We start from the raw sequence: 57,671 nt of genomic DNA, 5'->3' as shown, positions 1-57,671 counted from the left end.
GTCGACGTCGTGGAACTGGCCATCGAGCAGGGCTGCCTTGACACCCACCATGGGGTAGCCGGCGAGAACGCCGACCTGCAGGGCATCCTGGATTCCAGCGTCGACCGAGGGGATGTACTCGCGCGGAACGCGACCACCGGTGACCTTGTTCTCGAACTCGTAGCTCTTCTCCGCGGTCACCTCCATGGGCTCGATCGAGATCTGCACCTTGGCGAACTGACCCGAACCACCGGTCTGCTTCTTGTGGGTGTAGTCATGCTTGGGCACCAGTCGACGGATCGTCTCGCGGTACGCGACCTGGGGCTTGCCCACGTTGGCCTCGACGTTGAACTCGCGCTTCATGCGGTCGACGAGGATGTCGAGGTGAAGCTCGCCCATTCCCTTGATGACCGTCTGGCCCGTGTCCTGGTTCTGCTCGGTGCGGAAGGTCGGGTCCTCTTCAGCGAGCTTCTGGATGGCGACACCCAGCTTCTCCTGGTCGGCCTTCGTCTTCGGCTCGATCGCGACCTCGATGACCGGGTCGGGGAACGTCATCGACTCGAGGACGACCTGGTGCTGCGAATCGCTCAGCGTGTCTCCCGTGGTCGTGTCCTTCAGACCGATGACCGCGTAGATGTGACCGGCGGTGACGGAGTCGACCGGGTTCTCCTTGTTCGCGTGCATCTGGAAGATCTTGCCGATGCGCTCTTTCTTGCCCTTGGTCGAGTTCATGATCTGTCCGCCCGACTCGAGCTGGCCCGAGTAGACGCGGATGTACGTGAGACGACCGAAGAACGGGTGCACCGCGACCTTGAACGCGAGCGCCGTGAAGGGCTCGTTGGCGTCGGGGTGACGCATCACGACGACCTCTTCGTCACGCGCGTCGTGGGCCTCGGTGGCCGGAACGTCGAGCGGGGTGGGGAGGTAGTCGATGACCGCGTCGAGCATGGGCTGCACGCCACGGTTCTTGAAGGCGGAGCCGCAGAGCACCGGGTAGATCTGGCTCGACACGGTGAGCTTGCGGATGGCGCCCTTGATCTCGGCGACGGTGAGCTCTTCGCCGGAGAAGAACTTCTCGAGCAGCGCATCGTCGGTCTCGGCGACGGTCTCGAGAAGCAGCTGGCGGTACTCGTCAGCCTTTTCCTTGAGGTCGGCCGGGATCTCCTCGATCTCGTACTTGGCGCCCATCTGGACGTCACCCTTCGAGTCTCCGCGCCAGGTGAGCGCGCGCATCTCGACCAGGTCGACGACACCCTCGAAGCTCGACTCGGCGCCGATGGGCAGCTGGATGACCAGCGGCTTGGCTCCGAGGCGGTTGATGATGGTGTCGACCGTGTAGTAGAAGTCGGCTCCGAGCTTGTCCATCTTGTTGACGAAGCAGATGCGCGGAACGTCGTACTTGTCGGCCTGGCGCCAGACGGTCTCCGACTGGGGCTCGACGCCCTCTTTACCGTCGAAGACGGCGACGGCACCGTCGAGCACGCGGAGCGAACGCTCCACCTCGACCGTGAAGTCGACGTGACCCGGGGTGTCGATGATGTTGATCTGGTTCTTGTTCCAGAAACAGGTCGTCGCAGCAGACGTGATGGTGATTCCACGCTCCTGCTCCTGCGCCATCCAGTCCATGGTGGCTGCGCCATCGTGGACTTCACCGATCTTGTGCGTGATACCCGTGTAGAACAGGATGCGCTCGGTGGTGGTGGTCTTGCCGGCATCGATGTGAGCCATGATGCCGATATTGCGGACCTTGTTCAGGTCGGTGAGCACGTCCTGTGCCACAGATTGCCTCCGGTTGTTTACTAAGGGGTTTGTCGAACGTCAGGCAGGGATCGAGTCGCGCGGCCCGCGGATGCGAACCGCACGACTCGACACGCTTCTACCAGCGGTAGTGAGCGAATGCCTTGTTCGACTCGGCCATCTTGTGCGTGTCTTCGCGGCGCTTGACCGCGGCGCCCAGGCCGTTCGATGCGTCGAGGATCTCGTTGGTGAGACGCTCGGTCATGGTCTTCTCGCGACGGCTCTTCGCGTAGCTCGTGAGCCAGCGGAGGGCCAGGGTGTTGGCGCGGTGGGGCTTGACCTCGACGGGGACCTGGTAGGTCGATCCGCCGACGCGGCGCGAACGCACCTCGAGGGTGGGACGCACGTTGTCGAGCGCCTTCTTCAGGGTCACGACGGCGTCGGCGCCGTTCTTGGCGGCGACTCCTTCGAGTGCGTCGTAGACGATGCGCTCGGCGAGGCCCTTCTTGCCGTCAAGAAGGATCTTGTTGACGAGCTGGCTGACGATGGGGGCTCCGTAGACCGGGTCCGCGATGACGGGACGCTTCGGTGCTGGTCCTTTACGAGGCATTACTTCTTGTCCTTCTTCGCGCCGTAGAGGCTACGGGCTTGCTTGCGGCCCTTGACGGCCTGGGTGTCCAGGGCGCCGCGGACGATCTTGTAACGGACACCGGGCAGGTCTTTGACACGACCGCCGCGCACGAGCACCATCGAGTGCTCCTGCAGGTTGTGGCCCTCGCCGGGAATGTAGGCGGTGACCTCGGTGCCGTTCGACAGCTTGACGCGGGCGACCTTGCGGAGAGCCGAGTTGGGCTTCTTGGGCGTGGTCGTGTAGACGCGGGTGCAGACGCCGCGCTGCTGCGGGTTGGCCTTCAGGGCCGGCGTCTTGGTCTTGGTGACCTTCGGAGTCCGGCCCTTGCGGACCAGCTGCTGAATGGTTGGCACTACTTCTCCTATTTTCTGCTGCACGGTGACAGCTTGCTTTCGCGTAGCAATCGGCGGCACCCGGCTCGCGGGATTCACTCCGATGTTCCTGTGGACCCACCGTCCGTACACGCGGACGCATGCGGATTCTTGATGGTGGGTATGCCGTGGGAGCTGGCCCCAGAGAGGACCGGCCCTTGCCTTGCCTCAGACTGGTCTGGCGCAAGAGTCTCGCCTCGAACGAATTCGGGGCGAAAAGTGGGCATGCAAGAATGCACACACCCGGGCAATATTAGCCCCAACCATGCCCTTCGGTCAAGCGAGCGCCACCGCTCAGAACGGCAGCACCGACGAGGTGAACTCGACGGCGCCGTCGACGACCGAGACGGTGCCGACCGGCCGGTAATTGGAGATGGTCGTGCCCGATGGCCCGGAGCGCCCGGCACCGTCGACCGAGTCGGCGACGACGTCGAGCGTGCCGCCCGTCTCCGTGGTGACCGACCAGCCGTTCCGGGTCCATCCGCCGATCGAATACGTGGGACGCACCGTCAGCGTCCAGCGGATGTCGGAGTACGTCACGCCGTCCTGCGCCCGTGCCTCGAACCCGCAGTTGTCGGGCTTCAGGCTCTGCTGGGACACGCATCCGTCGACATAGGCGTCGACCGCCGTCTGCGCCGCGGCGATACCTGCCTCGGTGAGCGTCGTCGTGACCGCCGCCGTCGCGAGGCTCCCCGCCGCGCTGTCGGACAGCCCGACGACGCTGGCCGTGGCGGGCACCGCATCGAACAGCTCGTCGCCGCCGACCGAGACCTCGTAGTCGCCGGGGAAGGCGCGCAGGGTCGTGCCGTCTGATTCGTCGAGCGCAGTGCCGTCAACCTGGACCGACAGCCCCGCCGGCCCCTGCACCTGCACGTCGACGGCCCCGAGGGACAGGGGCTCGAGCTGCCAGGTGTCGAAGACGATGAACGACTTTCCGCTCTTCGAGAGCGTGAACTCCTGCGTGTAGCTCGTTCCTCCCTGGGTGATCTTCGCGGTGACCGTCGACGTGTCTCCGGTCGTCTCGGGTTCACCGATGGTGAAGTCGGTGATGTGGTTGGCCGACGACGTGTAGGCGTCGTCGGTGAGGAGCCCCGACGGCTTCTCGCCCATCACGGCGAGAGCGGCCTCCGCCCTGCCGTCGACGAGGTCTTGCAGGAACTCGTCGACCTGCCGCTCCGGCGCCACCGACGAGGAGATCGATGCGCCGGCGACCGCGAGCCCGGCACCGCCGAGAACCACGACGGCGGCCGCTATGGAGATGCCCACGATGAGCCCGGTGCGCGACCTCCGCTTCGGCGGCTCCGGCGGCATGGCGTACGCGCCGTAGGGCACAGGGGGCAGGCTGGCGTCTGACATCGAAGACTCAGTCCTTCTCCCACGGCCAGGATGCGCCGCCGCCGCCCGCCGCCAAGAGGCCCAGTCCCATGGCCGAGACGAAGGCGGCTCCCATCACGACGAGCGTGTAGGGCGTGGGCGCCTGCGCGGCGATGGCCAGCAGCAGCGAGACGGGTCTGCCCGTGGCCACGAACTGCAGGATGCCGAGGACGGCCAGCTGCACGGCCACCGCCCCGAGGGCGAGGACCGCCGATGCCCCCAGCAGCGCGCCCGCTCCCCTGGTGGTCATGGTCGACCACCGCGGCGCCGCGAGCGCGACGAAGACGGCGAGTGCGGTCACTCCGATCGAGACGGGCACGACGATCGGGCCGATGTCGCGATCGGCCACCACATCGGTCTCGGTCAGCAGGCTGACGAATCCCCAGCCCGCCACGACGAGCGCCACGAACAGCGCCGTCGCGAAGACCGATCGGCCGTATCGCAGGCCAGGGCCCGGCATGACGGCTACCAGACCGGCGATCCCTGCGGCGCGGAGGCCGGGGCCTCGGCTACAGCCCTGTCGTACTCGGCTCTCGCCGTCTGGTTGCGCTCCTTGACCTTGCGGCCGCGTGAGGAGACCCAGGCACCGGTCCACACCGAGACCTCACGGGCGACGATGGCGGCGGCCAGGGGCAGGGGGTCCATCAGGAGCGACCGCAGGAACTCTGCCAGTTCGTCCGAGCTCATGGTCCAGCCCTGCACCGCGAGGTACGCGCCCACGATCGACCCCGCATAGACGATGGCCGCCACGACGAAACCGCCGATGATGTAGGCCCACCAGCCCGCGCGATTGAGAATCAGCACGAGGAGGATGAATGCGATCGCGAAGAACACGACCGGAACGATGAACGCGAAGTTGACCAGGAACCGGGTGAGCGTCGCGGCGGCGTTGTCGACCGACGGGTTGAAGACGAAGAACAGCGAGGCCACAGCGGCGTACACGACGGCGAAGGCGACCGTGCCGAGCAGGGCGATCACGGTGCCGAAGACGCGGTTGCCTCGTCGGGCGGGCTGCGCTGGCTGCGCCGTGTACGCGGGCGGTGGCGTCGCGGAGTAGATCTCGCCGCCCGGAAGACCGGCCGGCACGGTCGGCGCGGGAGGGCTGCCTGCACCCTCGGTCTGCGAAGCGAGCGGAGCGCCCGTCGTGTGCGGGTTCATGGGAGGAACGGTGGTGCGGACGACGTAGGGGTTCGAACCGTCGGGCTCGCGGTTCTCGGCAGGGCTGGTCCAGCCGGTCGACTCGCGGGGGCCGTTCTCGGTGTTCGCGGTGTGCACGACGACGGGCTCGAGCGTTCCCGGCTCGACGGACGACGGCTCGGCGACGACGAATGCCGTGTCGGGGTCGGCCTGCGGCTCTGCTCGGGACTCGCGCGGCTCGGATTCGTGGCCGTTCGAACGCTGCGGGTCTCGATCGGGATCGTTGTTCGTGCTCATAAGGCCATCCTGCCGGTCGGGGAGGTGCTTGGCCAGCAGGCGCGGCGCACGAGCTGTCACCGCACCGTGAACGACTGCCGACCGATGCGTACGACCGCGCCCGGCTGCACGACATACTTCTGCCCGGGCGCCAGAGCGACGGCGGGCCGGCCCCTCTGCTCGACGGTCGTGCCGTTGCCCGAACCCAGATCCTCTAGCCAGAGGCCATCGCCGTCGATCTCGAATCGGGCGTGCACCTTCGACACCGATCGACCCGGGTCGTCGACACGCACCAGCTGGAGCGAGGACTCCCCACGGACTCCCTGGGGCATCCGCCCGATGACGCCGGCGCCCGCGACGGTCACCGTCTGGCCCGTGCTGAAATCGAGGAGATACGACGCCGGGGCGCTCGGGCGCTCGGACTCCTCCTCCGAACGGGGCCACGGCTCGACGAACGGGATGCGCGCGGATCGCGCATGCCACAGCCCGCCGGGCGACGACGCGGGGAACGGGGGCAGCTCGGGCTCAGCCACGACGCACTCCCCCGCCGTCGGACTCGCGCCGGTTCGACGCGAGCGATCGCACGCGGGCCGCGGCACGGATGCGCTGCCACCTCGAGAAGTCCTTCGCCCACACGGCGCGGGCGGCCGCGACATCCGACCAGTAGCGGTCGGCCTCCGTGAAGTCTGTGCGGTCGTCGGCGAAGACGGCCGTGTCGGCTCGGCGCGCGAGCGTGTCGAGCCCAGCGACGCCGACGGCCCGCGCGGCCTCCAGCCTCGTTGCCGCGGGCGGCACGTCGTAGCCGTAGTCGAGGCCCGCGTCGACCAGCTCCTGCCACCCTCCGGCGATGCGGGAGACGGCATCCGATCGCCGCCGCCGACGACGCCGGCGTGCCAGCTTCGCGACCCCCACGACGATCACCGGCGCGCAGACGACGAGGAGCACCAGTCCGACGATCGCCACGATGCGCACGATGCCGAGAACGACCGGCCAGAACGCGTCGGGATCGTCTGCCTGCTTCTCGTCGGCCTCCGGCCGGTTCGGCTCCACGGGCGTGTCGTCGGCGGCGGGCGGCGGCGGGATGACGACCTGCGGCCTCGACACCTGCTGCGTCGCATCCGGCAGCTGTTCGGGAATCGGCCTGTCGTCGGGCGTCGGCTCGAGTGCGACCCATCCGTAGCCGGCGAGGTCGACCTCGACCCAGGCCGAGACGTCGGCCCCGGTCACGGTCGTCGACCCGGCAGGGGGCGCGAAGCCCATCACGACGCGGGCGGGGAAGCCCAACTCGCCGGCCATGAGCGCGACGGTCGCGGCGTACTGCTCTGCGTCGCCCAGCATGAGCGGGGCGGTGAGGAGTTCGGTGATGCGGTCGGCGGCGTGGCCCGATCGAGAGTAGGGCCGGTCGGCATCGGTGCCGTGGCTGATGTAGCCGGATGCGCGGATCGCCTGGACGACGGCGGCCAGCTTCTCGCCGGGTCGGTCGAGCCCGGCGGTGTCGTCGGCGACCGCGGCGGCGACCGCATCCGGCACGTTGCTCGGCTGCGGAACCGACGCGTCGCCCGGGGTGGCGGCCAGCAGCTCGTCGTCGTCGGGCGCGGGAGGCACGATCGAATCGACGGTGTAGGTGTCGCCCTCCTGCACTCCGCCGAGCACGGCGGCCGTCGACGTGGTGCGGTTGTAGAAGAACTCGTCTGCCAGCCGAGACGCTCGGGGCCCGCCGAACTCGACGCTCTCGGCGTCTCCCACGATGGGAAGCCAGACCCCTCGGTAGCCGGACACCGAGATCGTCGCCGTGACGGCCGAGCCTGCCTCGCCGGCTCTGTCGATCGTCGAGGGAACACGGGCGAAGAAGCCCGAATCGGCCGTCGACGAGCCGTCGCCCACGCTGTAGACCACGCCATCGTAGGTGTCGAGCGCCGCCAGCCGGATGCGCGCCCCGTCGGGCAGCCCGTCGACCTCGAAGAGCGGCGCTCCCGCGGCCTCGGCGCTGAAGTAGGAGCGGAAGCCGCTGAGGGGGCTCGCGTAGTCGCGCGGATCGAACGGCCTCTCGACGGCGGCTCGCACCACGTCGCGCGGACCCTGGGGAGCCAGGGCCGCGGCACCGGCGACGCCCGCGGCGACGGCGACCGCGAGAACGAGCACGGCCGCGATCACGGGGCGCACGGCCCCCCGTCGTTCCGGCTCGACCTCACGCGTTCGGGCATCCGACCCGGTCTGGCCCGACAGCAGCGCGATGGCCCGGCGCCTCGCGAGCCTGGCCCGCCACGTCATCCAGGCGATCGCCGCGAGGAGGAACGCGATCGACGTGACGACGGGGAACCACGCCGTCTCGGGGCCGAGGGCGATGCCCGTGACGGCCACGACGATGGGGATCACCACGGCGATCTCGCCCCGTCGTGTGCGCAGCAGGATCGACAGGCCGAGCACACTCCCCCCGAGCATCAGCACAAGGGCCGGAGCCAACAGGGACTGGTAGCTCGCAACGGGCAGGTCGACCGTGACGAGCTGTTTCCACCCCAGGGCGCTGCCCGTCACGAGGTCGCGGATGCCGTCGAAGCTCGGCAGCACCCCGGAGATCGCTCGACCGGGAACCGCGAGCGCCACACCGAAGACCAGGAACACCCCGATGGATGCGCCGAGGACCGCATACCCGGGCCAGCGCAGCAGCGCGCCGGCCCATGCGACGGCGACCCCGAGCACGAGCGCCGCCCCCGCGAGAACGAGGAGTCGCGGAGTCTCGTAGATGGGCCAGAGCGTCGCCGCCGCGATGCACATCAGCAGCACGAAGAAGGCCGTGTCGATCGCTGCGGAGAGTCGATCGATGCGGGGAGCCGCCCTCACGATGCCGCCCTCGCCAGCGCCTTCTGCACATCGGTGAGGTATCCCACCGTGAGAACGCTCAACTCTCCGACGCGGCGCAGGCTCGGCACGATCCCCGGGTTGCAGACCACGGCCAGAACCTCGACCCCCGCGGGGAACGCGACCGACGCGGTGCGCAGCTGTGCGCTCGTCACCTCGGATCCGCAGACGACGATGGCCACCGATGCTCCGGAGACCGACTCCGCGCCGCCCCGGGCGAGCGCGACGAGTCCCATGGCTCTCGCGCTGTGCTCGACGCGCGCGAGGTCGTCGAGCAGGCGTGTCCTGCTGAGCGAGCTGAGGCGCAGGGGTGTCGTCGTGGCCCGCCGGGCGAACTCGGGCGTCTCGGCGCTGGTGAGCACGGACACGTCCCTGGCGTCTCTGATCGCTCGGATCCCGATCGATCCCGCCACGCTGACGGCGAGCTCGAACTCCTCCTCGGAGTGGTAGTCGGCGCTCGAGCGCGACAGGGCGATCACCAGATGACTGCGCCGCGTCTCTTCGAACTGCCGCACCATGAGGCTGCCCGTCCGCGCCGTGCTCTTCCAGTGGATGTGCCGCCGGTCGTCGCCGGGAGCGTACTCGCGCAGGGCGTGGAACGAGACGTCGGAATCGGTGAGGTCGCGCGTCGGGTTTCCCTCGAGGTCGCGGATGAGGCCCGTACTCGTCGACGGGATGGCCACGGTCGCCGGATGCACGAACAGCTCGAGGTACGAGGTCCAGACGTACTCGCGGCGGAGCAGTCCGATCGGATCAGCCCTCACGGTTCGCACCGGCCCGACCCGCACGACGCCCCGCCGCGCCGTGGGAACGGCGAAGACCCGGCTGACCTGTCCCTGCCGCCGGATGCCGCCGAGATAGAACTCCGCCAGACCGCTGCCGACCGGAACCTCGCTCTTGACGGGGGGAAGGCGGAACCGGCTGGGGTTGCACACCGAGAGCGTCGCGCGCGCCGACTCGCCGACCACGACACGATCGCGGTCGAGCGAGAGACCCACGTCGTAGGAGTTGCGGCCGAGGAGGAAGAGCGTTCCGAGCAGCAGCAGGGCGAGACCGGTGAACGCCGCCACGACGAGCTCCATCCAGCCGAGCAGATAGCCGAACACGGCGCCGACGACCACGACACCGACGACGGCCAGCCCGAGTCCGGTGACGGTCGCCGCGGTCCAGCTCCAGGCGCGTCGGACGCCCGCCCGCGCCGCCCGCGCAATCCGGACCGCGCGCATCCGGGCACCCGTGCGTGCCCCGCCGTCGTCGATGGCGGATGCGGCGCGCGTGCGCGTGTAGGCGTGGGTTCCGGTCAGGCCGGTCAGCTCGGCCCGGGCGTCCGTCGTTCCGGATGCCGCCTGGTCCCGGGCTCGGCGGGCGGTGCGGCGGCCGAACGCCGTGCGCCTGGCCCGCACCTCTCGCGGGCGCTGCGGCGAACCGGGGCCGCCGGCCCCGGTCGCACTCGCACGCCGCGCGTCGTCGCTCAAGCCGACTTCGCCCTGTCGGTGGGCGGCGGGGTCTCGAGCAGGATCTGACCGATGATGCTCGACGCGGTCACGCCGTCGAACTCCGCCTCGGGATCGAGCACCAGCCGATGAGCGAGCACGTTCTCGGCGAGGGTCTTCACGTCGTCGGGCGTCACGAAGTGTCGGCCGTGGGCCGCGGCCCACGTCTTCGAGGTGCGCACGAGGGCCACGGCACCGCGCACGCTCGCGCCGAGACGCACCTCGACCGCGTTCCTCGTCGCATCCACGATGTCGGCCACGTAGTCGAGAACCGCGTGTCCGACGTGAACCGTGCGCGCCAGATCGGCCATCTCGACGATGCTGGCGCTCGTGACCACGGCGGGGATCGTGCTGTCGTGCGTGCGCGTGGCCGCGCCCTCGAGGATCGCGATCGTCGACGAGCGGTCGGGGTAGCCGAGCGAGGCCTTCATCATGAAGCGGTCGAGCTGCGCCTCGGGCAGCCTGTAGGTTCCCGCCTGCTCGACGGGGTTCTGCGTCGCCACGACGAGGAAGGGCCTGCCCACCCCGTGCGTCGCGCCATCGACCGTCACCCTGCCCTCCTCCATGACCTCGAGCAGCGCCGACTGAGTCTTGGGGCTCGCCCGGTTGATCTCGTCGGCCAACACGATCGACGCGAAGATCGGGCCGCGGTGGAACTCGAACACGCCCTGCTTCTGGTCGTAAATGCTCATGCCGGTGACGTCGCCGGGAAGGAGGTCGGGGGTGAATTGGATGCGGCTCGACGTGCCCTGCACGGTCTGCGCCATGGCGCGGGCCAACGAGGTCTTGCCCGTGCCCGGGGAGTCCTCGAGCAGCAGGTGGCCCTCGCTCAGAAGCGTCGTGAAGGCCAGTCTCACCACGTGGCTCTTGCCGAAGACGACGCGCTCGACGTTCGTGACGAGTCGGCCGAACACGTCGGAGAACCAGACGGCCTGTTCGCGGGTCATGGTCATGGTCGTACTCCTGTTGTCTCTGTGGCGGCGACTCTCACCCGCACTGCCTGCCGCTGCCGCGCTGGCGCAGCTCGTTCTGGTCCGTGCCGCTCGTAAAGTCTCCCCCATTGCCGATCGTGCGCACGACGACCTCCTGCGAATCGGCGAGCGCGCCGAGAGCCGGCGCGGTGGGGTCGTCGGACCAGCTCGACCATCCACCGGGGATTCCGGCGATCGTCGAGCGGAACGAGTACTCGAACGTCCACGAGACGCTTCCCGCGCTCTCGAGCGCCACCGACACCTGCTGCTCCGCGACGCACGAGGTGACCGAGGCGTTCGCGTTCACGGGCACGAGAGGATTCGTGGCAGCGACGGCCTCGCTGCACCGCGTCGTGCCGTCGCTCGTGATGCACGAGGTGAAGGTCCACGGGCCGGATCCGGACAGGGGGGATCCGTTCGTCACGGCCTGGCCGCCCGACACCTGGATCGTGTACTCGGATGCGTCGGTGTTCGGCAGCACCGCCGGTGCCGCGCTCGAGACGGCGACGCCGTAACGTCCGTCGGAAGGCTCCTGGTACGCGAGAGACACCGTCGGCGGCGCCGGGGGAACAAGCACGCGCACACTGCCGGTCTGGGCAGAGGAGCATCCCCAGCCGTTGTCGGCGTAGACGACGTAGACGAATCGCGATCCGACGTCGCCGGATGCCGTCGGCACGACGACGCCGGGTGAGACGACGGGCCCGCCGGATGCCTGGCCGCAGCTCGGCACGGTGGCGGATGCCGGGTAGCGCACCACCGTGTACTTCACGCCGGACGCGCCATTGGCGCCGAAGGCCGACCAGTCGACGCGCACGGAGCCGGCGTCGTCGACGACGGTGGCCTCCACTGTGCTCGCGGTCGGAGCGCCGACGGCGGTCGCCGCCCCCGAGCTGGATCTGTTCCACGGGATCTGCCCCGGATACAGGGAGTCGGCACCGTTCTCGGCCCACACCTCTGCGGTGTACTCCGTTCCGGGAACGCCCCGGTAGCGCAGGGAGGTCGCGGATCGGTCGAGCGTGACGGTGGACCCGCCGATCTGCACCCGCACCCGCTGCACCGCGCTGCCCGGCGTCGGGTCGGCGATGGGATTCCAGGAGACGACGAGATAGCCCTCGTTCGACTGGGTCGAATCCGCCGCTTCCCGGGTGAGCGAGACCCGCTGTGGCGGCGCGGGGATGTAGTCGCTGCGCATGGGAGCGCTGCGCGCGCTCGGCACCGACTGGCCGTACTGGTTGACCGCGATCGAGTAGAACGTGTAGTTCTTGCCCGCCTGCAGGTCGGTGAGGAGGCAGGTCGCGGAGGCGCCGCAGTCCTTCGAGTATCCCCCGTTGTCGTCGCTGCGGATGATGAACGACGTGATGGGGGCGCCGTTCGGATACGGAAGCGGAACCGCCGACACGGCGAGCTGGCCGTTCACGAATCCGGCGCCGCCGAGAACCGGAGCCGCCGGCTGGTCGGGCACGTCGACGATGGTGATCGTGACCGTGCCCCACGCGGCGCGGGTCGGATCGTTCGTGGCGTCGGCCACCTGGTACTGCATCGACACCTGGCCGGCGGTCTTCAGATCGAGCTGCGGCGAGACCGATACCTGGAGCGTGCTCTTGTCGGCACTCGGTGTGACCTGCACGCCGGCAGGCACCGCGCCCTGCACGGCGACGACCGTCAGCGGCTTGTCGGGGAACGGGTTGGTCGCCGTGTCGTTGGCGAGCACGGGGATCGACGCCGACTCGCCGCGACGGATCGTGAGGGTGTCGGCCCCCGGGCTCACGAGCGGGCGATTCGACGTGACCACCGACACCTTGACGATGCCTGCCTTGCCGTCGCTCTTCGCGTCGCGCACCCCCACCGAGAACTCCGAGCCGCTGCCGACCCGGGCATCCGCTGCGGCCGCGATCGTGAGGCGCGTGCCCGCGAGCGTCGCCGAGAACCCGGCGCCGGGCTGGGAGTTCAGTGCGTACACGAGCTGGTCGACATCGGCCGGATAGGGGTATTTCGTGAGGTCGCGGAGTTCGATCACCCGCTCGTCGCCCGGCTGCAGGGCCAGCTGCGCCCCGGAGAAGACGGGCGGCTGATTGTCACGGGGCTCGACGGTGATCGCGAGCACGATCACGGCCTTGCGCCCATCGGGGTCGTCGGAACTCGAGCCGTCGGTGACCTCGAACGACAGCGACGCCGGGCCCCAGTATCCGTCGCGGCTCGTGAAGCTCAGCGTTCGGGGATCGACGACCAGATTCGACCCGTCGGCGTTGCTCGCCTTGACCGTGGCCTCGTCTGTGAGCCGCACCTGCCGGCCTCCGGCCGCGACCACGTAGTCGTTGATGTCGATCGAGAGCGTGTCTCCGCTCAGCACCTGCAGCGGCTTGGCCGTCGTGCGCAGCTCGGGCAGCGCATCCTCGAGGCCGGGAACCCAGATGAAGGCCGTGGCGCTCACATCGGGATCGTCGGCCCTCGCCACGACGAAGGGGATGATCTGGCTCTTCTGCTGCACGGCGACCCGCACCCGGTTGTTTGCGAGCACCTCGGCGGTGCTGTCGTAGCCCGCGACGAGCGACAGATCGAGTGCATCGGCGTCGCCCTCGGCGTAGAAGACGTTGCGCATCACGTCGACCGTGACCTCGTCACGACCCTGGATGTCGGTGAGACTCAGCACGGTGTCGTCGGCCTCCGGGCGCACGGGAGGGGCATCGACATCGACACGCACACGAAGCCACGCGGATGCCTGCTGGCCGGCCTCGTTCTGGATCGTGTAGAGCACGGCGTAGTCACCCTCGGCCTCCGGAGCCTGGAAGGTGATGCGGTCCGCGGACTTCGGCACGTCGACGGCGGCCTCGGCGTCTGCGGATTCCGTGCCCACGATGTCGAGGGCGCCGGCGTTCGGATCCGAGTCGTTCTCGAGCACCCTTACGGTGATCGAGTTGCCCGGCGTGGTCACGACCACGTCGTCGACCGCGACCGGAAGGCTGGCCGTGTCGAAGGCGGGGCTGATACCCACCCGCACGACCCCGGTCGCTCGGGCACCGAGGCTGTCGACGACCTCGTAGGAGAACGAGTCCGTGCCCTGCGACGCCGCGCCGGCCGTGTAGGTGATCACGTCGCCCGCGACGGTCACGTTGCCCTGCGACGGATTCGATGCGGCCCCGACGAGCCTCACCGAGTCGCCGTCGGCATCCATGTCACCGAGAGGAACCGAGACCTTCACGGCCTCGCCTGCGAGCACGCGGGCCGACAGCGTCGGCGGCACGGGGGCGGAGTTGGTCGCGGCGTCGGCCTCTCTCACCGAGATCGTCACCTGGGCCGTGTCGAACTGCACGTCGGCGGTGGTGCCCAGGCGGTAGATCGCCGTGAAGTCGCCGGGCTCGTCGGGGGCGAGGTAGCGCAGTCGGTTGCCGGAGACGAAGAGCAGGCCGCCTCCGGAGGGCACGTTCTGCACGAGCGCGGGATCGAGCACGAGCGGCTTGCGGTTCGGGTGCTCGTCGTTCGCCACGACGGGGATGTCGACGACCTCTCCGACGCGCACCGAGATGCTGTCGGCCGTGGCCACGGGCGCCTGGAGCCTCGCGGGCTCGGGAACCTGGTAGACCGTCACGACGCCCTCTGCGCTCGAGAATCCGTTCGTTGCGGTGTAGCCGAATGTCACCGGGCCGTCGAGCGGATTGTTGAGCCTGACGCGCAGGATGCGGTGCTCGATGACCTCGACGACCACGCCCGAGGAGGCAGGCACTCCCGAGACCCCCGAGATGCTCAGCACGCCGCCCGCCGGGTCGATGTCGGTGGAGAGCACGTCGACCAGGTCTGTCTGCTGCTGGTAGAGGAAGGCTACGGTCGGCACGGTGATGGGCTTCGTCGCGGCATCGGGCGCGGCCGCGATGTCGACGCGCACGACGCCCGTCGCCGTCTGCTGCGCCGCGTCGGTGACCGAGTACGACAGGTAGTGGATTCCGGCCTTCTGCGACTCGAACCGGAAGGTGCCCTTGGCGTAGTTGGGCGTGATTGTGGTCTCGGGGTAGTCGGCCACGGTGCTGAGGCGGATGCTGCCCGTTCCTCCTCGAACGTGCTCGAGGGGCGAGATCTGCAGCTCCTGGCCCGTGTAGCCCTGCACGAGGAAACCGTCCGCGGTCATCGGCACGGTTCCGGGCTCTGACACCGTGACCCGCACCTGGCCGGTTCCGGCCTCGGTGAAGTCGGAGACCTGCAGGCCGATCTCCGTGCTGCCGGGTGCCGTCGACCCGCTGCGGAAGTCGAGCTCGCCCGCGGGCGCGAACGACACGCGGTCGGGTTCCGCCGTCTGCGCCTCGACGAGGTACATCGGATCGCCGTCGGGGTCGTACCAGTCTCCCAGCACATTCGTCGTGAAGACCCCGCCGACGGCCACGGCCGCCTGGGTGACCCGCGCCTGCACGGGCGGCGAATTCTCACCGGCGGAGCGCACGGTGACGGTGACGACGGAGGAGGCCGTGCCGCCCCGGCCGTCGGAGATGGTGTAGTCGAACGAGAAGGTGCCGGATGCCTGCGGCGTCAGAGTGACCTGCAGCCGCTGCGCCGTGCTCACGAGGTCGATCTGCGCCAGTGCGGGGTCGACCTCGCCGACCGCCGTGATCGACAGCACGTCGCCGTTCGGGTCGTAGTCGTTCAGCAGCACGGGCAGGATGCTGGCCACGCCCGGGCGGGCGCCGAAGTCGTCGGCGTTGGCCACGGGCGGCTGCTGGTCGGCGACGAGCTCGGGAGGCGTCTGGTCGTCGATCTCGTCCTGCTGCTGCTGGTCGTCGTCGTCATCGATCAGCTGGTCCCAGTTGTCAATGAGGCGGTTCTCGTGCTGCACGGCCCAGACCCGGCCGCCGACGCGGTCGTTCAGCACGACGTATCGGCCGTTGCTGCGGAAGGCCAGGTCGTCGTCGGCGGAGACGCCGGCGAGCCGGCCGCTCACCGCGTCCGACGAGCCGCAGCGCTGCCAGGTCGAGCCGTCCGCCCAGGCCGCGTACGCGCATCCATCGTCATCGACGAACGGCCGGGCCGGCAGACCCTGCGCGCCCTCGACCAGCCGTTCGAGCGCTCCGGTGGCCGTGTCGACGCCCAGCAGACCGCCAGAGTGGGCGATCAGCACGGTGTCTCCGGTCGTGGTCGCCGCCGACAGCTGAAGCTCCTCCGATGCCCCGACGCTGTCGGTCAGGTCGATCTGCCGACCGCCGACGACGAGTTCGCGCCGTGTCACATCGAGAACGGATGCGACGCCGCCGGTGAGCGTGACCTGCACCTCGTCGTCGTCCTCGGCGTCGATGCCGGTCACCGGCTCGGAGCTCGGCTCGGCACCCGAACGGATGTCGGCGGTCACGAGACGCTGGCTGCGCCGATCGAAGCCCACCAGCATGCCCGTGTCGTCGACGGCGACCGCGCTGCCCGCATCCAGGCTGAGCAGAGGCTGCTCCGTGTCGTCGAAGGTGTCGAGGTTCGCCTGTCGCACGACCCAGACCTCGCCCGTGTCGGCCGAGTGGATCACGATCTGGCCGTCGTCGAGCATCACGTCGGGGTCGCCCGCCGGAAGCGGGATCGTAGAGGTGACGAGCGAGGACGCGGGGTCGATGACCTGCAGGGTGTTGCTCGTGCGGTCGTGGGCGATAACGGTGGATCCCCGCTGCAGCACGTCGATGTCGCCGCCCTCGCTCTTGACCACCGAGTTGAGCTCGAACACATCGGTGTTGGCGCGCCCGACCACCTGGCGCGAGCCGTTGGTGACCCAGACGGACGCGTCGTCGAGTTGCAGCTTCTGCTCCGTGTACCCCGTCGATACGAGGGCCACGGTGAGCACGACGGCAGCGACGAGCAGAACGCTCACGGTGGTGATCGCCTGCGACGCGTGCGCGCGGAGCCAGCGGAAGATCATCCGGCGCCCCCGGCCGGCGCGCATTTCTCGGCCGACGGGTCGCCGAGTCGGCCGTCACGCGAGACGCGCACGGTGATGCACTCGGGCACGGAGCCGTCGGCCTGCACGGTGAATTCGGTCGAGGTCTGCGTCGACGAGGAGCCGTCTGTCGAGCGGATGACGTAGAGGTCGCCGCCTGCGAGGCCCGGGTCGCGCCAGGAAAAGACGACGGTTCCGGCCTGCTCCTGGGCCCGGATGTCGCTGACGACCGGCATCGACGTGTTCAACGCGCCCAGCACCAGAACGACGGCGGCGACGATCGCGGCCACGAGCACGACAGCACTGCCGACGACGGCGGCGATCACGCCGGGCCTGCGCACGGAGCGCGAGCGAGCGGCCGTGGCCTGCCTGATCACCGTGACGCTCGAGTCGGTGGACTCGCGGACGGCCTCGGACTGGCGCCCCCGGTGCCTCACCCGCGGGCCCTCGGCGCCGCGCACCGAGACCCCGCCCTGGGCGGCCTTCGTGAGCGAGGCCGAAGACGGTCTCGGGGCCGGGCGGTGCACCGCCTCGTTCGAGATGTCGGCCGAGGTCTGAGGGAGGGACAGGCTCGACTCGATCAGCTGGAGGCCGCGGACGACCTCGAGCACGCTCGCGGGTCGCGCGGCCGGGTTCTTGCTCAGGCACGACGCGAGGAGCGCCTCGAGCTCCGGCGGAACATCCGGCCGCCCGGTCGGCGGCACGCGGTCACGACCCACGATGCGGCGCTGCAGGTCGTCACGGGTGTTGCTCTTGCCCGGATACTCGAACGGTGTGCGGCCGGCGAGCATCGAATAGAGGGTGGCGGCCAGCGACCAGACCTCGCTGCGCACCGTGCCCCTCGTCTCGGACTGCAGAACCTCCGGCGCCGACCAGGGCACGCTCATGCCCTCGGCCTCCTCGCGTTCGGCCTCGGCCACCGTGGCCGCGATGCCGAAGTCGGCGAGCACGGGGTGGTGGTACTGCGTGAGGAGGATGTTCGACGGCTTGATGTCGCGGTGCAGGAAGCCGAGGCGGTGCGCGCTCTCGAGTGCGCTGCCGATCTTGACGCCGGCCGTCAGCACCTCGGCCACGGCGATGCGCTCGGTCTTGTAGCGCGACCCGTAGGAGGAGGGGCAGTACTCCATCACCAGGTAGGGGCGGCCGTCGGGCGCGATGCTCGCGGCGTGAACCGTGACGACAGAGGGGTGCGTCGCGAGCTGCGACATCAGGTTCGCCTCCGACAGGAACATGGCGCGCACGCTGTTGGTCGCCACGCCCGGAAGCAGGACCTTCACGGCGACATCGGCCCGGGGAAGCGCCTGCTCATAGAGGAAGACGTCGGCGAAGCCGCCCTTTCCCAGGGCGCGGAGGTGCGTGTAGCCCGCGAGCACGGGAGGCTGTGAAGGCAGCCTGCGGGCCATGGGTGTTCCTCTTTCGGGACGGGTGCGTAGTGCGGGGCGAGACACCCCTGGGCGATCCCCCCGAAAAGCCGTCTCCCCACTGTACATATGCCATCACCGGCATCGTCCAGTTCCGCCCCCTCACAAGGCTCCCCCAATCAGGGGCACAGAGGTCAGTCGAATCGCGGAAGTGTGGCGTCGGTTTCGGCCTCGATGTCGCTGTCGACGACCTCGACGACCACCGTGGTCACGTTGTCGCGCCCGCCGGCGGCGAGTGCGGCCTCCAGCAGCAGCCCGGCCGCGTCGTCGGCATCGATCGCCTCGGACAGGAGGAGACGGATGAGATCGACGTCGACCTCCTTCGTGAGGCCGTCGGAGCAGATGAGCAGCCGTGCCCCCTGCGCCACCGGAATGAACCACAGATCGGGCACGGGGTTCTTGCCGAACCCCACCGCCCTGGTGATGATGTTGCGATTCGGATGCGACTCCGCCTCGATCGCGGTGATGCGGCCGGAATCGACCATGGCCTGAACCGCCGAGTGGTCGACGGTGAGCTGCGTGAGTACCCCGCCGTCGAGGACGTAGACACGCGAGTCGCCGATGTTGAACACGGCCCAGTAGGGTCGCCCTGCCTGCAGCGTCAGAGCGATGCCCGTCACCGTCGTGCCGGCACCCGACCCCTCGCGACCTCCCGCGATCTCCCCGATGTCGGCGCTCGCCCGCCGGAGCGCGTCGGTGATCTCGTCGCTCGAGGCGAATCCGCCCGAGAGCCGCTCCGCCAGCCGCTCGACGACGGCCGCGCTCGCCTCGTCGCCGGCCGCGTGGCCTCCCATGCCGTCGGCCACGGCGAACACCGGCGCCTCGGCCAGATAGCTGTCCTGGTTCTGCGCGCGCTTCAGGCCCCTGTTCGTCTGGGCGGCCCAGGAGAGCCCGAGGTGGCCGCCGTCGCCGGGCAGCGCCACGGTCGCGGCGCCCACGGTCGAGGGCGCGGCCGTCACCACGCGGCACCGCCCGTGCCCGCGACGATCTCGAGCACGATGCCGTCTCCGAGGTCGAGCGTGGTTCCGGCGGCGACCACGCGGCTGGACCCCGGGCTGAGCACCGACGGCGCGGCTCCGGGTGTGCTCACCCTCGTTCCGTTGGTCGAGCCGAGATCGCGCACGACGACGGCGCGACCCTCCTCGAGGATCTCGAGGTGCGTGGCGCTGACCTCGCGGCGCGGAGACGGAACGGCGACGAGCTCGGGCACGAGCCCCGAGGTGATGCGCGGGCTGCGGGGCGAGCGGCCGACGTAGACGGCGCGGTCGAGCGCGATCACGCGCCCGTCGGGAAAGGACACGGCGTGGGGCACGGTGGTCTGGCCGGATGCGTCGGGCTGCTCGATGCGGGTGCGTCGCCCGCCCGTCGGGGTCACGCCCGCGCTCAGGTGGGCGCTGGCCGGGATGCCGGGAATGGACGGCAGCGGGGGCGGCGGCAGAACGGAGTCGGGCGCGGCAACCGGAGCGCGGCGCCGCTCGCCGATCACGGTGTCTGCGGATGCGTTGGGATCGTCGGCCGCGGCGGTCACGGCCGGCTGGCCCAGGATCGTGTCGTCGACATCGTTGCCCTCGCGGGTCAGCGGGGGAAGGGATGGGGCGCTGCCCGAGGTCAGGCGGTCGACGCTGATCACGGTGTCGTCGTCGAGTGCGGCGTCGAGTTCGATCGAGGTGACCCCCTCGACGATCTGTCCCGGGCCGACGGAAACCGGGCCCGCGGCATCCAGAACCCGCACGCGCACGGTCATGTCCTGGCCGACCAGCAACTGCACCGCATCGCCCGCGGAGCGGCGGACCTGGACCGCCTGCGCGTCGGTGACATCGGGGTGGATATGGAGTGTCACGGGCTCCTGCCATTCGACGCGCATCGTGCCGGTCCCCACCTGAACTCCCATTCCGCCGTCGACGGTCGTCATCGCCTGCCGTGCGACAGCTTATTACCCCCGGGGCCACCCCGGTCGCGGCGCCGGGAGCCTAGGCTCGTTGCTGTGGCAGATGCAGCGCAGATGACCCTCCCGTCGTCGACGGTGGCCTGGCTGACTCCCGACCCGTTCGTCGCGGGGGCGCTGACGCTGAGCCTCGACGGCGTGCCTCAGTCTCATGTCTCGCTGCGCGACCCGCGGCACCTCTTCTACGACTACGTGCGGCGCATGGGCACGGCGATCGATCTCGCGGCCCGGCCCGCGGAGCCGCTCGACGTTCTGCACCTGGGTGCGGGCGCGCTCACACTCGCCCGCTACGTCGCTCTGACGAGGCCGGGATCGAGGCAGCTCGTCGTCGAGAAGGAGGAGGGGCTGGTGGCGTTCGTGCTGGAGCACGCGCCGCTGCCGCGCTCGGCCGAGATCGACCTCGTCGAGGGCGACGCGCTCGACGCGCTGCGGTCGCTCGCCCTGCCGGGATCCGACTGGCGCGAGGGCGCCGACATCGTCGTGTGCGATGTCTACGCCGGCGTCTCGACACCGGCCCATCTCATCTCGCAGGACTTCTTCGAGGCGGTGCGGGCGGTGCTCGCGCCCCGGGGCACCGTTCTGGTGAACGTGGCCGACGAGCCGGATCTCGGCACGGTCGGGCGGCAGCTCGACGCCCTCAGGGCGGTGTTCCCCGCCGTCGCCATGATCGGCCCCGCAGCAACGCTCGACGGCCGCGAGGCCGGCAACGTGGTGCTTGTCGCCGGCGCCGACCCGGCCATTCTCGAACGGATGCCGGCGCTGGCGGCGGCGGGACCGCATCCGGTCGCCTGGCGCGTGATCGCGCCCCCGCGGTAGCGCCCGAGTGACAAACGGGAAGAGCCCCCCACCGCGAACGGTGAGGGGCTCTTCTCGTGAGGCTGCCTACTAGTTGTAGGTGCCCGGGGTGTAGTCGTCGCTCGAGAAGCTGTCGAAGTCGACGAACGACAGGTCGGCCTCTGAGAACGACGCGTCATCGGTGAAGATGCGGTTCGGGTAACGCTCCGCCTTCGCCTCATCGGTCGCCTCGACGGCGACGTCGCGGTAACGCGGCAGTCCCGTTCCGGCGGGGATGAGCTTACCGATGATGACGTTCTCCTTCAGACCCATCAGCGGGTCGGACTTGCCCTCCATGGCGGCCTGCGTGAGAACACGCGTGGTCTCCTGGAACGACGCGGCCGACAGCCACGACTCGGTCGCGAGGGACGCCTTGGTGATACCCATGACCTCCTGACGAGCGGATGCCGTCTTCTTGCCCTGGGTGAGCGCCTCGCGGTTGAGCGTGTTGTAACGCGCCCGGTCGACGAGCTCGCCCGGCAGCAGGTCGGTGTCACCGTGCTCGACGACAGTCACCTTGCGGAGCATCTGTCGAACGATGACCTCGATGTGCTTGTCGTGGATGGGGACACCCTGCGAACGGTAGACGCCCTGGACACCGCCCACGAGGTGCTTCTGCACCTCGCGAACACCCTTGACGCGCAGGACCTCTTTCGGGTCCACCGCGCCGATGATGATCTGGTGTCCGAGCTCGACGTGCTGGCCGTCTTCGATGAGAAGCGTCGAACGCTTCAGCACCGGGTAGGCGATCGGCTCGTCGCCGTTGTCGGGGGTCAGGATGACCTTCCGGCTGCGGTCGGTGTCCTCGATGTGCACGCGGCCTGCGGCTTCGGCGATCGGGGACGCACCCTTGGGGGTACGAGCCTCGAACAGCTCCTGCACACGGGGCAGACCCTGCGTGATGTCATCAGCGGATGCCGAACCACCGGTGTGGAAGGTACGCATCGTGAGCTGGGTTCCGGGCTCACCGATCGACTGGGCCGCGATGATGCCGACGGCCTCGCCGATGTCGACGAGCAGGCCCGTGGCGAGCGAGCGGCCGTAGCAGGCAGCACACACACCGACGGCCGACTCGCACGTGAGGACGGAGCGCACCTTGATGATGTTGACTCCGGCCGCAACCAGCTTGTCGATCAGAACGTCTCCGACGTCGTCGCCGGCCTCGGCCACGACAGTGCCCTTGGCGTCGACTGCATCAGCGGCGAGCGAACGGGCGAACACCGAGTTCTCGACGTTCGGATCCTTGGTCCACTTGCCGTCTGCACCCTCGATCGCGATCGGAAGATCGAGACCCTTGCTGGTGCCGCAGTCGTCTTCACGGATGATGACGTCTTGTGAGACGTCGACGAGACGACGCGTGAGGTAACCCGAGTCGGCCGTACGGAGGGCCGTGTCGGCCAGACCCTTGCGGGCACCGTGCGTCGCGATGAAGTACTCGGCGACCGAGAGTCCTTCGCGGTAGCTCGAGATGATCGGGCGAGGGATGATCTCACCCTTCGGGTTGTTCACGAGGCCTCGCATACCGGCGATGTTGCGCACCTGCAGCCAGTTACCACGAGCACCGGACGTGACCATGCGGTTGATGGTGTTGTCCTTCGGGAAGTTGTCGCGCATGGCCTGCGCGACCTCTTCGGTCGCCTTCGTCCAGATCTGGATGAGCTCCTGGCGACGCTCGAGGTCGGTCGTGAGACCCTTCTCGAACTGGCCCTGCACCTTGGCGGCCTGCTTCTCGTAGCCCTGAACGATCTCGCGCTTGTTCGGCGGAGTCAGGATGTCGGAGAGTGCCACGGTGACACCCGAACGGCTGGCCCAGTAGAAGCCGGCGTCCTTGATGCGGTCGAGCGATGCGGCGACCTCGACCTTCGGGTAGCGCTCGGCGAGGTCGTTGACGATCTCCGAGAGCTGGCCCTTGTCGGCCACGGCCTGGATGTACGGGTAGTCGGCCGGAAGCGCCTCGTTGAAGAGAGCGCGACCCAGCGTGGTCTCGACGATGACGGGACCGTCGACGTAGTCGGCCGGGCCCTCGTTCTCGCCGAAGTGCACGTCGTGCAGACGGATCTTCACGGGTGCGTTGAGGTCGAGCGACTTCTGGTCGTGCGCCAGGATCGCCTCGGCGACGGAGGAGAACGCGCGGCCTTCGCCGATCGCTCCTTCTTTCACCGTGGTGAGGTGGTGCAGACCGATGATCATGTCCTGTGTGGGCAGGGTCACCGGGCGACCGTCGGACGGCTTCAGGATGTTGTTCGACGCGAGCATCAGGATGCGCGCCTCGGCCTGGGCCTCGACCGACAGCGGCAGGTGCACAGCCATCTGGTCGCCGTCGAAGTCGGCGTTGAACGCCGCGCAGACGAGGGGGTGCAGCTGGATGGCCTTGCCCTCGACGAGCTGAGGCTCGAAGGCCTGGATGCCCAGACGGTGAAGCGTCGGTGCGCGGTTCAGCAGAACGGGGCGCTCGCGGATGATCTCCTCGAGCACGTCCCACACCTGCGGACGGCTGCGCTCGACCATGCGCTTCGCGGCCTTGATGTTCTGAGCGTGGCTCAGGTCGATCAGGCGCTTGATCACGAACGGCTTGAACAGCTCGAGTGCCATCTGCTTGGGCAGACCGCACTGGTGCAGCTTGAGCTGGGGACCGACGATGATGACCGAACGACCGGAGTAGTCGACGCGCTTTCCGAGCAGGTTCTGGCGGAAACGACCCTGCTTTCCCTTGAGCATGTCGCTCAGGGACTTCAGGGCGCGGTTGCCGGTACCCGTGACGGGGCGACCACGACGACCGTTGTCGAACAGGGCGTCGACGGCCTCTTGCAGCATGCGCTTCTCGTTGTTCACGATGATCTCGGGGGCTCCGAGGTCGAGCAGGCGGCGCAGACGGTTGTTGCGGTTGATGACACGACGGTAGAGGTCGTTCAGGTCGCTCGTTGCGAAGCGGCCACCGTCGAGCTGCACCATCGGGCGCAGCTCCGGCGGGATCACCGGAACGACATCGAGGACCATGGCGGCCGGCGAGTTGCCGGTGGCCAGGAACGACGACACCACGCGCAGGCGCTTGATGGCACGGATCTTCTTCTGGCCCTTGCCCTCGGCGATCTGCAGGTGAAGGTTCTCACCCTCGGTCACCAGGTCGAAGGCCTCGAGGCGCTTCTTGATGGCCTCGGCACCCATGTAGGCGCTGAAGTACTGGCCGTAGCGGTCCTGGAGCTCGTGGAAGACGGCGTCCTCCGGCTTGAGCTCGCCGACCTTGAGGCTGCGGAAGTCCTCCCAGACGCGCTCGAGCTGACCGATCTGCTCGTCGTACGCCTTGCGGGTCTGTCCCATCTCCTTCTCGGCGGAGTCCTTCGTGCGACGCTTCTGGTCGCTCTTGGCTCCCTCGGCCTCGAGGGCCGCGAGGTCGGTCTCGAGCCGCTGGAGGCGGTTCGCGATCGTGGAGTCACGCTGGTCGGACAGGGTCTTGATCTCGAGACGGAGCTCGTTCTCCAGACCGGGCATGTCCTCGTGGCGAGCATCCTCGTCGACCGAGATGATCATGTACGCAGCGAAGTAGATGACCTTCTCGAGGTCCTTCGGTGCCATGTCGAGCAGGTAGCCCAAGCGCGACGGAACGCCCTTGAAGTACCAGATGTGGGTGACGGGAGCGGCGAGCTCGATGTGGCCCATGCGCTCGCGGCGAACCGAGGACTTGGTGACCTCGACGCCGCAGCGCTCGCAGACGATTCCCTTGAATCGCACCCGCTTGTACTTGCCGCAGGAACACTCCCAGTCACGGCTCGGCCCGAAGATCTGCTCTCCGAAGAGACCGTCCTTCTCGGGCTTCAGCGTGCGGTAGTTGATCGTCTCCGGCTTCTTTACCTCACCGTGTGACCACTTGCGAATGTCGTCTGCCGTGGCAAGACCGATTCGCAGTTCGTCAAATGTTGTAACGTCCAGCAATGTTTTCTCTTCTCCTGAAGGTTGCGTCAGCTAAGTAAATGCCGGATCAGATGTCGTCGATCGACGACGACTCGAACCGGGTGGAGATGTTGATGCCGAGCTCCTCTGCGGCACGGAAGACCTCGTCGTCCGTGTCGCGCAGGCTCACTGCCGTTCCATCGGCCGAGAGGACCTCGACGTTCAGGCACAGCGACTGCATCTCCTTGATGAGCACCTTGAAGCTCTCGGGAATACCGGGCTCCTGGATGTTCTCGCCCTTGACGATCGCCTCGTAGACCTTCACGCGGCCGAGGATGTCGTCGGACTTGATGGTCAGGAGCTCCTGGAGCGCGTACGCGGCTCCATAGGCCTCGAGGGCCCAGACCTCCATCTCACCGAAACGCTGTCCACCGAACTGTGCCTTACCACCCAGCGGCTGCTGCGTGATCATGGAGTACGGACCCGTCGAACGCGCGTGGATCTTGTCGTCGACGAGGTGGTGCAGCTTCAGGATGTACATGTAACCGACCGAGATGGGCTCGGGGTACGGCTCACCGGAGCGGCCGTCGAAGAGACGGGCCTTTCCGGAGGAGCCGATGAGGCGGTCGCCGTCGCGGGTCGGGGTCGTCGAGTCGAGCAGACCGGCGATCTCTTCCTCAAAAGCACCGTCGAACACGGGGGTCGCGACCTTGGTGTTCGGAGCAGCCTTGCGGGCCTGCTCGGGCAGCTCTGCAGCCCACTTGGGCTTGCCTTCGACCTCCCAGCCCTGCTTGGCGATCCAGCCGAGGTGCGTCTCGAGAACCTGGCCGAAGTTCATTCGACCGGGGATTCCCAGCGGGTTCAGCACGATGTCGACGGGGGTACCGTCTGCCAGGAACGGCATGTCCTCGACCGGAAGGATCTTGGAGATGACGCCCTTGTTGCCGTGACGGCCGGCGAGCTTGTCGCCCTCGGTGATCTTGCGCTTCTGGGCGATGTAGACGACAACACGCTGGTTGACGCCCGACCCGAGCTCGTCGTCGTTCTCGGCGGAGAACTCCTTGACGGCGATGATCGTGCCCTGCTCACCGTGGGGAACCTTCAGCGACGTGTCGCGAACCTCGCGGCTCTTCTCGTTGAAGATGGCGCGCAGCAGGCGCTCCTCGGCGCTGAGCTCGGTCTCGCCCTTGGGCGTGACCTTGCCGACGAGGATGTCGCCGGGGCGGACCTCGGCACCGATGCGGATGATGCCGCGCTCGTCGAGGTCTGCGAGCAGCTCAGGCGAGACGTTGGGGAGGTCACGGGTGATCTCCTCTTTACCCAGCTTGGTGTCGCGCGCGTCGACCTCGTACTCCTCGATGTGGATCGAGGAGAGCACGTCGTCTTTCACCAGGTTCTGGCTCAGGATCATCGCGTCTTCGAAGTTGTAGCCCTCCCACGGCATGAACGCCACGAGGAGGTTCTTGCCGAGCGCGAGCTCGCCGTTCTCGGTGGCGGGACCATCGGCCAGAACCTGGCCGACCTCGACCCGCTCGCCCTCGGCGACGATCACACGGTGGTTGTAGCTGGTGCCCTGGTTGGAGCGGTCGAACTTGCGCAGGTAGTAGTCCTGCGTTCCACCCTCGTCGAGCTGCACGGTGACGACGTCTGCCGAGACCTCGGAGACGACACCCGCCTTGAGCGTGGTGACCACGTCTCCGGCGTCGATGGCGGCGTAGCCCTCCATACCGGTACCCACGAGCGGGCTCTCGCTGCGGAGCAGCGGAACGGCCTGGCGCTGCATGTTCGCACCCATGAGGGCGCGGTTCGCATCGTCGTGCTCGAGGAAGGGGATGAGCGAGGTCGCGACCGACACCATCTGGCGCGGCGAGACGTCCATGTAGCCGATGTCCTCGGCCGGGAACAGGTCGACCTCTCCGCCCTTGCGGCGGGCGAGGACGCGCGACTCGGCGAAGCGGGCCTCACCGGTGAGCGGCGCGTTGGCCTGGGCGACGATGTACTCGTCTTCTTCGCTTGCGGTCAGGTAGTCGATGGTCGCCGTGACCACGCCGTCGACGACGCGACGATACGGGGTCTCGATGAAACCGAACGAGTTGATGCGCGCGAACGAGGCGAGCGAACCGATCAGACCGATGTTCGGGCCTTCAGGGGTCTCGATGGGGCACATACGGCCGTAGTGCGACGGGTGAACGTCTCGCACCTCGACACCGGCGCGCTCACGGCTCAGACCACCCGGGCCCAGCGCGGAGAGGCGACGCTTGTGCGTCAGGCCCGCGAGGGGGTTGTTCTGGTCCATGAACTGCGACAGCTGGCTGGTTCCGAAGAACTCCTTGATCGCGGCGACGACAGGGCGCACGTTGATCAGGGTCTGCGGCGTGATGGCCTCGATGTCCTGAGTCGTCATACGCTCGCGAACGACGCGCTCCATGCGGGACAGACCCGTGCGGACCTGGTTCTGGATGAGCTCGCCGACGGCGCGGATGCGACGGTTTCCGAAGTGGTCGATGTCATCGACGTCGAGACGGATGTCGACCTTCTTGCCCTCGCGGGTGCCGGGGATCGTCGTCTGGTTGTCGTGAAGGGCGACCAGGTACTTGATCGTGGCGATGATGTCCTCGACCGTGAGCACCGAGTTGCTCAGCGCGCTCTCGATGCCGAGCTTGCGGTTGATCTTGTACCGACCGACCTTGGCCAGGTCGTAGCGCTTCGAGTTGAAGTAGAAGTTGTCGAGCAGCGCACGCGCGGCCTCGGCAGCGACCTGCTCGCCCGGACGGAGCTTGCGGTAGATGTCCTTCAGCGCCTCTTCCTTCGTCAGGATCGTGTCCTTCTCGAGGGTGGCCTCGATGGATGCGTATCCCTTGAACTCGGAGAGGATCTCTTCGCTCGTGAGGCCGAGGGCCTTGAGGAAGACGGTGACGCTCTGCTTGCGCTTGCGGTCGATGCGAACGCCGACCTGGTCGCGCTTGTCGATCTCGAACTCGAGCCATGCACCACGGCTCGGGATGATGCGCGAGGAGTAGATGTCTTTATCAGACGTCTTCTCCTGGGCGCGCTCGAAGTACACGCCGGGGCTGCGCACGAGCTGCGAGACAACGACACGCTCGGTGCCGTTGATGATGAACGTGCCGCGCTCGGTCATGAGCGGGAAGTCGCCCATGAAGACGGTCTGCGTCTTGATCTCACCGGTCTGGTGGTTCATGAACTCGGCCTCGACGTAGAGGGGAGCCGCATAGGTCTTGCCGCGCTCCTTGCACTCGTCGATCGTGTACTTCTCAGGCTCGAGGAACGGAGCGGTGAAGCTCAGCTGCATCGTCTCGCCGAGGTCCTCGATCGGGGAGATCTCCTCGAAGATCTCCTCGAGTCCCGAGTTGTTGGCGAGGTCCTGACGACCGGCCTTCTTCGCCTCGGCGACGCGCTCTTTCCAGATGTCGTTGCCGACGAGCCAGTCGAAGCTCTCGGTCTGCAGAGCGAGCAGATCCGGGACCGTCAGAGTGTCTGTGATCTTCGCGAACGAGAGACGCGATGCGTTTCTCCCGGTCTTGGGTGAGTTGGTGGATGCGTTGCGCGCAGCAGCCAAGGAAATAACCTCCGTGGACCCCGTCGGGTCTCAGTACTGTCGGTTGACTAATAAGGATGTTTCGTTTGCGATCGCACCCGGCTTCGACCTACATTTGTCAAGAAGTTCGGGGATGTAAAACCACGGCTGCCGACCGCGATATGAGGGCATGGTTTTACTGGGAGCGCAAAGGTCAACTATAGGTGAATCCGACGCGCCTGTCCACCGCTTTTCTTGATTAGTTTCTGAATCTCCGGTATAACCGCCCGCTCCGTCGTTCCCTGAGCTCGTCGAAGGGATACTGGAACCATGAGCAGATCCACGCGAGGCGCCGATCGGGCCGAGCCCGGGCATCCATCGGCAACCCTGTCGAAGAGCGGCTTCCACGCCCGGATCGAGTCCGACCGCTACTCCCCCGGCAGCTTTCTGCTCGTCGTCGACGGCACTCCGCAATCGCACGTCGACCTCGACGACCCCACCCACCTCAACTTCGAGTACGTGCGCCGCATCGGCCACGGCATCGATCTCGTGCGCCCCGAGGGCGACCCGATCACCGCCGTGCACCTCGGCGGCGGCGGCCTCACCCTCCCGCGCTACGTCGCGGCGACCAGGCCCGGATCGCGGCAGCAGGTCGTGGAGTACGAAAGCGACCTCGTCGATCTCGTGCGCCGGGAGCTGCCCCTGCCCCGCGACGCCCAGATCCGCATCCGGCACGGCGACGCGCGCGAGGTGCTCGCCGCGTTCCCGCCGGGGCTGGTCGGCAACGTCGATCTGCTGGTGGTGGATGTCTTCTCCGGCGCGCGCACGCCGGCCCACGTCACGAGCGCCGAGTTCTACACCCTCGGCCGCACGCTTCTCTCCGACGACGGCATGATCGCGGTGAACGTCGCCGACGGCGCCGGACTCGCCTTCGCCCGCGGACAGGCCGCCACCCTGTCGAGCGTGTTCGATCACGTGTCGATCGTCCTCGACTCGCAGATGCTGAAGGCCAAGCGTTTCGGCAACGTGGTCATGTTCGGCTCCCGCTCCCCGCTGCCCTTCGAGCGCCTGCCGCGGCTCGTGGCCGGCGATCCCGTCGCATCCAAGGTCGTCACAGGCGCCGAGCTGCGCAACTTTATCGCGGGCGCAGCCATCGTCACCGACCAGACCGCCGTGAAGTCGCCCCCGCCGGGGCGCAGCATCTTCCAGATCAAGCCCTGACCGGGGCCCCAGGCAGGAGACACCATGAGCATCCGACGAACCACCTCGGCCCTCGCCGCGAGCGCCGTCGCCCTGCTCGTGCTGGCCGGATGCGAGGCGCCGCGCCCCGAGCGCACGGTCGCGACGGCGACTCCGTCGGCCACCGCATCGGCTACCCCGACGCCGACCCCGACGGCCAGCGCCACCCCGACCGCTCCCCCGCTCACGGGCGCGTACACGCCCACCGGCGAGCTGATCCCGCTGGCGAACGACCTCGCGGCACCCTGGTCGATCGCGCCCGTCGGCACCGACGGCATCCTGATCTCTGAGCGAGACTCGGCGCAGATCGTGCTCGTCGACCCGGCCGGCCAGAAGCGGGCGATCGGCGGCGTGGGCGGCGTCGCCGCGTCGGGCGAGGGCGGCCTGCTCGGCATCGCGGTGCACGGCGACGGCGCCGAGCGACGCCTCTTCGCGTATTTCACGACCGACGGCGACAACCGGGTCGTGTCGTTCCCGCTCACCGGGGCGGCAGCATCCCTCGCACTCGGGCCGGCCACCGAGGTCATCACCGGCCTGCCCAAGGCGTCGAACCACAACGGCGGCCGCATCGCGTTCGGCCCGGACGACAAGCTCTACATCACCACAGGCGACGCGAACCAGCGCGAGGGCGCCCAGGACCCGGGCTACCTGGGCGGCAAGATCCTGCGACTGGATGCCACGGGCTCGGTCCCCGCGGACAACCCGATCGCGGGCTCGCCGGTCTACAGCCTCGGCCACCGCAACCCGCAGGGAATCGCGTGGGGCCCGGACGGCACGATGTACGCCGCGGAGTTCGGCCAGGACACGTGGGACGAGCTGAACATCATCGTTCCCGGCGCGAACTACGGCTGGCCGACGGTCGAGGGCATCGATTCGTCGGACACCCGGTTCGTTGCGCCCATCGCGCAGTGGGGCACCGACGACGCCAGCCCGAGCGGGATCGCGGTGGTCGGCGACACCGTGTTCATGGCCGGGCTCGGCGGCGAGAGACTGTGGACGATCGACGCGACCGGGGGCGTTCAGACCCGGGAGTTCTTCTCAGGCCAGCTCGGGCGCGTCCGCGACGTGCATGCGACGGGTGACGGCGGCCTGCTGCTCATCACGAACAACACCGACGGCCGAGGCGAGCCCCGATCGGGGGACGACACGCTGTATCGAGTCACTCTCGCGGCGACCTCCGGATAGGGTTGTTCGCAGCCCGCCGACCGACCCGTTCGGCCGCGGGAGCACCACGCGCCGAGCAACGGAGTACCTGACACACGTGAGCATCATCACCGGCTACGACCCCCGCAACCTGAGGGAGAAGATCGACGTCGCGGCGGCATCCGCGCGACTCGGCGAGCTGGGCCAGCTGCGCAGCCTCTCGGCCCTCAACGAGAAGGTCGGGCTGTACCGGCTGCTCGGGCGCCTCGACGAGGCATGGACCGTGGCGAACGAGGCCGTGCGCCACACCCGCTTCTCGGGCGACCGCGAGCAGCTGCTCGGCGCCCGCATCCGCCGCGCGCAGGTGCAGCAGTACCAGGGCAAGCTGCAGGCGGCCCTGTCTGAACTGTCGCTGTGCGTCGACGAGGCGCGGGTGCACGAGTGGGGTCCGCTCGAGGCCGCGTCGCAGCTCACCCGAGGCAAGGTGCTGTTCGACCTGGGCGACTACGAGGCCGCCCTGGTCGACTTCAAGGCCACCGTCTTCCTCTACGAGAAGATGGGCGCCTCGCTCGACCAGCTCGAGAGCTCGCTCGTGGCCGTCGCGGTGACCGAGTCGTTCCTCTCCGAGTCCTGACCCGTGCCTCCACGGCCACTCGGGGGCCGATGTCGCACGCTCGGGTTAAGGTTTCCCCGTGGCTGATCTAGGGAAAGTACGCGTCTGGGCAGACGCCCTCATAGCCCTCCATCTCGATCCGCGGGTGTGGTCGTTCGGGTTCGACAACGCCAAGACGCGCGCGGGGCTCTGCAGCTTCACGACCAAGCGCATCACGGTCTCGCGCTACCTGGCCGCCACCTTCGACGACGACGAGATCCACCAGGTGCTGCTGCACGAGGTCGCGCACGCGATGGCCGGCCACCGGGCGGGGCACGGTCCGTCGTGGAGGCGCATAGCGGCATCCATCGGATACGTGGGGTCGCGCACGCACACCGGCTCGGTCGCCGACGAACTGGCGCCGTGGGCGGGCACCTGCCCCGCGGGCCACGAGCACTTCCGCTATCGCAAGCCGGCGCGCACGCTCGCCTGCGGCATGTGCTCCAAGCGGTTCGACCCGGCCAACGTCATCACCTGGCAGCGCCGCGAGATCGACCCGGCGCGCAGGCGCCAGGCGGCCTCGCGTCTCTAGCGCGCATGCGTGGGGCTCAGACGGGCGGCTGCGGGTCGTACTGGATGCCGCGGCGCACCTCGCGGGCGCGTTCGACTCCCGCGAGACGTGCGACGAGATGCAGAGCCATGTCTATGCCCGCCGAGACACCCGCCGACGTGATCACGTCGCCGTCGTCGACGAAGCGATCGTCGGGGCGCACCTCGATGCTCGGGTCGAGTTCGCCGAGCCGCTCGAGCGAACCCCAGTGCGTCGTCGCCGGCCGGTGGCCGAGGATGCCGGCGGCCGCGTAGACGAGCGAGCCGGTGCAGACACTGGTCATCAGGGGAACCGCGGCTCGCTGCGCGCGCACCCACTCGATCCGCGCCTCGTCGACGAGGTGCCTGCGAGTGCCGCGTCCGCCCGGATAGATGAGCACCTCGAGAGGCGGTGCGGCATCCACCCGCACATCGGGCAGAATGCGCATGCCCTTGGCGCAGGTGACGGGGTCGAGCGAATCGGCCATCATCAGCACGTCGTACCCGTCCTCGGGGTTCGTGCGCGTCCACCACGAGAGCACCTCCCACGGACCGACGGCGTCGAGTTCCTCGACGTCGTCGAACAACAGAATGCCGATGTGCTTGGTCATGGTGACACCCTATCCGCACACTCAGAACGCTTCGCTGACTCCCGTGTTGTGCGGATCGTCGTGGTGCGCGCGCACGAGACTCGCCGGCCACGAGTTGCGCGGGGCCTTCTCCGGCCTGCGCAGGGCCTGTTCGAGCACCGCGTCGCCGAGGTGCTTCTCGACGTCGAGGCGAGGATAGGCCTCCTCGATCGCACTCCGCTCTGCCGCCGCGACCGTGTCGAGGCCGAAGTCGCCGCGCACGCCGAGGCGAGTCAGCCGCGTGATCGGTCCTCGGTGTTCGGCGATCTGGGGCGAGGTGTGCAGGGCGATGGCCTCCCAGACCAGGTCGGTGTCGGCGGCGGACATCCCTTCGGCGGCCAGGAAGCGTGCGGCCGCATCGGCGCCGTCGACCTCGAACCGCAGCTCGCCGTCGGCCTCGTCCGTCGTTCCGATGTCGTGCAGCACGCAGGCGAGGAACAGAAGATCGGCGTCGAAGTCCTGGCCCGCAGCGAGGCCGTCGGATGCCGCCACCACGCGGGCATGCAGGAAGGTGCGAACGCTGTGGTTGGCGATGGAGCGCTCCTCGGTGCGCTGCACCCAGTCGAGCGCGCGAAGCGCGGTGTCACCGGTGGGCAGCTGAAGGAGTTCCGTCATGCCTCGACGCTAGCCCGAGGCCCCTGAGCCCGATGCTCTGCAACCGGCCAATGTGGCACGAGATTCCGCCGAGTTGCACGAAAACGCCGCCTCACCCGACGGGGAGGCGGCGTTTTCGTGCAACTCGACGAGACGACTACTCGACGACCTGGACTTCCTTCCAGAACGCGACGTAGTTGCTGAAGTCCTTGCCCACGCGGTCGAACGAGGCGGGGTAGGGCTTCGGGTAGCTCCAGGCGCGATCCTTGAGGCTCGCGCCGCTGTCGCTCACGCTGAAGTACTGGCACTCGCCCTTCCATGGACAGGTGTACGGCGTGTCGCTGGGAGTGAGCAGGTCGACGTTCACGCTCGACGGGGGAAAGTACCAGTTCCCTTCGATGGCGATCAGATCTTCCTTGGGTGCCTCGGCGATGACGGTGCCGTTGACGACTGCTTTCATGATGAAACCTCCTGCCGCAACGCTACGCCCTCGGCGTCACCGTGAGTCCTGAATCGGGCGGATCACCCGCTGGAAGATCAGGATTCCCGCAGCGACCACGGGCACGGCGACGAGCGCACCGAGGATGCCTCCGAGAGCCGCTCCGCCGATCGCCGCCACGATGACGAGCACGCCGGGCACGGCGACCGCCTTGGCCATGACCCGCGGGGTGAGTATGTAGGCCTCGACCTGCAGGTAGATCAGCATGATGATCGCGAAGATGAGGGCGCCCAGGGGGTTGAGCGTGAGGATCGACACGGCTCCGATCGTCGTTCCGAGAATGGGACCGACCACGGGGATGAGGGCGCAGACGAAGGCGACCAGGGCGAGCAGAAGGGGTGCCGGGCCGCCCACGATGAGAACGAGGATCAGGGTGATGGTGGCGTTCGCGAGAGCCAGCACGAACTGGCCGGCCACGTACTTGCCGACCGACTCCAGGATCTCCTCCGTGATCTCCCTGAATCCCGCGCGACGCGATTGGGGAACCGCCTGGTAGACGGTCGCCATGACGCCGCGGAGCGTCAGCGTGAGGTAGATGGTGAGCACGGTCACCACGATCACGGCCGTGATTCCCTCGAAGACGCCCGACCCCACCGAGAGCAGCCCGCCGCCGATCGACAGGAGCTTGTCGGGATCGGAGAGGAACGAGGTGATGTCCTTGATGATCGAGTCGAGGTCGAGCGAGGTGCCCAGCTGGTCGCTGATCCAGATAACCCACGGCTGCGCCAGCAGTCGGTCGGTCAGCTCGCTCGCGTGGGAGATCAGGTAATTCGCCTGCCGAACGAGGTTGGGCACGATGGCCAGGGCGACGCCGCCGATCACCGCGAGTGCGAGCACGGCCACTCCGAGCGATGCGGCCCAGCGCGGAATGTTGTGCCGCTCGGCGAGCTTCATCAGCGGCTCGAGCGCCAGCGCGATGAAGTACGCGATGCCGATGTACACGAACACGGTCGACAGCGAGCCGAGGGCACCCCACACCCCGAGCCCGACGCAGGCGCCGAGCGCCCCCAGCAGACCGATGAGAAAGGGGTTGAACCGGATGCGCCGCTGCGGCACGCGAGCCTCTTCGGCTCGGCGGGTGGGCACCCTGCCGAGCGTCGAACGGACTCTCGGCGAGGTGTTCGGTCGACGGCGGGGCGAATGCGAGTCGGCTCGTGTCATTGCTCGAGGCTAGTGGACACGGGCTCTTCGGCTCACGTCAGAGCAGGTCGGCGTGGTGGATCGCCGCGACGTCCGGGTGAGCGCGCAGGCGGTAGCGCAGCACGTTCTCGCCGTAGACCTGCAGGATCGGGCTGTCGTCGGGATCGGGCGTCACGCCCGTGGCCTCTGACTGCAGGGCCGCAGGCAGCGGGATCACCGGGATCGACGCATCCAATGCGGGGTTGAAGAAGAACGGGATGGAGATGCGGTCGCTGCCGATCGACGGCGAGATCACGCGGTGCACCGTGGCCTTGAGGTAGCCGTTCGTGGCGTACTCGAGCAGCTCGCCGATGTTCACGACGAAGGCGCCGGGCACGGGCGGGGCGTCGATCCACTCGTCGCCGTGCGCGACCTGGAGGCCGCCCTTGCCGGGCTCGACGAGGAGCAGGGTGAGCGCGCCGCCGTCGCGGTGGGCACCGACACCCTGCTTCGGGGTCGGGTCGCTCTTGCCGGGGTAGCGAACGATCTTGATCAGGGTCGACGGACGCTCGGCGAACGCCGCGTCGAAGACGTGCGGGTCGGCACCGAGCGAGGCGGCCCAGGCCTGCAGAAGCCGGATGCTGATGGCCGACAGCTCGTCGTGCCACCGGGTGACGACATCCTGCAGTTCGGGCAGCGCGTCGGGCCACAGGTTCGGGCCTTCGAGCCGCCAGTAGTCGGAAACACCCTCGCCGCGCTCGACCGTCTCGCGCTCGCTGCCGATGTCGATCTGCTCGCGCCAGTCGACCTTGCCCTGCGTGAGCTCTCCGCCGACCCGGGTGTAGCCGCGGAATTGCGGGCTGAGCACGTTCTCGATCGACAGCTTGTCTGCCTCGGGAAGGTCGAAGAACCGCCGCGACGTCTCGAGCACGCGGCTCACGAGCGACTCGGGAACGCCGTGACCCGTGAGATAGAAGAATCCGTAGTCATGGGTGGCACGGCGCAGGTCGTTGCGGAAAGCCTCCGCCTCGTCGGGCGAGGCATCGAGGCGGGAGAAGTCGAGAACGGGCAGGCTCTGGGTCATGGATTCAGGCTGGCACCTCGATCGGCCATCGCCAAATTGCATTACGACGTATTGAGCGGGCGTGCAATGGCAGGCGTCCGACTTGTCGCAGACGGGCCTGCCGCGCAGACTGGGCGGTGGAGGCCACCCATGAGAGTTCTGCTGAAATTCGTGCTCGACACCGATCCGGATGCCGCGTGGCGGGCCATCCGGAGCCCCGCCGTTTTTCGCGAGGTGTCGAGTCCGTTCCTGAAGATTCGGTCGCTCAGCGCCGACGGCTTTCCGACCATCTGGCAGCCGGGACAGCATCCCGTCGAGATCGAGGGCGGCGGCCTGATCCCGCTGGGCAAGCAGATCATCCGGCTCTCCTTCCTGGAGCGGCCCGACGGGGTGCGCATCGTGCGCGACTCGGGCCGCGGCGTCTCGGGTGCCGTCGCCATCCCCACGACCTGGGATCACCAGATGGCCATCTCGCCCGACCCGGCCGGAACGGGCAAGACTCTCTACCGAGACCGGCTGATCATCGGAGCGGGCGTGCTGACGCCCGCCGCCTGGTACGGCATGTGGGCGTTCTGGCAGTGGCGCGGGGCGCGACTCCGGCAGCTCGCGCCGACGTGGGCGTTCGATCCGCCGCTCCCGTCGTCCCCTTCGTCCCCTGAGCCTGTCGAAGGGGACCCTGTCGACGGCCCTTCGACAAGCTCAGGGACCGGCTCAGGGAACGGGGCTGTCGGAGCCGATCCCGACATCTCGGCGTAGCCTGATCCGATGACCTCCGCTGTTTCCGCCATCCAGGTCGCCGACTGGCGCCAACGCGTCTTCGCTCTTTACACCGAGGTGCGCCTGCTCGCGCTGGTGAACGCCGAAGCCGCCCATACCGTGTGGCGCGACGGGCGCGACGAACTGTTCCGCACGCATCCGCAGACCCCCCTGCTGCCCGACGACCGACCCGGCTTCACCGGCCTGCCCGTGGCACCCTACGACCCGGCCTGGCGATTCGAGGTCGAGATCACGGCCCCGGATGCGCCGGGCGGCTTCGATTTCGAGACCGGCACCGACGGGGTCGTGCCGTTCGAACTCGTCGGGCACGCGAGCATCCCCGAGGTGGGCAGGCTCGACGTCTGGCGCCTGCGCTCCTACGGAGGCGGACTGTTCATTCCCGTCCGCGACGGGCTCGCGGGAACTCCCGACGGAACCTACGGCGGCGGGCGCTACCTCATCGATTCGATCAAGGGCGCCCACCTGGGCGAGGGCGACACACCCGGGTCGCTGGTGCTCGACTTCAACTTCGCCTACAACCCCTCGTGCGCCTACGACCCGGCCTGGGCCTGCCCGCTCGCTCCTCTCGGAAACCGCGTCTCCGCCGGGATTCCGGTGGGCGAGCTGTATGTGCGCTAGGCTGTAATCACTTGGGAGCGCGATCGTGCGCTCCCTGCGTCGTAGAACGCACCTTGCGGTTCGGGCCTCGTGCCTGAAATCCGCGAAAACTTTCTCACGGCGAACGGAAGTGCCTACTGGCACCTTCGCCATCATTTCCGCACAGTCGCGGCATGGCCGAGAGAGTCTGTGCGAAACAGCATCTCTGTGCGATGCCGTCGTGTCACGCTGCGGACCCGATGCCTGAAAGGCACCGAAACAGCTATGTCAACACCCACCTTCTCCTCGCTCGGCGTTCCCGCGCCCGTCGTGGCCGCGCTCACCAACGCCGGCATCACCGAGCCCTTCCCCATCCAGCTCGACACCCTTCCCGACACCCTCGCCGGACGCGACGTTCTCGGCCGCGGAAAGACGGGCTCGGGCAAGACGCTCGCGTTCTCCATTCCGATGGTCGCCCGCCTCGGCGGCGCACTCTCCGGCGGCCAGCGCCGCTCGGGTCGCCCGCTCGGCCTGGTACTCGCGCCGACCCGTGAGCTCGCCACCCAGATCTCCGCGGTGCTCCAGCCGCTCGCCGACGCCTACGGCCTGAAGTCGACCACCATCTTCGGTGGCGTGTCGCAGCAGCGCCAGGTTGCAGCCCTCAAGGCCGGCGTCGACATCATCGTCGCCTGCCCGGGCCGTCTCGAAGACCTCATGAAGCAGGGCTTCGTGTCACTCGACGCCATCGAGATCACCGTGCTCGACGAGGCCGACCACATGGCCGACCTGGGCTTCCTGCCCGTCGTCACGCGCATCCTCGACAAGACCCCGCGCGGCGGACAGCGCCTGCTGTTCTCCGCCACGCTCGACAACGGCGTAGACAAGCTCGTGCGCAAGTTCCTGCAGAACGAGGTGCTGCACTCGGTCGACGAGGCCACCAGCCACGTCGAGCTCATGACCCACCACGTGTTCGAGGTCGACGGCGCCACCGCCAAGACCGAGCTCGTTCAGAAGCTCGCCTCGGGCACCGGCCGTCGCATCCTGTTCATGCGCACCAAGCACCACGCCAAGAAGCTGGCCCGCCAGCTGATCGACGCCGGCATCCCCGCCGTCGACCTGCACGGCAACCTCTCGCAGGTCGCCCGCGACCGCAACCTCGCAGCTTTCAGCGCCGGTGACGTGAAGGTTCTCGTCGCCACCGACGTCGCCGCCCGCGGCGTGCACGTCGACGACATCGAGCTCGTCATCCACGTCGACCCGCCGGCAGAGCACAAGGCGTACCTGCACCGCTCGGGCCGCACCGCCCGCGCGGGAAGCGCCGGAGACGTCGTCACCGTGATGCTGCCGACGCAGAAGAAGGACACGGCCGATCTGCTCCGCAAGGCGGCCATCCAGGTCACCCCGCAGCGCGTCACGGCGAACTCGCCCGCCGTCACCGAGCTCGTCGGCGAGCTGGCCGAGTGGGTCAAGCCCGCTCCCCGCGCCGCCGTTCAGGTTCAGGGCACCCCGCGCCGCCAGGGCGGATCGCAGGGCGCCAACGCCCAGCGCAAGCGCACACAGCGCGACGGTTCGCCGTCCGCCGGCGGCGGCGAGGGTCGTCCCCGTCGTGACCGCTCGGGCCGTCCCGCGACCGCAGGCGCCCCGGCTTCGGCCGGTGGAGCCCGCCGCGGCGGCAACGGCGGAGGCCGCGCAGCGGCCCCGGCCGGTGGCTCGTCACGCACCTACTCCACGTCGACCGGTGGCCAGGGCGGCTACGCGGCCGGCGCATCGGCATCCGGCAACGGCGGCGCCAGCGGCGCTCGTCGCCAGGGACGCCGCGCCCAGGGCTAGCAGCCCGCGCTTCGCCTGAACGGGCGGAGATCAGTGCATCCGACGCGAATACCGCGTCGGGTCCTCTGGTCTCCGCCCGTTCGTGCGTTCCGTTCCCTGAGCCTGTCGTTCCCTGAGCCTGTCGAAGGGCTGCTCTTCGACAAGCTCAGGGAACGGCGCGCCTAGATCAGGCGGCCTACCGAGGCCAGCGCCGCCCGCAGCAGCGAGCCGCGGCCGCCCTCGAACTCGGCAGACAGCTCGTCGGATGCCGCCTCCTGGGGAGTCATCCAGGTCACCTCGAGCGCGTCCTGGCGTGGCTCGCAGGTTCCGGTGACGGGCACCACGTAGGCGAGCGAGACGGCGTGCTGACGCTCATCGTAGAACTGGGTGACGCCCGGAAGCGGGAAGTACTCCGCCACCGAGAACGGGATCGGGCTCGCGGGCAGCTGCGGGAACGCCATGGGCCCCAGGTCTTTCTCGAGGTGGCGGAAGAGGGCATCCCTCAGCGTCTCGCCGTACATGACCCGACCCGAGACGAGGGTGCGCGTGATGGAGCCTGTGGGCGTGGCCCGCAGGAGCATGCCCACCTCGGTGACCTGGCCCAGGCCGTCGACCCTCACGGGAACGGCCTCGACGTAGAGCAACGGCAGGCGCCGACGGATCTCGGCGAGCTCGATGTCGCTGAGCCAGCCCGGATTGGTGTTCTGCGACGGTGTGGGCGGGATGTTGCTGCCCTCGGGGGTCCACTCGGGATCGGGGTCTGGAGTTCTCACGCTCATAGTCCATTCTTACCCACGAGACCAGCCGTCGGCGCCGCAGGACACACTGTCGGCGGCATGCGTGAGGATGGAGCATATGGGCGACGTGCTCGACAGGTTCTCCCCCGCGACCCGGCAGTGGTTCCGCGGGGCGTTCAGCGCGCCCACGCCCGCGCAGCTCGGAGCGTGGCAGGCGGTCTCCTCCGGAGCGAACGCGCTCGTCGTCGCTCCCACCGGATCGGGCAAGACGCTGTCGGCGTTCCTGTGGTCGATCGACAGGCTCACGTCGCAGCCCCCGCCCGCGAAGGCCGGCGTGCGGGTTCTCTACATCTCGCCGCTCAAGGCCCTCGCCGTCGACGTCGAGCGCAACCTGCGTTCCCCGCTCGTGGGCATCACGCAAACGGCCAGGCTCCTGGGCACCGAGCCCCCGAACATCCAGGTGGGCGTGCGCAGCGGCGACACGACGCAGGCCGACCGCCGCACCCAGTCAAAGAACCCGCCCGACATCCTCATCACCACGCCCGAGTCGCTGTTCCTGATGCTCACCTCGGCCGCGCGCGAGTCGCTCTCGACCGTCGAGACGGTCATCATCGACGAGGTGCACGCGGTCGCGGCCACCAAGCGCGGCGCGCACCTCGCGGTCTCGCTCGAACGCCTCGACCTGCTCCTCGACAAGCCGGCCCAGCGCATCGGACTGTCGGCCACGGTGCGTCCGCGCGAAGAGGTGGCTCGCTTCCTGGCCGGCGGCCGTCCGGTCACCATCGTGGCTCCGACCTCGACCAAGAAGTTCGACCTGCAGGTCGTCGTTCCGGTCGACGACATGACCGCCCTTCCATCGGCGGGCGAGCGCGAGGGCTCTGCGGCGGGGGCCTTGCGGGAGGACGACGGGTCGGGTGGCGGCCAGGGCTCTATCTGGCCGCACGTCGAAGAGAGCATCGTCGACCGCATCCTGGCCCACCGCTCGTCGATCGTCTTCGCCAACTCTCGTCGGCTGGCCGAGCGGCTCACGGCTCGGCTGAATGAGATCTACCTCGAGCGGCGCGAGGCGTCTCTTGCCGACTCGCTCCCTGAGCTTGTCGAAGGGCACGAGCTTGTCGAAGGGCACGATTCCCTTCGACAGGCTCAGGGAACGGGAACGCAGGCTCAGCGAGCGAAGGCTGCGCCCGCCCAGGTCATGGGCCAGGCCGGGCAGACCAAGGGGCTCCCGGCCAGCGTCAGCGCGCGGGCGGGCGACGGCGCCGACGAGCCGATCCTCGCGCGCGCCCACCACGGCTCCGTCTCGAAAGAGCAACGGGCGGTCATCGAAGACGACCTCAAGACGGGGCGGCTGCGCTGCGTCGTCGCCACCTCGAGCCTCGAACTCGGCATCGACATGGGCGCCGTCGACCTCGTCGTGCAGGTGGAGTCGCCGCCGAGCGTCGCCAGCGGCCTGCAGCGCGTCGGCCGCGCCGGTCACCAGGTGGGCGAGGTGTCCCGCGGCATCCTGTACCCCAAGCACCGCGCCGATCTGCTGCACTCCGCGGTCGCCTCGCTGCGCATGACAGAGGGCCTCATCGAGTCGCTGTCGGTGCCCACGAATCCGCTCGATATCCTCGCCCAGCAGACCGTCGCCGCCTGCGCTCTCGAGCCGATCGACGTCGAGGAGTGGTTCGACACGGTGCGACGCAGCGCCCCCTTCGCGGGCCTCCCGCGCTCGGCCTACGAGGCCACGCTCGACCTGCTCGCGGGCCGCTATCCGTCCGACGAGTTCGCCGAGCTCCGACCCCGTCTGGTGTGGGATCGCGACGCCGGAACGCTCACGGGCCGCCCCGGCGCGCAGCGGCTCGCGGTCACGAGCGGCGGAACCATCCCCGACCGCGGCCTCTTCGGCGTCTTCATGGTCGGCGGCGCCGCATCCGAGCAGGCGACGGGTACCGCATCCACGGCCAAGGGCGGCAACCGGGTGGGCGAGCTCGACGAGGAGATGGTCTACGAGTCGCGCGTCGGCGACGTCTTCGCGCTCGGTGCCACGAGCTGGCGCATCCAGGAGATCACGCACGACAGGGTTCTGGTCACGCCCGCATTCGGCGAGCCCGGCCGTCTCCCGTTCTGGCGCGGAGACGGCCAGGGCCGCCCGGCCGAACTCGGTCGAGCGATCGGCGAGTTCACCCGCCAGCTGGCGGGGGCGGATGCCGAGGGCCGCGCCCGCATGACCGCGAGCGCGGGGCTCGACGAGCGCGCGGCGAACAACCTCGTCACCTTCGTGGTCGAACAGCGCGAGGCCACCGGCCACGTGCCCAGCGACAAGACCCTCGTCATCGAGCGCTTCCGCGACGAGCTCGGCGACTGGCGCGTCATCCTGCACTCCCCCTTCGGCATGCAGGTGCACTCGCCATGGTCGCTGGCCATCGGCGCGCGCCTGCGCGAGCGCTTCGGCATCGACGGCGCATCCGTGGCCAACGACGACGGCATCATCCTTCGCCTGCCCGATACCGAGAGCGAGCCGCCCGGCGCCGAGCTGTTCCTGTTCGAGGCCGACGAGCTCGAGCAGATCGTCACTCAAGAGGTGGGTGGCTCGGCCCTGTTCGCCTCGCGCTTCCGTGAGAACGCCGCCCGCGCCCTGCTCCTGCCCCGGCAGAACCCCGGCAAGCGCTCGCCGCTCTGGCAGCAGCGCCAGCGCAGCGCCCAGCTGCTCGATGTGGCCCGCAAGTTCCCGAGCTTCCCCATCATCCTCGAGACCATTCGAGAGTGCCTGCAAGACGTCTACGACCTGCCCGCCCTCATCGGCCTCGCCCGCGACCTCGAGGCGCGGCGCATCCGGGTGGTCGAGTCCGAGACCCAGGAGCCGTCGCCCTTCGCCAAGTCGCTGCTCTTCGGCTACGTCGCCTCGTTCGTCTACGAGGGCGACAGCCCCCTCGCCGAGCGCCGCGCCGCCGCGCTGTCGCTCGACCCCACACTGCTGTCCGAGCTGCTGGGCCGCGCCGAGCTGCGTGAACTCCTCGACCCCGGGGTCATCGCACAGACCGAGCTCGAGCTGCAGCGGCTCGCGCCCGACCGCAAGGCTCGAGACGCCGAGGGAGTGGCCGACCTCATCCGCGTGCTCGGTCCGCTGTCGTTGGCCGAGGTCACCGCGAGGCTCGTCGACGAGGCCGCACCCCGGGCATCCGAGATTCTGGCCCAGCTCGTCGACGCCCGCCGCGCGCTCGTCGTGACCATCGCGTCAGACCAGCGCTGGGCCGCCATCGAAGACGCCGGCCGCCTGCGCGACGCGCTCGGAGTGCCCGTTCCCTACGGCGTTCCCGACGCGTTCATCGAGCCCGTGCCCGATCCCGTCGCAGACCTGGTGGCCCGCTACGCCCGCACCCACGCGCCGTTCACGGTGGGCGAGGCGGCGAGCCGCTACGGCCTCGGCTCCGCCGTCGTTCTGGATGCGCTGCGCCGGCTCGAGAGCGCCCGGCGCGTGATCGAGGGCGAGTTCAGGCCCCTGGGCGCCGACACCCCGAACGCGGCGCGAACCGAGTGGAGCGACGTCGAGGTGCTCCGTCGGCTGCGGCGCCGCTCGCTCGCGGCCCTGCGGCACGAGGTCGAGCCTGTCGACACGGCGACCCTCGCCCGCTTCCTGCCCTCGTGGCAGCACGTCGGCGGCACCCTACGCGGAGTCGACGGGGTCGCGACCGTCATCGACCAGCTGGCCGGGGTGCCGATTCCCGCTTCGGCCTGGGAGACCCTGATCCTGCCGAGCCGCGTGCGCGAGTACAGCCCCGCCATGCTCGACGAGCTCACCGCCACGGGCGAGGTGGTCTGGTCGGGCGCCGGCTCCCTGCCGGGCAACGACGGCTGGGTCTCCCTGCACCTCGCCGAGACCGCGCCGCTCACCATTCCGCTCGCCGAACCTCTCGAGGCCACGACGCTGCAGCACGCCGTTCTCGCAGCGCTGCAAGGCGGGGGCGCATACTTCTTCCGAGCCCTCTCAGACACGGTGGGCACCGCTCTGGGCGGCGCGGTCGACGACGCCGAACTCGTGACCGCGCTGTGGGATCTGGTGTGGGCCGGCCGGGTCACGAACGACACCCTCGCGCCCCTGCGCTCGCTCACGGGCGGCGGCAAGTCGGCGCACAGCACGAAGCGCGCGGCGCCCCGTTCCAAGCTCTATCGCGGGCGCTCCTATGCGCGTCCCACGATGGTCACCCGCATCGGCCCACCGACGGCGGGCGGGCGCTGGTCTCTGCTTCCCGAGCCCGAGACCGATGCCACCGTGCGCGGCCACGCGCTCGGTGACATGCTGCTCGAACGCTACGGCGTCGTCACCAAGGGCGCGGTGGTCGCCGAGCGCATCGTGGGCGGCTTCGCGCTCGCCTATCGACTGCTCTCCGGCTTCGAGGAGACGGGACGCGCCCGGCGCGGCTATTTCGTCGAGACCCTCGGCGCATCCCAGTTCGCCACCGGCGGCACGATCGACCGGCTGCGCTCGTTCACGGCCGAGGCCCTCGCCGAGCGCGGTCCGGGCAAGAACGACGGGTCTGTCGCAGACAGTGCCGTGACGCTGGCGGCCACAGATCCGGCGAACCCCTACGGCGCGGCCCTCCCCTGGCCTGGCGGCACGGGTCACCGACCGGGCCGCAAGGCGGGCGCGCTCGTCGTTCTGGTCGAGGGCCGCCTGGTTCTCTATGTCGAGCGCGGGGGAAAGACCCTGCTCTCGTTCGCGGCGAACAACGACGAGCTGGCCACCGCCGCCGCCTCACTGGCCGCCACCGTCGTCTCCGGTCGCGTCGCCAAGCTCACCGTCGAGAAGGTCAACGGCGAGTACGCCCTGGGCACAGACATCGGTCGTGCCCTCGAGACCGCCGGATTCGGCGCGACCCCGCAAGGCTTCCGCCTGCGCGCCTCGTAGGAGTTCGCGATGCCCGAAGGCGACACCGTCTACCGAACCGCGCGACACCTCGACCAGGCCCTCGCCGGAGCCACGCTGATCCGCAGCGACTTCCGCGTTCCGCAGTTCGCCGAACTCGACCTCGCGGGCGACGTCGTCGAGGGCGTGGCCAGCGTCGGCAAGCACCTGCTCACCCGCGTCGGCGACGTCAGCATCCACACCCACCTCAAGATGGAGGGGTCGTGGCACCTGTACCGGCCGACGTCGGCGTGGAAGAGACCGGCCTACGCCGCGAGGATCGTTCTGACCACGGCCGACTGGGTCGCGGTGGGCTTCGACCTCGGCACGGTCGAGGTCGTCGCCCGCACCGACGAGGAGTCAGTCGTGGGCTACCTGGGGCCCGACGTGCTCGACCCCGACTGGAACGACTTCCTGGCATCCGAGGCGGTGCTGCGCCTCTCCGCGCAGCCCGAACGCGAGACCCACGTCGCCCTGCTCGACCAGCGCAACCTCGCGGGCCTCGGCAACGTCTACGCCAACGAGCTCTGCTTCCTGCGCGGCGTCCTGCCGACGCGGCCGATCGGCGAGATCGCAGATCTGCCCGCTCTCGTCGCCCTCGGGCACCGCGTGATCCTGGCGAACCGCGATCGCACCGAGCGCTCCACCACCGGCGACCTGCGGCCGGGCAGGCAGAGCTGGGTCTATCGCCGCGAGGGCCAGCCGTGCCGCCGGTGCGGCACGCGCATCCGGGCCGGCAAGCTGGGGGCCGACGCGTTGTCGCTGCGCGACGTGTACTGGTGCCCCCGCTGCCAGAGCTGACCCATGCCTCGCCCCGGGCATCCTGGCATACCCCGGGGAGGTACGGCCGCGCGAGGCAGTATTCTGGCCTCGTGATCGACGACATCAAGAAGCGCGCCCTGCACCGCACCCGCATACTCGAGGGGCAGCTGCGCGGCCTCGAGAAGATGATCGAGAACGAGGAGTACTGCCTCGACATCATCACGCAGTCCCTCGCCATTCAGAAGTCGCTCGGCTCGCTCAACAAGCTCATGGTCGAGAACCACCTGAAGACCCACGTCACCGAGATGTTCGAGGCGGGCGGCGAGACGCGCGACGGCGCCATCGACGAGCTCGTCAAGATCTACGAGCTCAGCCGCAACCGGTCGTGACCTCGTCGACTTGAATCCGTCGGCGGTGCACCCATAATCTCGAGGTCGGACGAGACCGCGAGAGAAGGGGAATCCAGTGGCGCCGAAGACGGGTCGACGAGCAAGGATCGTGGTCGCGGTGGTCGTGACCGCCGGCATCCTCACCGGATGCAGCGGGGCCGGCTCGGGCGACGACACGGCGGGATCGTCGCTCGGCGAACCGCAGGCGACTGCTCCCGCCGCCGGGGCCGGCACAACGCCGAGCGCCGAGGAGTCACCGACGACGAGTGGCGGATATCCTACGTGCGACGAGGCGAAGGCGGCGCTCGGCCCTGAGGTGAGCAGCCTCATCGAGCTCGAGGGCAGCGACAACGGCATCACGACGGGCGTCGACGGGCCCGAGCTCATCTGCAGCTGGCACACGCCGGAGACCGACGGCTCGAGTATCGACGTCGAGGAGTACGGCGGCATCTCGATCGGAATCTCGCGCGACCCCGAGTACACGGAGGAGAGCATGGAGCCGGTCGGATGGACGGTCGACGTTCCCGCGGTGTCTGCGGCCGGGGCGTGGGCACTCAAGGTCGGTGGCGGGTACGACCCGGCCGAGCAGCTCGACATCACCGGCGTCCAGGTGATCCGCGATGGCGTCGTCGTGGTCCTGACCTCCGGCGGTGTGGCACTTCAGGATGTTCCTCAGCTGGCCTCCCTCACCAACGAGTGGGCCATGAACGGCGGCGTGGCCCTGCTCGATCTCGTGCGCTGACCGGTTCTGCCCGAGAGTCCCGGCGCTCGGGTATCGTCGTGATGGTGACCGACTTCTCCCCGACCCAGCCCGTCATCGACGATCGGGCCGTGGTGTGGTCGATCCCCCGCGATGAGCTCGCGGCACGCATCCCGGGCTCTCGACTGCTCGTGATCATGCACGGTTACGGTTCGCACGAGGCCGACCTCATCTCGCTCGCCCCGCACCTGCCGGGCGACATCGTGTGCGCCTCGCTGCGCGCGCCGCTCATCGCTCCGGCCCCGATCCAGAACGGCTTCGCCTGGTTCCAGATCGGCGCGCCGGGCAATCCCGAACCGAGCGGGGTGGATGCCGCTGCACGCGGAGTGCTCGCCTGGCTCGACGGCCTCACGTCGGCCTACGGGTCGCCGGCCGCTGTCTCGACGCTCGGCTTCTCGCAGGGCGGCGCGATGGCCCTGCAGCTGCTGCGCCACGACCCGCATCGCTTCGCCTCGACGGTGAACCTGTCGGGCTTCTCCATCTCGGGCGAGGCCCCGGCCGACGACGAGCTCGAGACCCTGCGACCCCGCGTCTTCTGGGGACGTGACGAGCGCGATCCCATCATCCCGCCCTCGGCGGTCGCCCGCACGGCCACGTGGCTCGAGACGCACGCCACCGCCGATGCACGCCTCTACCCCGGAGCCGGTCACGGCATCACCGGCGACGAGGTGTCCGACGTGCGGGGGTTCCTCGAGCAGACGCTGCTGGCCGCCTCGCCCGCTGCGGACGCTCCCGCAGCCGGCTGATCGCGGAACATGGCCAAGAAGAACGCCGCCGCGCCGACCACGGCGGCCACGACCGCACTCGGCCGTGCGGGCATCCCGTTCGTTCCCCACGCCTACGCCCATGACCCCGCGGTCACCGACTTCGGCTCGGAGGCCGCCGAGGCGCTGGGAATCGACCCGGCGCGCGTGTTCAAGACGCTCATGGTCGACACCGACGCGGGTCTCGGCATCGGCATCGTGCCCGTGAGCGGCATGCTCGATCTCAAGGCGCTCGCCTCGTCGCTCGGCGGCAAACGGGCGGCCATGGCAGACATCGCCGTGGCCGAACGCAAGAGCGGCTATGTGGTCGGAGGCATCAGCCCGTTCGGCCAGCGGACTCCCCTGCCGACGGTGCTCGACGACTCCGCGCTCGAGTTCGACACGATCCTCGTCTCGGGCGGTCGACGCGGTTTCGACATCGAGCTGGCGCCCGCCGCAGTGCTGGAGGCGACCGGCGGAACGGCCGCGCGCATCCGGCGCCTCTGACGGGTCAGCCGAGCCGGTCGTCGGTGAGTTCGGCGTCGTCGAGCATGGCCAGCCAGCGAGTGAGGAACAGCGCCCCGGCCTCGTCGTGGATCAGGTCGCCGGCCGTCAAGACCGGATACGCGGTATCGGGGATGCCATCGGCCGGCCGCACGTCGACGTGCGCCACCGTCTCGCCTCGCTCGTGCAGCCACGTGGCCATGGCGTAGTCGCCCCGGGAGTCACCCATCGTGCGCCACTCGAGCGGCATCTCGCCGGTTCCCTCGAGCAGGGCGAACGTGCGCTCGGCGCCGAAGTCCTTGCCGACCCGCAGCGACTCGAAGTCGGTGGAGATGATCGACGGGTCGGCGCGGTACTGAACGGCACCGGATGCGTCGGGGTAGTCGACATCGCCGCGTCGCGCTCCGAAGCCCCGCGCGTTGAGCAGGGCGATGGCCGCCTCGTCGATCTCGAGCTGGCGCGCGAGGAAGGACTCCGTCGACACGTCGATGCGCTGCTCGAACGTGACCGTGGCCCGCTTGGTCTCGTCGTAGAAGACGAGGTCGGCGTAGTTCTCGGCCACGAGCGCTCGCACGTCGTCGTCGAAGCCGGCCGGCGGGGTGAGCGAGGAGTCGATCGAGACCTCGCCCGCTCCCTGCGGAGTGATCTCGAACCAGGTCGCCCCCTTCTCGCAGATGGCGTAGACGCGGGCGTGCGGCTGCAGGCCGGCGGCGAGGAGCGGCTCGACGACCTCCCCCGCGATGAACACGTCGGAGCGCCCGGTGTTGAAGATCACCGGAACGCCCGCGTTCGCGAGCGCCGCCAGGTCACGACTGATCGACGGAATGACGATCGAGCGGGTCACCGGGCTGGCGATGGGCCCGTCGACGTCGAGGAGGAGTCCGAAGCGGGGAGCAGAAGAGGTCACTGCCCCATTGTTCCGTACGCGCGTTCGGTCAGCGGCCCTTCTTGCGGTAGCCGCCGGACGGGCGCGGCTTGCGGGCGGTGCCGAGCGGGCGCGGCGTCTTCGCGGCGGCACCCTTGCCGGAGGCGGCGCCCTTGCCCGAGCCCGCTCCCTTGCCCGAGGCGGCTCCCGTGCGGGGCTTCTTCGGGGCGGCTGCACGCGGCTTCTCCTCGGGGGCGGAGACGGCCGCCCGCGAGCTCGACGTGCGGCGGCCGCGCACGATGCCGATGAACTCCTCGATGCGCTCCGACGTCTCGTCTGCGAGCCAGACGATGGCGATCTGCGTCTCGGGAAGGTCGAGCACCGGGCGGGCGACCACGTCTTTGCGCGCGTGCAGTCGGGCGACCGAGTGGGGAAGCACGGCGATGCCCGTTCCCGCGGCCACGAGGTCGATGGCGTCTTCGACGGACGCGGGCGCCGGCAGGTCGACACGCGTGCCCTCGATCATCTCGGTCGCCTGTTCCGCCCATCCCTCGACCTCGGCCGGGTTTTGCACGAGATGCTCGTCGAGCAGCTCGGCGAGGCGCACCTCCTCGAGCAGGGAGAGCGCGTTGTCTTTCGAGACGACGACCACGGGCACCTCGTCGTAGAGGCGGATGGCGCTGAGACCGTCGCGCTCGATCGGCAGGCGCACGAACGCCACGTCGACGGTCGCGTCGCGCACTCCGGAGACTCGCGCATCCTCGGCGACGGGCCGCACCTCGAGCGGGATGTCGGGGTGGCGCTCCGCCCACTCGGTGGTCCACTTCGTGACGGTCACGCCGGGAACGAACGACAGTCGGAACGGAACGGGCTTCGCCGCCTCCTCCGCCTCGAGGGCTGCGCGCTCGTCGCCCGCCACGATCAGAGCCGGGGCGTCGTCGAGAAGCTGCCGTCCGGCATCCGTCAGCACCGTGCCCTGCTGCTCGCGATCGAAGAGCGGGTACCCCAGAAGCCCTTCGAGTTCGACGATCGCCTTGCTCAACCGGGTGCGGGCGATGCCCAGCGACGCGGCGGCGCGCCCGAAATGCAGCTCGGTGGCCACGGCCGTGTACCAGCGAAGTGTGGTCGGATCGATCTGCACGAAAAGCTCCTCACGCTTCGCGCCGGGCTTCCGGCGCGGTCTCAGGCTACCCTTGGCATCATGACGCCCGCGAAAACCCCCCAGACCATGAAGCCCGCGACGGCGGCCAAGAAGCTCGGCGTGCTGCTCGAGGCCACGCCCGCAGAATTCCAGCAGGGCACGGTCACGCGCACCGAACTCGACGAGCTGCTCTCCACGCCGCCCGAGTGGGTGGTGCAGCTGCGCCTCGCCGGTCCGCACCCGCGCCAGATCATCGCATCGAAGCTCGGCGTCACCATCTCGGGCCTCGCCCGCGGCGGCGTCACCGAGCCGCTCACGACGGCCGAGATCCAGGACCTGCTCGCCAACCGACCCGAGTGGCTCGTTCGCGAACGCGCCACGCAGGCCGAGGTACGCCGCGAGGCCGCCCGCGTGAAGCAGCTCAACGAGGACAAGGCTCGCAAGGCCGCCCACGTCGCGCGCCAGGAGAGCCAGCGCGCCGCCGCCGGCAACTGACCGAGTCCGACACCGCCGCCGTGAGCAGCGAGGCGCAGCGCACCCCGCGCGCATCCGAGATCCGCCGTTGGCGCGGCTACCTGGCAGACGAGCAGCTCGAGGCCGCCGTCTACCGGGACCTGGCCTCGAGGCGCACGGGCGAGGAGCGCGAGATCCTGCTCGCCCTCGCCGAGGCCGAAGCCCGCCACGAGGCCCACTGGCGCGCCCTGCTGGGCGACCAGATCGGGCCGACCCGTCGGGGCGCCCTGCGCACGCGTGTGCTCGGCTTCCTCGCCCGCCGCTTCGGGTCGGTCTTCGTGCTCGCGCTCGCCCAGCGAGCTGAGTCGCGCTCGCCCTACGACACCGATTCGGATGCGACGGCCGCCATGGCCGCAGACGAGCGCATCCACGAGGAGGTCGTTCGAGGACTCGCCACACGGGGTCGCATGCGGCTGAGCGGAACGTTCCGCGCGGCCGTGTTCGGCGCCAACGACGGACTCGTCTCCAACCTCGCGCTCGTGATCGGGATCTCGGCCAGCGGCGTCGGCAACAACGTCGTGCTGCTCACCGGCATCGCCGGCCTGCTCGCGGGAGCCCTGTCGATGGGAGCCGGCGAATACGTCTCGGTGCGGTCGCAGCGCGAACTGCTGGAGTCGTCGACGCCCGATCCCGGGGCGCGCACCGCCGTGGCCGACCTCGACGTCGACGCGAACGAGCTCGCCCTTGTCTACCGTGCTCGCGGAATGAGCGAGGCGGATGCCGACGCCCATGCCGCCGAGGTGCTGCAGACCCACGACCTGGCGCTCACGGCCGACCCGGCCGTGCACGCCGAGAGCGACGAGCACGAGGCCGTGGGCACGGGCATGAGCGCTGCCCTCTCGAGCTTCTGCTTCTTCGCGTCGGGCGCGATCATCCCGGTGCTGCCCTACCTGTTCGGCCTGTCCGGACTCGCGGCCCTCGTCGTGGCCGCCGTGCTCGTGGGCCTGGCGCTGCTCGGCACCGGCGCCGTGGTCGGCATCCTCTCCGGAGCGTCACCGCTCAAGCGCGGACTGCGCCAACTCGCGATCGGCTACGGCGCCGCGCTCGTGACCTACCTGCTTGGCCTGCTCTTCGGCACGACCGGGTTGTAGATCGCAGACGTGAGAAAGCCCCGCGCATGACAGTCATGTGCGGGGCTCTCTCAGACCTGGCTACTTCTTCTTGACGTTCGTCACCGCGTCGGTCGAGTGGTTCACAGAGCCGCTCTTCGTCTTCTTGTCGGCGCGCTTCTCCTTGAGACTGCGTGCGGCCGGCTTGGCTACGGCTTTTCGTGCGGACTTCTCGCCCATGGTGTACTCCCTCGTTCCGAGAGCCCGGCTGACTCCGTACCTGTGACCCTAGGCCCCGTTGGCACCGACGCAGGACCTTCAGCGGCGACTTGGCAGCAAGCCGCTCAACTGAACCCCGGCATGACGGCCATCGCCGTCGACACCGCGCCGACGACCTTGGCGATCACGACGATCATCGAGACCACGAAGACGGCGATGTAGACCCAGATCGGCAGGAGGCCCCTGCCGGAGCGGCGACGCACGATAACGGATCGTCCGATGATGTAGACGATTCCGCCGAGGAAGGTCCACGCCCAGTGGAAGGGGCGGTCGAAGCCCCGCTGCAGCAGCACCCGGCGATCGAGGAACGCGAACAGCACGCTCACTCCGTAGATCAGCCAGCCCGTTCCCTGCTCCACGAGGTAGCCCGGGTCGGAGTACTGCGCGAACGGATCGTCGGTCGACATCGACGCCCTCAGGTAGGAGTCCATGTCCCAGAACAGCAGCGTCACGAGCGACAACAGCGGCAGCAGCACGATCAGCCAGATCCAGGGCGTGTAGATCGGCGTGGAGGGGTCGACCCGTCGGGGCTCGTTGCTCGCGTACACCTGCAGGGCCGGGTCCGAGACGTGCTGCGTCCATTGCTGACCGTCCCACCAGCGTGTGCCCTGGCCTCCCGATGGATCCGGGTACCATCCCGCGGGCTGGGTCTGGCCGGCGTAGTCGTACGGATTCGTCACTGAAGCTCCTTTCGGCGCGCCCGGAGTGGCGTCGCCTCCAGCATAGGGAGGCCCTGCTCTCGACTAGGCTCATTCGCGACGTCACCCTCGAGTCGCCGGCGGGCATCCCCGCCTTCGTGCTGTGACCGTAAGGCATGGTCGATGGCAATCCGGCTGCTGGGCTCCTACGCCGACATCCTCTCCAACCCGGGAACCGTGGCCTTCAGCGTGGCCGGATGGTTCGGGCGCGTCTCCCGTTCGACCGCCGGCATCGCGACCGTGCTCCTCGTGGCCGGCGCGACGCAGAGCTACGCGCTGGCCGGCCTGGTCTCGGGTGCGATCATCGTCGGCATCGCCGTGGGCGGCCCGCTCTGGTCACGGGCCGTCGACGCCCGGGGCCAGTTGGCCGTGCTGCCGATCGGGCTCGTCGCGTCGACGCTGTCGGCGGTCGCCCTCGGCACGGTCGTGATCGTGGACGCGCCGGAGTGGAGCTGGTTCGTGGCGGCCTTCCTCGTGGGCCTCACCTCGATAGACATGGGGTCGCTGGCTCGGGCGCGCTGGTCGGGAATCCTCACGAAGCCCTCGCAGAGGCACACCGCGCTCGCCCTCGAGTCCGTCAACGACGAGCTGGTCTTCGTGATCGGGCCGCCCGTGGTCACCGTGCTCGCCACGACGCTCGGCCCCGTCTACGGCTTCGCCACGGGTATCGCCGTGGGCATCCTGGGCGGTGTCGCGCTGCTGCTTCTGCGCTCGACGGCGCCCCGGCCCGCCGCCGTGATTCCGGATGCCGGCGCAGAGCGCACGTCCGCGGCACGGCGCCGAGCGCGGTTGCCCGGAGTCGTCATCGGAATCCTGCCGATGTACTTCGGGGTCGGCCTTGTCTTCGGCTCCGTCGACCTCTCGGCTGTCAGCGTCTCGGCCTTCGCCGGGCAGCCGGCGAGCGCGGGCCTGATCCTCGCCGTCCTGGCGTTGGGCAGCGTCGTGGCCGGTATCGCGTTCGGCCCGCTTAGCGCGTCGTGGCCCGCCGGCCGCCGCGTGTTGGTCACCGGAATCGCCTACGCGCTCGTGATCCCGTGGATCGTGCTCATCCGCGACCTGGGCACGCTCACGGCGGCCGTGCTCCTCGCGGGTCTCGTGACGACCCCCGTCCTCATCTCCGGCATCTCGCTGATCGAGGTGCGCGTCGACCGTAGACGGCTCACCGAGGCGCTGTCGTGGCCGTCGGTCGGCCTCGCGGTGGGAGTGACGGTGGGCTCGGCGGTGGCGGGCGCCCTGATCGACACCGGTACGGCGTTCTCCGGCCTCACGGTGACCGCCGTCGGCGCGATCGTGACGGGTGTCGCCGGCGCCGTCGTCGGCCTTACCGGAGGACGGGAGCCTACTCCGGCTGGCGAGGCGTCAGAACGAACAGGGGGATCTCGCGCTCGGTCTTGACCTGGTAGTCGGCGTAGTCGGGGTACGCGGCCACGGCCCGCTCCCACCAGAGAGCCTTCTCATCGCCGGTCACCTCACGGGCCGTGTAGTCGTTCTTCTCCGGGCCGTCCTGCAGCTCGACGTGCGGCTCGGCGAGCAGGTTGAAGTACCAGACCGGGTGCTTGGGTGCGCCACCGAGAGACGCGACGACGGCGTACTCGCCCGCGTGCTCGACGCGCATCAGCGGGGTCTTGCGCAGCTTGCCCGACTTCGCGCCGACCGAGGTGAGCACGATCACCGGCATGCCGCGAAGCGTCGTGCCGCGCGTTCCGCCGGAGGCCTCGTACTCCTCGACCTGCTCGCGCGCCCAGTCGGACGTGCTCGGTTCGTATTCTCCGGTCAATGGCATAGCGAGGCCTTTCGGTCGGTCGTCGTGGCGGCGGGAAAGCGCGTACTGGGGCCAACTGCCGACCCGCCCGGGGCATTCCACCGGCCACGATACGCTGGCATTCCACCGAGACGAAAGACGAGTGGCTGCATGACAGGATCACGGCGCGCACTCTACGTCGAGACCCGCATCGAGGCCCCGCTCGACGAGGTCTGGCGCCTCACGCAGACCCCGCAGCTGCACTCGCGCTGGGATCTGCGGTTCAGCCGGATCGCTCCCGAGCCGACACCGCCCGGCGCCGTCGGCGCGGCCGACCGACCGACCCGCTTCCGCTACGAACGGCGTATTCCGTTCCACACGATCCACGGCACGGGTGTTTCGCTCGGCGAGCGCGACGGCCAGAACGGGTCACGCACGTCCGCCCTCGTGTTCTCGACGACCGACCCCCTGTCGCCGCTCGCGTCTGGCCGAGGATACTGGCGCTACATTCCGAACGCCGACGGCTCGACACTGTTCATCACTGGGTACGACTACGAGCCGTTCTTCGGCCGGGTCGGCCAGCTTCTCGATCGGCTCGTGACCCGGCGCCTGGTCTGGTGGATGACGGCGTGGAGCTTCGACCGCCTGCGCATCTGGGCCGAGACCGGAACCCCGCCCGAGTCCTGGCCGCTCGCATCCGTTCTCGCCGTCTGGCGGCCAGGCCGGCCTCGCGCACGCCGGTGCCAGGCGCGGCCGCCCCGCTCCGCCCGTTCGCACGACCCGATGGCGAATGCGCCCGACTCGCTGGCGGGGCTGACAGAGTCGTGACCGGCATCTTCGAGACCGCGCTGGGAGACGACTTCGCACGACTCCACCCCATGATGCGCCGCAGGTTCGGGGTGGGGATCGACGCCGGGTACGCCTGCGTGGGCACCGGCGTGATGACGCGCATCCGTCGGGGACCGTGGTGGACCATCCCGTTCCTGTGGGTGGGGCGGATCCGGAACATCCTCGTGCCCATCCAGGGTTCGGACGTGCCCTTCACGGTCGAGAACTACCCCTACGTCGATCCGCTGGGACGCGAGACGATCACGTTCGTGCGCACCTACGGCGCGGGGCCGCGCCCCCATCGCTTCGACGCGACCATGATCTACAGCGAGCGAGCGGCGCGGGTCATCGACTACCTCGGCACCCACCAGCACCTCGCCGTCGACCTCGAGCTCTCCGTCGGCGACGACGGCTCGCTGCTGCTGCGCTCGGGCGCCCAGCGCTTCTACGAAGGACCGATCGCGTTCCGCTTCCCCATGCTCTTCAGCGGCCGGGCCGAGCTTCGTGAGAGCTACGACGAGTCGGCCGGCGTCTACCGCATTCGACTCGAGGTCGCCAACGACCGGTTCGGCTTCCTGTTCGGCTACGAGGGCTCGTTCACCTGCGCGTTCCCCGAGGCGAGCGACGCGCCCGAGCGGCTCAGACCACGTCGGCACGAGCGACGGGAGTAGTTCCCGGTCGCGCGCTGCGCACCGCCCCGATGCTCGCCGTCACGACGAGGGCGATCGCGATCACGCCCACGATCGAGATGTGCTGCGCCAGCAGAACGACTCCGGCCAGGGCGGCGATCGCGGGCGCGAGGCTCATGAGAATGGCGAAGGTCGACGAGGGGATGCGACGCAGCGCGAACAGTTCGAGGGCGTACGGGATCGTCGACGAGAGCACGGCGACGGCCGCTCCCAGAAGCAGGATGTCGGGGCGCACGATCGCGGGGCCGGCTGCGGCGAGCCCCAGCGGCAGCGTGAGAACGGCGCCGATCGCCATGGCGAGCGCGAGCCCGTCGAGTCGGGCGAAGCGGCTCCCCGTGCGCGACGACAGCAGGATGTACCCGGCCCAGCTCGCTCCGGCGCCGGCGGCGAACAGCACGCCCACGGGATCGAGCTCCCCGAAGCTGCCCTGACCCAGCAGGAAGACGCCGATGAACGCCAGCACGGCCCAGAGCCAGCTGGAGGCGCGCCTGCTCGTCGCCACCGACAGGATCAGCGGCCCGAGCACCTCGATGGTCACCGCGGCGCCCAGCGGGATGCGCGCGAGCGCCTCGTAGAACAACCCGTTCATCACCGCGAGGGCCACGCCGAACAGCACCACCGTCATCCAGTCGCCGCGGCTGCGGCCGCGAACAGAGGGGCGCGCGATGGCGAGCAGGATCAGGGCAGAGAAGGTGAGGCGCAGCGCCACCATGCCGAGCGCACCGACGCTCGGGAAGAGCAGCACGGCGAAGGCCGCCCCGACCTCCTGGCACGCCAGCCCGGCGACGACGAGGCCCGCCGCGCCGACGGGCCCGCCGAGACGGGCGCGGCTCATTCGTCGAGCAGAACCTTGCCCGGGTTGAAGTGGCGACCCGGGTCGGCCGAGCCGAACAGTCCGCGCATGATCTTGACGCCCTCGGTCGAGATGTCCTGCTCCATCCACGGGGCGTGCTCGAGGCCCACTCCGTGGTGGTGCGACAGCGTTCCGCCCGCGTCGATGAACGCCTGCTGAATCGCGCCCTTCACCACGTCGTAGTTGGGGATCGCGTCGCCCGTGTCGAGGTAGGCGAAGGTGAAGTAGAGGCAGGCGCCCGAGGTGTAGGAGTGCGACAGGTGGGCCATGATCCAGCCCTTGACCCCGATCTCGTCGAACGCGTGGTTGGCGCTCGCGATCACGTTGCGGTAGAGCTCGGGCAGCTTGGCCCAGGGCGCCGCGGTCTCGGACACGTCGGCGGAGCCGCCCCAGTCGAGGAACCAGTCCCGGATGTACGGGGTGTCGAACTTCTTCTGGTCGTAGAGCACGCCGGGGCCCTTGCCCACGGTGATTCCGCCGTGCTTCTTGACGATGCCGGCGATGATCTTCTGGTTCGTCGCGACCAACTCTTCGCCGCCCTCGTTGCCGACAAACGACAGGCACATCTTCTCGGTGTCCCAGCCCTTGGCCTTCAGGAAGACGCCGAGGCCCTTCGTGGCGAGGCCGGAGAAGCCCTTGCTCTTCTTCGACGTGGCGAACGAGAACAGCGTCTCGTTGCCGTCGGAGACGCGGGTGATCGAGGGCGTGGCATCGCTCTCCGAGATCTCACGCATGGCCGCGAGTCCGGCGTCCCAGGTCGGGTAGAGGTAGGCGAGGATCTCGCGCTTGGCCGGGATGCGGTGGATCTGCACGGTGACCTCGGTGATGACACCGAGGCGACCCTCGCTGCCGAGGATCATCTCGCGCACGCTGGGCCCGGTCGAGGTGCTGGGCAGCGGCCGCAGAACGAGCACGCCGCCGGGGCGCACGACACGCAGACCCTTGGCAATATCGGCGATGTCTCCGAACTTGTCGCTCTGCATGCCGGAGGAGCGCGTGGCCACCCAGCCGCCGACGGTGGAGTGGGTGAAGCTGTCGGGGAAGTGTCCGAGGGTCCAGCCGGCGGCGTTCAGCTCGGCCTCGAGGTCGGGGCCCTGGGCGCCGGCCTGGATGCGCGCGAGGCTCGAGTCGGCGTCGACCTCGATGACGCGGTTGAGCCGGCCGAGGTCGAGCGACACCACGGTGCGCTCCTCGCCGGCGAGGGGCTCGAGGCTGCCGGCGATGTTGCTGCCGCCGCCGAACGGAATGAGCACGGCG

General features: G+C 69.2%; 48 protein-coding genes (2 of these 48 only partly in view). 19 read left to right on the top strand and 29 right to left on the bottom strand.

Annotated elements, in window-relative coordinates; all coding sequences use genetic code 11:
• The 14 genes from fusA to ASF51_RS07635 all read right to left on the bottom strand — a co-directional run.
• On the bottom strand, positions 1 to 1,758 hold the 5' portion of the coding sequence (gene fusA / locus ASF51_RS07700) for an elongation factor G (protein WP_055927048.1). Its footprint begins 357 nt before the window's first position; the window shows 1,758 of its 2,115 coding nt (coding positions 1-1,758); it begins with the start codon at positions 1,756 to 1,758; the stop codon falls past the left edge of the window.
• A 97-nt stretch (positions 1,759 to 1,855) separates the two neighbouring features.
• A complete protein-coding gene (gene rpsG, locus ASF51_RS07695; protein ID WP_055927045.1) occupies positions 1,856 to 2,326 on the bottom strand; it encodes a 30S ribosomal protein S7 in 471 nt (156 codons plus the stop codon).
• On the bottom strand, positions 2,326 to 2,700 hold the full coding sequence (gene rpsL / locus ASF51_RS07690) for a 30S ribosomal protein S12 (protein ID WP_055927044.1): 375 nt from the start codon (positions 2,698 to 2,700) through the stop codon (positions 2,326 to 2,328). Before rpsL ends, rpsG begins: the two co-directional genes overlap by 1 nt.
• A 312-nt stretch (positions 2,701 to 3,012) precedes the next feature.
• Positions 3,013 to 4,074, bottom strand: coding sequence for a hypothetical protein (locus ASF51_RS07685; RefSeq protein ID WP_055927041.1), 1,062 nt, complete (start codon positions 4,072 to 4,074; stop codon positions 3,013 to 3,015).
• Positions 4,075 to 4,081: 7 nt separating this feature from the next.
• The gene (locus ASF51_RS07680; RefSeq protein ID WP_055927038.1) at positions 4,082 to 4,552 is read right to left on the bottom strand and encodes a hypothetical protein; all 471 of its coding nucleotides are present in this window, start codon (positions 4,550 to 4,552) and stop codon (positions 4,082 to 4,084) included.
• Positions 4,553 to 4,557: 5 nt separating this feature from the next.
• Positions 4,558 to 5,526, bottom strand: coding sequence for a hypothetical protein (locus ASF51_RS07675; RefSeq protein ID WP_055927036.1), 969 nt, complete (start codon positions 5,524 to 5,526; stop codon positions 4,558 to 4,560).
• A 56-nt stretch (positions 5,527 to 5,582) separates the two neighbouring features.
• Positions 5,583 to 6,038 (bottom strand): FHA domain-containing protein, encoded by a 456-nt coding sequence (locus ASF51_RS19340; RefSeq protein ID WP_055927035.1) that lies wholly within the window; start codon positions 6,036 to 6,038, stop codon positions 5,583 to 5,585.
• On the bottom strand, positions 6,031 to 8,346 hold the full coding sequence (locus tag ASF51_RS07665) for a transglutaminase domain-containing protein (protein ID WP_055927033.1): 2,316 nt from the start codon (positions 8,344 to 8,346) through the stop codon (positions 6,031 to 6,033). Before ASF51_RS07665 ends, ASF51_RS19340 begins: the two co-directional genes overlap by 8 nt.
• A complete protein-coding gene (locus ASF51_RS07660; RefSeq protein WP_157412047.1) occupies positions 8,343 to 9,839 on the bottom strand; it encodes a DUF58 domain-containing protein in 1,497 nt (498 codons plus the stop codon). Before ASF51_RS07660 ends, ASF51_RS07665 begins: the two co-directional genes overlap by 4 nt.
• Entirely contained in the window at positions 9,836 to 10,810 is a 975-nt protein-coding gene (locus ASF51_RS07655; protein ID WP_055927031.1) for a MoxR family ATPase, read from the bottom strand. Before ASF51_RS07655 ends, ASF51_RS07660 begins: the two co-directional genes overlap by 4 nt.
• Before the next feature lie 34 nt (positions 10,811 to 10,844).
• The gene (locus tag ASF51_RS07650; RefSeq protein ID WP_162236933.1) at positions 10,845 to 16,706 is read right to left on the bottom strand and encodes an Ig-like domain-containing protein; all 5,862 of its coding nucleotides are present in this window, start codon (positions 16,704 to 16,706) and stop codon (positions 10,845 to 10,847) included.
• A complete protein-coding gene (locus ASF51_RS07645; protein ID WP_082479619.1) occupies positions 16,703 to 18,127 on the bottom strand; it encodes a serine/threonine-protein kinase in 1,425 nt (474 codons plus the stop codon). Before ASF51_RS07645 ends, ASF51_RS07650 begins: the two co-directional genes overlap by 4 nt.
• A gap of 152 nt (positions 18,128 to 18,279) precedes the next feature.
• Positions 18,280 to 19,104, bottom strand: coding sequence for a PP2C family serine/threonine-protein phosphatase (locus ASF51_RS07640; protein WP_055928134.1), 825 nt, complete (start codon positions 19,102 to 19,104; stop codon positions 18,280 to 18,282).
• On the bottom strand, positions 19,101 to 20,057 hold the full coding sequence (locus ASF51_RS07635; RefSeq protein ID WP_055927027.1) for an FHA domain-containing protein: 957 nt from the start codon (positions 20,055 to 20,057) through the stop codon (positions 19,101 to 19,103). The genes ASF51_RS07640 and ASF51_RS07635 overlap by 4 nt, the downstream gene beginning before the upstream one ends.
• Before the next feature lie 72 nt (positions 20,058 to 20,129).
• On the opposite strand from ASF51_RS07635, the gene ASF51_RS07630 reads away from it, so the two are divergent.
• A complete protein-coding gene (locus tag ASF51_RS07630; RefSeq protein WP_157412046.1) occupies positions 20,130 to 20,906 on the top strand; it encodes a spermidine synthase in 777 nt (258 codons plus the stop codon).
• A gap of 69 nt (positions 20,907 to 20,975) precedes the next feature.
• On the opposite strand, the gene ASF51_RS07625 is transcribed toward ASF51_RS07630, so the two are convergent.
• Together ASF51_RS07625 and rpoB are read right to left on the bottom strand one after the other, a co-directional pair.
• A complete protein-coding gene (locus ASF51_RS07625) occupies positions 20,976 to 24,854 on the bottom strand; it encodes a DNA-directed RNA polymerase subunit beta' (protein WP_055927023.1) in 3,879 nt (1,292 codons plus the stop codon).
• Positions 24,855 to 24,900: 46 nt separating this feature from the next.
• Positions 24,901 to 28,389 (bottom strand): DNA-directed RNA polymerase subunit beta, encoded by a 3,489-nt coding sequence (rpoB, locus tag ASF51_RS07620; RefSeq protein ID WP_055927022.1) that lies wholly within the window; start codon positions 28,387 to 28,389, stop codon positions 24,901 to 24,903.
• Positions 28,390 to 28,677: 288 nt separating this feature from the next.
• Here rpoB and ASF51_RS07615 point away from each other — a divergent pair, with 288 nt between their 5' ends.
• From ASF51_RS07615 to ASF51_RS07600, 4 genes are all read left to right on the top strand, one after another.
• Positions 28,678 to 29,568, top strand: coding sequence for a spermidine synthase (locus ASF51_RS07615; RefSeq protein ID WP_055927020.1), 891 nt, complete (start codon positions 28,678 to 28,680; stop codon positions 29,566 to 29,568).
• Between the two features lie 24 nt (positions 29,569 to 29,592).
• Positions 29,593 to 30,771 (top strand): sorbosone dehydrogenase family protein, encoded by a 1,179-nt coding sequence (locus ASF51_RS07610; RefSeq protein WP_055927018.1) that lies wholly within the window; start codon positions 29,593 to 29,595, stop codon positions 30,769 to 30,771.
• A gap of 76 nt (positions 30,772 to 30,847) precedes the next feature.
• Positions 30,848 to 31,363: a hypothetical protein gene (locus tag ASF51_RS07605; RefSeq protein ID WP_235497163.1), complete on the top strand. Its 516-nt coding sequence runs from the start codon at positions 30,848 to 30,850 to the stop codon at positions 31,361 to 31,363.
• 58 nt (positions 31,364 to 31,421) lie between these two features.
• A complete protein-coding gene (locus ASF51_RS07600) occupies positions 31,422 to 31,913 on the top strand; it encodes a SprT-like domain-containing protein (protein WP_055927015.1) in 492 nt (163 codons plus the stop codon).
• Positions 31,914 to 31,929: 16 nt separating this feature from the next.
• Here the strand turns inward: ASF51_RS07600 and ASF51_RS07595 are convergent, their stop codons facing one another.
• From ASF51_RS07595 to ASF51_RS07575, 5 genes are all read right to left on the bottom strand, one after another.
• The gene (locus tag ASF51_RS07595) at positions 31,930 to 32,520 is read right to left on the bottom strand and encodes a DJ-1/PfpI family protein (protein WP_055927013.1); all 591 of its coding nucleotides are present in this window, start codon (positions 32,518 to 32,520) and stop codon (positions 31,930 to 31,932) included.
• A gap of 21 nt (positions 32,521 to 32,541) precedes the next feature.
• A complete protein-coding gene (locus tag ASF51_RS07590; RefSeq protein WP_055927011.1) occupies positions 32,542 to 33,153 on the bottom strand; it encodes an HD domain-containing protein in 612 nt (203 codons plus the stop codon).
• Positions 33,154 to 33,289: 136 nt separating this feature from the next.
• On the bottom strand, positions 33,290 to 33,592 hold the full coding sequence (locus ASF51_RS07585; RefSeq protein ID WP_055927009.1) for a DUF427 domain-containing protein: 303 nt from the start codon (positions 33,590 to 33,592) through the stop codon (positions 33,290 to 33,292).
• Positions 33,593 to 33,628: 36 nt separating this feature from the next.
• Complete coding sequence (locus ASF51_RS07580) at positions 33,629 to 34,792, bottom strand: AI-2E family transporter (RefSeq protein ID WP_055927007.1); 1,164 nt, start codon at positions 34,790 to 34,792, stop codon at positions 33,629 to 33,631.
• A 37-nt stretch (positions 34,793 to 34,829) separates the two neighbouring features.
• Complete coding sequence (locus ASF51_RS07575; protein ID WP_055927005.1) at positions 34,830 to 35,834, bottom strand: isopenicillin N synthase family oxygenase; 1,005 nt, start codon at positions 35,832 to 35,834, stop codon at positions 34,830 to 34,832.
• Between the two features lie 129 nt (positions 35,835 to 35,963).
• Between ASF51_RS07575 and ASF51_RS07570 the strand changes: the two genes are divergently transcribed.
• The 3 genes from ASF51_RS07570 (at position 35,964) to ASF51_RS07560 (ending at position 38,996) form a co-directional block, all read left to right on the top strand.
• Positions 35,964 to 36,569 (top strand): hypothetical protein, encoded by a 606-nt coding sequence (locus ASF51_RS07570; protein ID WP_200926099.1) that lies wholly within the window; start codon positions 35,964 to 35,966, stop codon positions 36,567 to 36,569.
• A gap of 9 nt (positions 36,570 to 36,578) precedes the next feature.
• Positions 36,579 to 37,208 carry a DUF1684 domain-containing protein gene (locus ASF51_RS07565; protein WP_055927003.1) on the top strand — a complete coding sequence of 210 codons (630 nt, stop codon included), beginning with the start codon at positions 36,579 to 36,581 and terminating at the stop codon, positions 37,206 to 37,208.
• Between the two features lie 243 nt (positions 37,209 to 37,451).
• On the top strand, positions 37,452 to 38,996 hold the full coding sequence (locus ASF51_RS07560) for a DEAD/DEAH box helicase (RefSeq protein WP_082479618.1): 1,545 nt from the start codon (positions 37,452 to 37,454) through the stop codon (positions 38,994 to 38,996).
• 161 nt (positions 38,997 to 39,157) lie between these two features.
• Here the strand turns inward: ASF51_RS07560 and ASF51_RS07555 are convergent, their stop codons facing one another.
• Positions 39,158 to 39,754, bottom strand: coding sequence for an NUDIX hydrolase family protein (locus ASF51_RS07555; RefSeq protein ID WP_055927001.1), 597 nt, complete (start codon positions 39,752 to 39,754; stop codon positions 39,158 to 39,160).
• Between the two features lie 76 nt (positions 39,755 to 39,830).
• Here ASF51_RS07555 and ASF51_RS07550 point away from each other — a divergent pair, with 76 nt between their 5' ends.
• The 6 genes from ASF51_RS07550 to ybaK all read left to right on the top strand — a co-directional run bounded on the left by ASF51_RS07550 (position 39,831) and on the right by ybaK (position 47,761).
• Positions 39,831 to 44,603, top strand: a complete 4,773-nt coding sequence (locus ASF51_RS07550; protein WP_055927000.1) for an ATP-dependent helicase — start codon at positions 39,831 to 39,833, stop codon at positions 44,601 to 44,603.
• Between the two features lie 9 nt (positions 44,604 to 44,612).
• The gene (locus ASF51_RS07545) at positions 44,613 to 45,401 is read left to right on the top strand and encodes a DNA-formamidopyrimidine glycosylase family protein (RefSeq protein WP_055926998.1); all 789 of its coding nucleotides are present in this window, start codon (positions 44,613 to 44,615) and stop codon (positions 45,399 to 45,401) included.
• Between the two features lie 71 nt (positions 45,402 to 45,472).
• Complete coding sequence (locus ASF51_RS07540; RefSeq protein WP_055926996.1) at positions 45,473 to 45,751, top strand: metal-sensitive transcriptional regulator; 279 nt, start codon at positions 45,473 to 45,475, stop codon at positions 45,749 to 45,751.
• Positions 45,752 to 45,827: 76 nt separating this feature from the next.
• Complete coding sequence (locus ASF51_RS19335) at positions 45,828 to 46,493, top strand: hypothetical protein (RefSeq protein WP_162236932.1); 666 nt, start codon at positions 45,828 to 45,830, stop codon at positions 46,491 to 46,493.
• Positions 46,494 to 46,537: 44 nt separating this feature from the next.
• A complete protein-coding gene (locus ASF51_RS07530) occupies positions 46,538 to 47,257 on the top strand; it encodes an alpha/beta hydrolase (RefSeq protein ID WP_162236931.1) in 720 nt (239 codons plus the stop codon).
• A 9-nt stretch (positions 47,258 to 47,266) separates the two neighbouring features.
• Positions 47,267 to 47,761, top strand: coding sequence for a Cys-tRNA(Pro) deacylase (gene ybaK, locus ASF51_RS07525; RefSeq protein WP_055926990.1), 495 nt, complete (start codon positions 47,267 to 47,269; stop codon positions 47,759 to 47,761).
• Between the two features lie 4 nt (positions 47,762 to 47,765).
• Here the strand turns inward: ybaK and ASF51_RS07520 are convergent, their stop codons facing one another.
• Both ASF51_RS07520 and ASF51_RS19025 read right to left on the bottom strand, forming a co-directional pair.
• Entirely contained in the window at positions 47,766 to 48,665 is a 900-nt protein-coding gene (locus ASF51_RS07520; RefSeq protein WP_055926988.1) for a hypothetical protein, read from the bottom strand.
• 28 nt (positions 48,666 to 48,693) lie between these two features.
• Positions 48,694 to 49,764 carry a LysR family transcriptional regulator gene (locus tag ASF51_RS19025; protein WP_055926986.1) on the bottom strand — a complete coding sequence of 357 codons (1,071 nt, stop codon included), beginning with the start codon at positions 49,762 to 49,764 and terminating at the stop codon, positions 48,694 to 48,696.
• A 60-nt stretch (positions 49,765 to 49,824) separates the two neighbouring features.
• Between ASF51_RS19025 and ASF51_RS07510 the strand changes: the two genes are divergently transcribed.
• A complete protein-coding gene (locus ASF51_RS07510; protein ID WP_055926984.1) occupies positions 49,825 to 50,259 on the top strand; it encodes a DUF5997 family protein in 435 nt (144 codons plus the stop codon).
• A 20-nt stretch (positions 50,260 to 50,279) separates the two neighbouring features.
• Complete coding sequence (locus tag ASF51_RS07505; RefSeq protein WP_055926982.1) at positions 50,280 to 51,368, top strand: VIT1/CCC1 transporter family protein; 1,089 nt, start codon at positions 50,280 to 50,282, stop codon at positions 51,366 to 51,368.
• 60 nt (positions 51,369 to 51,428) lie between these two features.
• Here the strand turns inward: ASF51_RS07505 and ASF51_RS19410 are convergent, their stop codons facing one another.
• Positions 51,429 to 51,566, bottom strand: a complete 138-nt coding sequence (locus ASF51_RS19410; RefSeq protein ID WP_200920326.1) for a hypothetical protein — start codon at positions 51,564 to 51,566, stop codon at positions 51,429 to 51,431.
• A 104-nt stretch (positions 51,567 to 51,670) separates the two neighbouring features.
• Complete coding sequence (locus tag ASF51_RS07500) at positions 51,671 to 52,285, bottom strand: DUF2510 domain-containing protein (protein ID WP_055926980.1); 615 nt, start codon at positions 52,283 to 52,285, stop codon at positions 51,671 to 51,673.
• 141 nt (positions 52,286 to 52,426) lie between these two features.
• Here ASF51_RS07500 and ASF51_RS07495 point away from each other — a divergent pair, with 141 nt between their 5' ends.
• On the top strand, positions 52,427 to 53,698 hold the full coding sequence (locus tag ASF51_RS07495) for an MFS transporter (protein ID WP_055926978.1): 1,272 nt from the start codon (positions 52,427 to 52,429) through the stop codon (positions 53,696 to 53,698).
• Here ASF51_RS07495 and ASF51_RS07490 read toward each other — a convergent pair.
• Positions 53,643 to 54,086: a nitroreductase family deazaflavin-dependent oxidoreductase gene (locus tag ASF51_RS07490; RefSeq protein ID WP_055926977.1), complete on the bottom strand. Its 444-nt coding sequence runs from the start codon at positions 54,084 to 54,086 to the stop codon at positions 53,643 to 53,645. The genes ASF51_RS07495 and ASF51_RS07490 overlap by 56 nt on opposite strands.
• 129 nt (positions 54,087 to 54,215) lie before the next feature.
• Here ASF51_RS07490 and ASF51_RS07485 point away from each other — a divergent pair, with 129 nt between their 5' ends.
• Together ASF51_RS07485 and ASF51_RS07480 are read left to right on the top strand one after the other, a co-directional pair.
• A complete protein-coding gene (locus ASF51_RS07485; protein WP_055926974.1) occupies positions 54,216 to 54,872 on the top strand; it encodes a hypothetical protein in 657 nt (218 codons plus the stop codon).
• On the top strand, positions 54,869 to 55,543 hold the full coding sequence (locus tag ASF51_RS07480) for a DUF4166 domain-containing protein (protein ID WP_055926972.1): 675 nt from the start codon (positions 54,869 to 54,871) through the stop codon (positions 55,541 to 55,543). Before ASF51_RS07485 ends, ASF51_RS07480 begins: the two co-directional genes overlap by 4 nt.
• Here ASF51_RS07480 and ASF51_RS07475 read toward each other — a convergent pair.
• A complete protein-coding gene (locus ASF51_RS07475) occupies positions 55,512 to 56,396 on the bottom strand; it encodes a DMT family transporter (RefSeq protein ID WP_055926970.1) in 885 nt (294 codons plus the stop codon). The two genes, ASF51_RS07480 and ASF51_RS07475, sit on opposite strands and share 32 nt — an antisense overlap.
• Positions 56,393 to 57,671: the 3' portion of an FAD-binding oxidoreductase gene (locus tag ASF51_RS07470; protein WP_200926098.1), read on the bottom strand. 389 nt of this gene lie beyond the right edge of the window; the window shows 1,279 of its 1,668 coding nt (coding positions 390-1,668); the start codon falls outside the window, past its right edge; the stop codon is at positions 56,393 to 56,395. Before ASF51_RS07470 ends, ASF51_RS07475 begins: the two co-directional genes overlap by 4 nt.

The sequence above is a fragment of the Agreia sp. Leaf283 genome (assembly GCF_001422485.1).
Taxonomy (GTDB): Bacteria; Actinomycetota; Actinomycetes; order Actinomycetales; family Microbacteriaceae; genus Agreia.
The sequence above is the reverse complement of the archived record's forward strand: the minus strand, read 5'-3'. Positions and strand labels throughout refer to the sequence as shown.

What these genes read in the sequence shown, in the direction of transcription:
- rpsG (WP_055927045.1), bottom strand. Translation starts at nt 2,326, where the DNA reads ATGCCTCGTAAAGGACCAGCACCGAAGCGTCCCGTCATCGCGGACCCG.
- ASF51_RS07580 (WP_055927007.1), bottom strand. Translation starts at nt 34,792, where the DNA reads ATGACACGAGCCGACTCGCATTCGCCCCGCCGTCGACCGAACACCTCG.
- ASF51_RS07485 (WP_055926974.1), top strand. Translation starts at nt 54,216, where the DNA reads ATGACAGGATCACGGCGCGCACTCTACGTCGAGACCCGCATCGAGGCC.
- ASF51_RS07490 (WP_055926977.1), bottom strand. Translation starts at nt 54,086, where the DNA reads ATGCCATTGACCGGAGAATACGAACCGAGCACGTCCGACTGGGCGCGC.
- ASF51_RS07570 (WP_200926099.1), top strand. Translation starts at nt 35,964, where the DNA reads ATGAGAGTTCTGCTGAAATTCGTGCTCGACACCGATCCGGATGCCGCG.
- ASF51_RS07475 (WP_055926970.1), bottom strand. Translation starts at nt 56,396, where the DNA reads ATGAGCCGCGCCCGTCTCGGCGGGCCCGTCGGCGCGGCGGGCCTCGTC.
- ASF51_RS07495 (WP_055926978.1), top strand. Translation starts at nt 52,427, where the DNA reads ATGGCAATCCGGCTGCTGGGCTCCTACGCCGACATCCTCTCCAACCCG.
- ASF51_RS07510 (WP_055926984.1), top strand. Translation starts at nt 49,825, where the DNA reads ATGACGCCCGCGAAAACCCCCCAGACCATGAAGCCCGCGACGGCGGCC.
- ASF51_RS07565 (WP_055927003.1), top strand. Translation starts at nt 36,579, where the DNA reads ATGACCTCCGCTGTTTCCGCCATCCAGGTCGCCGACTGGCGCCAACGC.
- ASF51_RS07635 (WP_055927027.1), bottom strand. Translation starts at nt 20,057, where the DNA reads ATGACGACCGTCGACGGCGGAATGGGAGTTCAGGTGGGGACCGGCACG.
- ASF51_RS07555 (WP_055927001.1), bottom strand. Translation starts at nt 39,754, where the DNA reads ATGAGCGTGAGAACTCCAGACCCCGATCCCGAGTGGACCCCCGAGGGC.
- ASF51_RS07550 (WP_055927000.1), top strand. Translation starts at nt 39,831, where the DNA reads ATGGGCGACGTGCTCGACAGGTTCTCCCCCGCGACCCGGCAGTGGTTC.
- ybaK (WP_055926990.1), top strand. Translation starts at nt 47,267, where the DNA reads ATGGCCAAGAAGAACGCCGCCGCGCCGACCACGGCGGCCACGACCGCA.
- ASF51_RS07615 (WP_055927020.1), top strand. Translation starts at nt 28,678, where the DNA reads ATGAGCAGATCCACGCGAGGCGCCGATCGGGCCGAGCCCGGGCATCCA.
- ASF51_RS07585 (WP_055927009.1), bottom strand. Translation starts at nt 33,592, where the DNA reads ATGAAAGCAGTCGTCAACGGCACCGTCATCGCCGAGGCACCCAAGGAA.
- ASF51_RS07680 (WP_055927038.1), bottom strand. Translation starts at nt 4,552, where the DNA reads ATGCCGGGCCCTGGCCTGCGATACGGCCGATCGGTCTTCGCGACGGCG.
- ASF51_RS07645 (WP_082479619.1), bottom strand. Translation starts at nt 18,127, where the DNA reads ATGGCCCGCAGGCTGCCTTCACAGCCTCCCGTGCTCGCGGGCTACACG.
- ASF51_RS07590 (WP_055927011.1), bottom strand. Translation starts at nt 33,153, where the DNA reads ATGACGGAACTCCTTCAGCTGCCCACCGGTGACACCGCGCTTCGCGCG.
- ASF51_RS07610 (WP_055927018.1), top strand. Translation starts at nt 29,593, where the DNA reads ATGAGCATCCGACGAACCACCTCGGCCCTCGCCGCGAGCGCCGTCGCC.
- ASF51_RS07595 (WP_055927013.1), bottom strand. Translation starts at nt 32,520, where the DNA reads ATGACCAAGCACATCGGCATTCTGTTGTTCGACGACGTCGAGGAACTC.
- ASF51_RS07560 (WP_082479618.1), top strand. Translation starts at nt 37,452, where the DNA reads ATGTCAACACCCACCTTCTCCTCGCTCGGCGTTCCCGCGCCCGTCGTG.
- ASF51_RS07675 (WP_055927036.1), bottom strand. Translation starts at nt 5,526, where the DNA reads ATGAGCACGAACAACGATCCCGATCGAGACCCGCAGCGTTCGAACGGC.
- ASF51_RS07650 (WP_162236933.1), bottom strand. Translation starts at nt 16,706, where the DNA reads ATGATCTTCCGCTGGCTCCGCGCGCACGCGTCGCAGGCGATCACCACC.
- ASF51_RS07575 (WP_055927005.1), bottom strand. Translation starts at nt 35,834, where the DNA reads ATGACCCAGAGCCTGCCCGTTCTCGACTTCTCCCGCCTCGATGCCTCG.
- ASF51_RS19410 (WP_200920326.1), bottom strand. Translation starts at nt 51,566, where the DNA reads ATGGGCGAGAAGTCCGCACGAAAAGCCGTAGCCAAGCCGGCCGCACGC.
- ASF51_RS07655 (WP_055927031.1), bottom strand. Translation starts at nt 10,810, where the DNA reads ATGACCATGACCCGCGAACAGGCCGTCTGGTTCTCCGACGTGTTCGGC.
- ASF51_RS07685 (WP_055927041.1), bottom strand. Translation starts at nt 4,074, where the DNA reads ATGTCAGACGCCAGCCTGCCCCCTGTGCCCTACGGCGCGTACGCCATG.
- ASF51_RS07545 (WP_055926998.1), top strand. Translation starts at nt 44,613, where the DNA reads ATGCCCGAAGGCGACACCGTCTACCGAACCGCGCGACACCTCGACCAG.